This is a genomic window from Aerococcus sp. UMB7834 (assembly GCF_030215145.1).
Lineage (GTDB): Bacteria > Bacillota > Bacilli > Lactobacillales > Aerococcaceae > Aerococcus.
This window is the reverse complement of record NZ_JASOLI010000001.1, coordinates 1-57,671: the sequence shown is the minus strand read 5'-3', so window position 1 is coordinate 57,671 and position 57,671 is coordinate 1. Positions and strand designations below refer to the sequence as shown.

Sequence of the window (57,671 nt, the reverse complement as noted above, 5' to 3'; positions counted from 1 at the left end):
GACGCCTAATTAGCCTATGATAAAAGTCGTTAAACCCTGGACTACGAGAAGAAATGCTGGCGGATTGCTCTTAGACAATCGTCTAGCCATTTTGGAAGTGGATGCCAGGGTTGACTTTTGGATTAGCTTTTGCATATTAACGATTTATGAGGTGGCGGGGCCTTCACCTTGCCCCTTTACTGATTGAAGAAGAGGAGGGGACTTTTATGGAAGCCAGTTTGCCAGCTTTGATTAAGTATCTCCAGGCCGAACGTCCGGATTTTGACTTGGACCCTGCTTTACCAAGTTTTGACCAATACCGTAGCCTAGTCAATACCCGGCCAGCACAACCCATCAGCTCAGACTACCTGGAGGCGGAAGGCCAGGTGCTCGATGTCATTAACCAGGCCAAGCCGCATTATGACTGGACGGACATGGCTGAGACTTGGGGGCCCTTAGCTCTCTGGCAAGGGGATATTTGCCAGTTAGCAGTGGATGGGATTGTCAATGCCGCCAATTCTCAACTCTTGGGTTGCTTCATTCCTGGTCATGCCTGCATCGATAATGTCATCCATAGCTATGCTGGGACTGCCTTGCGTTTAGAATGCCAAGACCTGATGGCTAAACAGGGGCGCTTGGAAGCTGCCGGCAAGGCCAAGCTAACGTCCGCCCACCACTTACCCAGTCGCTACATAATCCATACGGTAGGCCCTGTGATCCAAGATGGTCGAGTGACGCCTATCCGCCGTCAGCTCCTGGCCAAGTGCTACCGGTCTTGCTTAGAAGTCGCTGAGCGGGAAGGACTAGACTGTATCGCCTTCCCTTGCATTGCCACGGGGCAGTTTGCCTTTCCAAGCGAAGAAGCTGCCCAGATTGCCATTCATACGGTGACCGCTTACCTAGATGAGCACCCATCTCGACTCAAGGTCATCTTCAATGTTTTTAGCGATGAGGCTGCCCAGATTTACCGTCAACTATTAGGGGAGGAAAACGATGAATAAAATTTGGAAAGCGCTCCAGGGCGCAGAAGAAAAGTCCGAATCAGAATTACTGGCTGAGCTCTTTAAGGAAGCCGAGGCTCTGGTGATTGGAATTGGAGCAGGGATGTCAGCTGCGGATGGTTTTACCTATGTGGGCCCTCGTTTTAAGGAGAATTTTCCTGACTTTATCGCTAAATATGGACTTTTTGACATGCTCCAAGCTTTTTTAAATGATTTTGAGTCCTTAGAAGAGTACTGGGCCTTCCAGAGCCGCTTTGTTAAACTTAACGGCTTAGACCAAGAAGCTGGGGCTTCCTATCTCAAATTAAAAGATCTCCTAGCAGATAAAAACTACCACATCATTACCTCCAATGCGGATAATGCCTTTGAAGCAGCGGGCTTTGACCTGGACAAGGTTTTCTACTACCAGGGCAAGTACGTCCTCTTCCAATGTTCCAAGCAGTGCCAGGATGTGACCTACCGCGATGATGATATGATCCGCGAGATGGTTGACCGTCAAGAAGATATGAAGGTGCCTAGCGAACTGATTCCTTACTGCCCAAATTGTGGGGCACCCCTGGAAATTAACAAGCGTGACACAGTCCGAGGCATGGTCGAGGACGCCCATTGGCATGAACAAGAAGCGGCTTATACGGACTTCTTAGCTGCCAATGAAGGGAAAAAGGTGCTTTACTTGGAGATTGGTATCGGCCATACCACTCCCGAATTGATTCGCGAACCCTTCCAAGAAGAAACCCTGGATAATCCACAAGCCCTCTATGTGATGATGAACCAGAAACCCTATCATATTCCGTCCGAACTGGCTGACCAGAGCCTGCGTTTGAGTGATGACTTAGCCCAAACTTTCGCCAATATGTAAGAAGAAGGGAAAAGGTATTGTATCAATCACTTTTATCGTATAAAATAAGAATGATTACGATTTGAGGAGGCGGTGCTATGGAAAAATCTGAATTAAGTCCTGAAGTGAAACAGCAGGTGACCAAGTTTTTTAAGGTGATTGGGGACCAAACACGCTTCTCCATCCTTTACCTACTTAAGGGACGAGAATTGAACGTGACGGAAATTGCGCAAGCGCTCGATATGGAGCAATCAGCCATTTCCCACCAACTACAGGTCCTCAGAGAAAGCAAGCTGTTAAAATCCAGACGTGACAAGCGGTCAGTTTATTACAGCCAGGCCGACGACCACGTTTATGAAATCATCAGTCAGGCCATTGAACATATGTGTGAAGAATAAAGGATAAGGGGCAAGAGATACAAGATCTGTGTTTTTTCTTTTGGCCCTTATTTTTATTTTGGGGCTGATTCCCCATGTCATACTATATCTTGTGTGAGAATTAAATTAGAATTCAAGATATGGAGTTGATTAACTTGAATTCCAAAGAGCTCCTGACGTATGATAGGACTATTGAAAAAGGAGGGATTTGATGTTAATCGTCTACATGTCTCTGGTAGGCAATACCCGCCGCTTTGTTGAAAAGCTCGGCTTGCCTTCGCTAGAAATCACAGACCACAATGCTTTTACCACGGTGGACCAACCCTATCTTATGATTGTTCCCACTTACGAAATCGAAGTGACTGATATCATGAATGATTTCATTGAAACAGGGGACAACCTGTCCTATTGCCAGGGCGTCATTGGAGGAGGTAATCTGAATTTTAATGACCTCTTCTGCTTCACCGCAAAAGATCTGGCTATGGACTATGACCTGCCCCTCTTACACACCTTTGAATTTATGGGCAATTCCCACGATGTAGAAAAAGTAAAGGAGTTGGCGAAAGAAATTGAAGAATCCACAAGTATCCAACGAACCAAATGAAATTACCTACTATAAGTTAAACAACGAATTAAATATCCCAATCGATAACAAGATCCCGCTCGAAAAAGATAAAGAAGCTGTCCGGGCTTTTTTCTTGGAGCATGTCAACCCTAATACGGTTTTCTTCTATACCTTCGAAGAGAAGATCCGCTACCTGATTGACCATGACTATCTGGATGAAAGTTTCATCAACAAGTATGACCGGAACTTTATCTACCAACTGATGCAGGACGCCTATGACCGTAAGTTCCGCTTCCGATCCTTCATGGGGGCCTATAAGTTCTATACCCAGTATGCCATGAAGACCGATGATGGCGAACGCTATTTGGAACGCTATGAGGACCGGGTCGTTTATAATGCCCTCTACCTAGCCAACGGGGATGAAGACCTGGCTCGTAAGCTCTGTGATGAGATCCTCTCCCAGCGCTTCCAGCCTGCAACCCCAACCTTCCTCAATGCCGGACGTAAGCGCCGGGGGGAGATGGTCTCTTGTTTCCTGATCCAACTAACCGATGACATGAATTCGATCGGCCGGGGCATCAATTCCGCCTTGCAACTCTCCAAGCGCGGGGGTGGGGTAGGAATCAACCTCAGCAACCTCCGTGAAGAAGGGGCTCCCATCAAGAAGATTGAAAATGCGGCTTCAGGGGTCGTTCCCGTTATGAAATTATTCGAAGACTGCTTCAGTTATGCTAACCAATTAGGGCAAAGAAACGGAGCCGGGGTGGTTTACCTGAATGTCTTCCATCCTGATATTGTCCGCTTCCTCTCCACCAAGAAGGAGAATGCGGATGAAAAAATTCGGGTGAAGACCTTATCCCTAGGCATTACGGTTCCAGACAAATTCTATGAACTCGTAGCAGCTGATGATGACATGTACCTCTTCAGTCCCTACGATGTGGAACGGATTTATGGCAAGCCTTTCTCCTATGTCAATATTACAGAGGAGTATGACCAACTTGTTCACCATCCAGAGGTCCGCAAGTATCGGATCCGGGCTCGGGAATTAGAGAATGAAATTTCCAAACTCCAACAAGAATCTGGCTACCCTTATATTGTTAATATCGATACGGCCAATGAAGCCAACCCTATCGATGGAACGATTGTGATGTCCAACCTATGCTCAGAAATTTTACAGATCCAAGAACCTTCGAAGATTAATGATGAGCAGCTCTATGACCACTTAGGCACCGATATTTCCTGTAACTTAGGATCAACCAATATGGTGAACATGGTCGAGTCGGATGACTTTGCTCGATCTGTAGAAACAGCTGTTCGAGGGCTGACCTTTGTGACCGACAGCACCGATATTGAGGCCGTCCCATCCATCCAAAACGGCAACCAGATGTACCACACCATTGGTCTAGGGGCTATGGGGCTCCATACCCTCTTTGCCATCAACCACATTTATTACGGGTCAGATGAATCGCTCGAATTAACGGAGGCTTATTTCTACGCCCTCAACTACTGGTCCCTCAAAGCCAGCCATAAGATTGCAGCTGAGCGTGGCCAACGCTTCGCCAACTTCGAAAACTCCACTTATGCGGATGGGTCTTATTTCGAGCCATATATCGAAGAAGACTTCCATTATGAATCCGATAAAGTGGCTCAAATCATGGCTAAGGTACCGCTACCAAGCAAGGAAGACTGGCAAGCCTTGCGCGATGACGTGATGCGAGATGGTCTCTACCACGCTTATCGTCTAGCTGTTGCGCCAACAGGTTCCATTTCCTATGTCAATGAAACCAGCGCTAGCTTGCAGCCGATTATCCGTCTAATTGAAGAGCGGCAAGAAAAGAAGACTGGGAAGACCTATTACCCAGCCCCCCAGCTCTCCAATGACAATATCCAATACTATGAGTCCGCCTATGACCTGGATATGCGGAAGGTGATCGACGTTTATGCTGCCGCCCAAGAGCATGTGGACCAAGGTATGTCCATGACCCTCTTCATGCGCTCAGACATTCCTTCCGGCCTCTATCCTTGGAAAGATCCGAACGACCACAAGCTGACCACGCGGGACTTAAATATCTTGCGCAATTATGCTTGGAATCAGGGTATCAAGTCCATCTACTATATCCGAACCTTTACCGACGATGGCGATGAAATCGGCAGCAATTACTGTGAATCCTGCTCTATTTAAGAACAGTTAAGGAGGTCAAAATGGGACAAATTGATAACAATCTCTATATAAATTCAAAAGATAATTGGCAACAAAACTTGTGGGATGGGACGGACCAAGCTGACCCGGACCTGGGTAAATACTACAAGGCCATTAACTGGGACAGCATTGAAGACATGGTCGACAAGCTGACCTGGGAGAAGCTTACGGAACAATTCTGGCTGGACACCCGGATCCCCGTCTCCAACGACCTGGATGACTGGCGTCGGCTGTCTGCTGCTGAGCAAGATGTGGTCGACAAGGTCTTCGGGGGCTTAACCCTCCTGGATACCCTCCAATCAGAAGAGGGCGCCTTAGTCCTCTTACCAGACGCTCGGACCCAGCAAGAGCGTGCCGTCTTCTCAAATATCCACTTCATGGAGTCTGTTCACGCTAAGTCTTATTCCACGATCTTTATCACGCTTAATACCACGTCTGAAATCGATAAGATTTTTGACTGGACCAATGAGAATGAACTGATCCAATATAAGGCAAAAAAGATCAACCAAGTTTACCGGACAGGGACGGGCCTACAGAAGAAGGCAGCCAGCGTCTTACTGGAATCCTTCCTCTTCTATTCCGGTTTCTATGCGCCCCTCTGGTACTTAGGCAACAGCAAACTGCCTAATGTGGCGGAAATTATCAAGCTGATCTTGCGTGATGAGTCCGTCCACGGCACCTATATTGGCTACAAGTTCCAATTAGGCTATAATGAACTGTCCGAAGAAGAACAAGAAGAGTTGAAGAATTGGACCTTCGAGCTCCTCTACGACCTATATGAAAACGAAATGAAGTATACCTCAGCCGTCTATGACCAAATTGGTTGGACAGAGGATGTTAATATTTTCGTCCGCTACAATGCTAATAAGGCCCTGCAGAACCTAGGCTTTGACCCGCTCTTCCCAGATACAGCGGAAGACGTCAACCCGATCGTCATGAATGGGATTTCAACAGGAACGTCTAATCATGACTTCTTCTCCCAAGTCGGCAACGGCTACCTATTAGGTGAAGTCCAAGCCATGGAAGACGAAGACTACTCCAAGTGGTCCACCTCTGCCCGCCGCGAACAACGTATGGCCTATCGGAAGGCGAAGAAAGCTGCCCGCAAAAAGGCCCAAGAGGAAGGCAAATAATTGACACTTTAAGAGATCGTGGTTAAGATCAAACCGCGGTCTCTTTTGTTTAAAAAAGGGTGTGAGCAGTTGCGTCCAGACTTGAATGACTGGAGCCCAAACGGAAAAGAGCGGCTTTAGCCGATCGTTCCGATTGGGTGAAGTCACTTCAAGTCTGCAACTGCGAACCCGACTAAAAAGGGTGAGGGAGGATGCAGGAGAAAGGGAAGTATTAAAGGCTAATCATGCCTGGACTTTTATAAAATTTTTCCTTCCTAGTCCCGAACTTATGATAAACTATAAGGATGTAAGTAACTTTAAAGGAGTCGATGAAATAGATGAAAGATTTCAAGGCCTTAAATTGGTATAAAACTTATGGGGCGAAACCCCTGTTAACAGATGTCTCCTTCCTTATTCGGGGTGGGGACCATGTGGGCTTGATTGGAACCAACGGCTCAGGAAAAAGTACTTTAATGCGTATTTTAGCAGGCGTGGACAGCCTGGACAGCGGGGAAATGGAACACCCCAAAGATTTCAAAGTCACCATGGTTAGCCAAGAGGAAGATTTTGATGAAGACCTCACGATCTTCGAAGCCGTCTATGATTCAGAGAGCCACTTGGTCCAAATTGTCGCCCGTTACCAGGAAGCGGCCCATCGTCTCGCGCAGTCGCCCCAGGATAAAGACTTCCAAGCTGCCTTTAGCCAGGCGGAAGAGGCTATGAATGCGGAAGATGGCTGGCAATTAGATACCACCATCCATACCGTCCTCAATCAGTTAGGTTTTACGGATAGCTCCCTAACCATCCGTCAGCTGAGCGGGGGACAGCGTAAGCGGATTGGTCTAGCCAAGGCCTTGATTGAAGAACCGGACCTCCTCCTTCTCGATGAACCGACCAACCACCTGGACTTTGAGATGGTTGCCTGGTTGGAGAAGTATTTAGCTAATTATAAGGGGTCGGTCCTCTTGATTACCCACGACCGTTACTTCCTGGACCGGGTAGTGGGGCGTATTTTTGCCTTGGACCATGGGAACTTGCGCGAATACGAAGGCAATTATCAGGCTTACCTGGAGAAGAAGGCCATCGAGGACGAGCAAGAACGTGAGACGGCCCGCAAACAAAAGCAACTCTATAAGAAGGAGTTAGCCTGGATGCGGACAGGTGCCAAGGCTCGAACGACTAAGCAACAGGCTCGGATTAACCGCTTTGAGGACTTGGAAGGCCAAGTGAAAGGCCAACGGGGGCCTGACCAGAAGCTCAGCTTCGACTTTGACCAAGAACGCTTGGGTAAGAAGGTCATCGAATGCCAGGATTTAACAGTTGGTTATGAGCCAGATGCTCCCCTGGTCAAAAACTTAGAGCTCCTAGTCCAGAACCGGGACCGAATCGGTATTATAGGGGAGAACGGGGCAGGAAAGACCAGTCTGATGAACACCATCGCTGGCCTCTTGCCTCCTTTGTTCGGCCAGGTTGTGATTGGAGAGACGGTAAAAATCGGCTACTTCCAACAAGTACCTGTCGATTTGCCCGAAGACAAGCGGGTCATTTCTTATATCCAAGAAGAGGCGGAAGACTATGTTTACCGGGATGGGAAGACCCTCAGTGCCTCCCAAATGCTCGAAACCTTCCTCTTTGACCGGTCCATGCATGGGGTGAAGATTTCATCCCTGTCAGGGGGCGAGAAGAAGCGGCTTTATCTCTTGCGTATCCTCATGGCCCGGCCCAATGTCTTATTCTTAGACGAGCCGACCAATGACCTGGATATCCAGACCCTGACGATTCTGGAAGATTATTTAGAAGATTTTCCAGGCGCAGTTCTTACTGTCAGCCACGACCGTTACTTCCTCGACAAGGTAGTCGACAAACTCTTGGCCATCGATGATAATCATGAGGCGGACATCTTCTTCGGTTCCTATAGCGACTATCAAGAAGAGCTTAAGGCAGCGGACAAGGCCAAGACGGAAGCCCAGACCAAAAAAACACCCAAGGAGCCAGCAGAAGCTCAAAAACAAAAGGAGCCAGGCCACAAAAACCGGATGACCTACCAAGAGAAAAAGGATTGGGAACAGATCGAAACGGTGATTAGTCAACTAGAAGACAAACTCCAAAGCATTGATGAAGAGATGTTGGCCAATGGAGCAGACTATGGGAAATTAGCCGACTTACAAAAAGAAAAAGAGACCACCGAAGCTGAACTTTTAGACCAAATGACGTATTGGGATTATCTCAGTGAAAAAACTTATTAGGGAGTGACACAATGGCCAAACAATATTTAGATTTATTGCAACATATTTTAGATAAGGGGAGCTTTAAGGATGACCGAACAGGGGTAGGGACCCTGTCGACTTTCGGCTACCAGATGCGCTTTGACTTAAATGAGGGCTTTCCACTTCTGACAACCAAAAAAGTTGCTTTTGGTTTAATTAAGAGCGAACTCCTCTGGTTTTTAAGAGGGGATACCAATATCCGCTTCTTACTCGAGCATAATAACCATATCTGGGACGAGTGGGCCTTTAAGAATTGGGTGGAAAGCGAGGCCTACCAAGGACCGGATATGACTGATTTTGGTCTGCGAGCTGAAAGCGATCCAGACTTCGCGGCAGTTTATAAAGAAGAAATGGCTAAGTTCCGCCAGCTCATGCTTGAAGACGATGATTTTGCGGCTCAATATGGCAACCTCGGTGCGGTATACGGTAAACAGTGGCGCCACTGGGAGACCCGGGATGGCGGGGAAATCGACCAAATCGCCATCCTCCTCGACCAATTGCGACATACGCCAGATTCAAGGCGGATGATCCTCAGCGCTTGGAATCCTGAAGATGTGCCAGACATGGCCCTGCCTCCCTGCCATACTCTGAGCCAGTTCTATGTCCAAGATGGGAAATTGAGCTGCCAGCTCTACCAGCGGAGTGCCGATGTCTTCCTGGGTGTTCCTTTTAATATCGCCTCTTATGCTTTATTGACCCATCTTTTAGCCCGGGAGGTGGGACTCGGTGTGGGGGATTTCGTCCATAGTTTTGGTGATGTGCATATCTACAAGAACCACTTAGACCAAGTCAAGGAACAGTTGTCGCGCGAGCCCCGTCCCTTGCCCGAACTTGTCATTGAAGGAGAAGCCCCGATGGATGAGCTTGCGACTGAAGATATCTGCGTCCAGGGCTACGACCCTTACCCTGCTATCAAGGCCCCTGTTGCTGTTTAATGTCATGCTTTAACGTTGAAGGAGAGATAAGATGTTAATTGCCGTTTGGGCCCAGGCCCGCAATGGTGTCATCGGTAAAGATCAGAAGATGCCCTGGCACCTGCCCAATGATTTTCAATTCTTTCGTTCCCAAACCATGTACCATAAAATTGTTCTCGGCCGAAAAACATTTAAGGGCATGGGCTCTAAGCCTCTGCCTGATCGACAGACCTATATCCTGACTCGTTCAGAATCGATAGCAATCAATGGCGATAGCGCCTCTGTTGATCTCATCCATGCTATCGATCCAATTCTAGAACTCGCCAAGAAGGAAGATGTCTATATTATCGGCGGTAAGCAGATTTACCAAAGCTTCTGGCCTTATTTAGATGAATTACGGGTAACTTATATCGACCATGCCGTGGCAGGGGATACGGTCATGGATCCCGACCTCAGTGATTTCTACAGCTATGCGGAAATCAAGGGCGCAGTTGATGATAAGAATCCTTACCCGCATCGTTTTATTTTTTACCGACGGGAGGTTAAGTGATGACAAGACAAAGCAATGGCTGGCGCCGGGCCTTCTTTATTCTCCTCGGCTTAGTCCTGGCTCTGGTACTTGGCGTCATCCTTGTCCTCTCTAGTATCCGGCCCTCTTATGAACCGGTTGACCAGGGAGAGCTAGCCCAAACGGAAGAGACCATCCAAGCTGAAACCCAGCTCACTAGGGAGAGCTTCAACGTTCTCATGCAGGCCCTCCTAGCTGGCGACCAGGTGCCTTACCGCCTCCACTTGGACGATCAGGTCCATTTATTAGGCCAATTTGAGGTCTTAGGACAAGAGCTGTCTTATGAGATTCGTGCCCAGGCAGAAGCCCAGGATGACGGGAATATTGGTCTTGCTATCGAGGCGATTGAAGTAGAAGGATTGGACTTGCCCGTTGGAACTAGTCTAGCGCTCTTTAGCCGGCTCATTCCCGACCATGTGCCACTCAGTGTGGATAGGGACCAGGAGCGTCTAATTGTCCGCCTCGACCAAGTTTCAGCAAAAGGACAAGTCGCTATCGCAGCGCAAGCGATTGACCTGCCTAATAATCAGATCAAACTTGCCTTTTCTCTGCCTTTGCCTTATGCTGTAGAACAAATAGAAGCTTACCGACAAGGCCAGTAGAGGAGGTAGAAGATGTCACTTTCATTTTACCGCTATGTGGAACGATTTAGAGGGCGGGGCAGTCTAGAGAGCGACCAGAAGGAAGCTTTTGCTGACCTAGTTTATCGCGACCTGGACTTTCCCCGCGACAGTAAGGAATTCGATGAAATCAGCCGTTATATTGAAGGCCATAGTGACTATGCCGATTACATTTCATGTTTTGATGACTTATGGCAGGCCTATGACTATGAACAAGGTTAGAAAGTAGGCTCACATGCAGGAAGATAAATACACGCAAACAAGTGACCAAGCTAAAGCAAGCCCTAAAAATACAGGCAAGCTGGGCAAAAAAAGAGTCGGCCAGGGCGTTCTCTGCCTGTCAGTTGGACTGGTCTTGGGTATCCTAGGAACCAATACCTATACCACAGGCCGTTTACCCTGGGAGCTGCTATCTTCAGACCGGGCCCTATCGGCTGCGGACCTGCGCAAGCTCCAGTATGGCTACCAAATCTTGAACGACCAATATATTGGAGAAGTTAAGAAGGGGGAAGCCGTGAATAGCGCTATGGCGGGAATGGCAGATAGTGTAGGTGATCCCTATACCGCTTATTTGACCGGTGCTGCTTCAGAGAGTTTGGATGAAACCATCAAGGGTAGTTTTGAAGGGATTGGCGCCCAAGTCACCACCGAGAATGGCTGGCTTACGATTATCAGCCCCATCAAGGATTCACCCGCTGAAAAAGCTGGCTTACAGGCTAATGATATCATCCTCGAAGTCGATGGCAAGTCAACCAAGGGCTTGTCTACTGAGGAAGCGGTTAAGTTGATCCGTGGCGAGAAGGGGACAGAGGTCGAGCTGAAGATTAAGCGGGGGGACCAAGAGCAGACGGTCAAGGTGAAGCGGGATGAAATCCCTATCGAAACCGTCCATGCCCGTCTTATGGACCAAGCACCTGACGTCGGCCATATCCAAATCTCCGAATTCTCAGAAACGACCTACGACGAACTTGTTCAAAGCCTCAAGGACCTGCAAAAGCAGGGCGCTAAAAAATTCGTCTTAGATGTGCGGGGTAATCCTGGTGGCCTCCTGCCTTCTGTTTTGAAGGTTGCCAATATCTTCCTCGAAGATGGGCAGACCATTTTGAGGGTAGAAGACAACCAGGGGGAAGAGCAAGTCTACCAGGCCAATAGCCAAGACTTGGGCGACTTTAAGATCCAAGCTCCTCTCATTGTCTTAATCGACGAAGGCTCGGCCAGTGCGAGTGAAATCCTAGCCGGCGCCCTCCAACAGAGCGGTCAAGTGCCGGTCGTGGGCCAGAATTCTTATGGTAAGGGCTCCGTGCAGACTGTCTTCCCCCTTGATAAGAATGGGAAGATGAAGGTCACTGTAGCGAAATGGCTGACCCCTGACGGCACTTGGATCAATGAGAAGGGCATCCAGCCAGATATTGAGCAAAGCCTGCCAGACTATGCTAAACTGACCCTAATTGATACGAGCCAGCACTACAAGGCGGGCCAGCAATCTGAGGCCGTCCTCAATATTCAAAAGATCCTCCATAGCTTGGGTTATCTCAGCGAAGACCAGGTAAGCAGCCGTTACGACCAAGACACCGTTGAAGCGGTTCAAACCGTCCAGGAAGAAACCGGCTTGAAGGCCACAGGGGAAGTGGACGGAGAAACCGCCCTGCGTTTAACCCAAAAGATGCAAGAGAAGATTAAAGCCAATGATAGCCAGTTGGATAAGGCCATTGACGTCTTGGCGCAAGCTTAGAAAGAAGGCAAATTGATGAAACGATTTTTTAATGAAGTAATTTCTTTTATCCTCCCAATTCTCATTGCGGTTGTCCTAGTTTTAGGGGTGCAAAAATACATTGCCTTCCCGATTAATATTTCGGGTGACTCCATGGCGCCTACCCTCCACAATGGGGATATGGCCATCGCCTATCGCTTGGCTGAACCAGATCGAGGGGATATTGTCGTCTTCCCGGGCCCCGATGCCCCAAATGAAAAATACATCAAACGGGTGATTGGTAAGGCTGGCGATACGATTAAATACAAGGACAACCAACTCTATGTGAATGGAGAGCCCGTCGCTGAGGAATATCTGGAACCCTTAAAAGCCGCTAATCCCGGCCAGCTGGTGACCCAGAACTTCACCCTCGAAGAATTGACCAATGAAAAAACGGTACCTGAAGGAGAATTCTTTGTCCTCGGTGACAACCGTCCCGTTTCAAAGGACAGCCGCTATTTTGGCTTCGTCCACAGCGACCAAGTCGAAGGGACCACCAACTTTAGATTCTGGCCCCTATCTGACTTTGGCAAGATTCAAGAATAAATTTTAAGGAGGCAGCCTGCCTCCCTTTTTAATGACAAGCTATAAAGGAGTGAAAGAAGATGGCAACAATTCAATGGTATCCTGGACATATGGCCAAAGCCAAGAAAGAGGTTCAAAACCACCTGAGCCAAGTCGATTATGTGATCGAACTCAGGGATGCCCGGGTGCCCGAAAGCAGTAAGAACCCGATGATCGATCAGATTATCCAAGACAAGCCCCGGATCATTGTCCTTAACAAAGCAGACCTAGCCGATAAAGAAGAAACCCAGGCTTGGCTAGACCTGCTCAACCAAGAAGATGGCAGCCAGGCTTGCGCCTTAAACAGTAAAAACCCCAAGGAAATGAAACGCTTTAAGAAAAAGCTCTACGACTGGACAGCTCCAGTGCGGGACAAGTGGCAGGCCAAGGGAGTCAAACACCAAGCGGTCCGCCTCATGATTGTGGGGATCCCCAATGTAGGTAAGTCCACCTTTATCAACCAGTTTACCCAAAAGAAAAAGGCTCAAGTCGGGAATAAACCCGGTGTTACCAAGGGCCAACAATGGATTCGAATTGATAAGGATTTTGAACTTTTAGATACGCCGGGTATCCTCTGGCCTAAGTTTGAAGATCCAGAAGTAGGGACGCGTCTGGCCCTCTGTACAGCGATTAAGCAGACTCATTACTACAACGATGACATCGCCCTCTATGCTTTAGCCTTCCTTATGGACTATTATCCCGGTGTCATCGAGGCCAAGTATCCCATTGCAGCCGACCAGGTCCACCCTCCTTATCCGGAACTCCTCATGACCCTAACGGAAAAGATGGGCTTCTTAGATGATTATGACCGAGCCTCAGAAAAAATCATCAAGGATTTCCAAGATGGAGCCATTAGCCGGCTGACCTTGGACCGAGTGGCGGACTATCAAATGGCTCAGGAGGCAGCTGATAATGACTAAGCGCGAGAGCATCCAAGCTATTAAGGACCGACTCCAAGCCAAGGGAGCGAACCTGAGGCCGGAAGATCTGGCTCCCTATAGCCAAGACGAGCGCAAGGGGGTCCAGCAGGTCCTCAAGACTTACCAGCGCCGCATCGACCGGGCCCAAGAAGAAGGAGCAGCGATCCAAGAGTTGAGAGCCTATGAAGACCAGCTGAGGGCCCAGGGCTATGCCTATATTGCTGGCGTTGACGAAGTGGGGCGGGGGCCCCTGGCTGGGCCAGTTGTCACTTGCGCAGTCATTTTGCCCCCAGATATGCCAGCTGTTTACTTCAATGATTCCAAGCAGCTCTCCCATAAGAAGCGCCAGGCCTTGGTTGCTGATATCGATAAGTATGCCCTGGCCTGCGAGATTGCCTTCAGTCCCGCTGATCGTATTGACCACATTAATATCCTCCAGGCGACTAAGGAAGCGATGGCGGCTTCTGTTAACCAGCTCCAACCCCAGGCTTCCTACGTCCTAGTTGATGCGGTAACTATACCGGGAATCAGCCAGCCCCAAGAGGCGATTATCAAAGGCGATGCGCGAATTTATTCCATTGCTGCGGCTTCGATCTATGCCAAGGAGTACCGGGACCGTCTCATGGCAGACTATGCCGATCTTTATCCTGAATATGGTTTCGACCAACATGCAGGCTACGGGACTAAGATCCACTTAGAGGCCCTAGCCAAGTACGGCCCTTGTCCCATCCACCGCAAAAGCTTTGCACCGGTTAAAGATTTTATTTAATGAATAAATCACTTGATGAACTGGGCTCTCTTTCGTTTATATATGAATGAAGGAGTTGATAAGATGTTTAACAAGCTAAGCCGCCGCCAGCAAGTGATTTACCTGACTGAATCGGGCCTCATTCCCTATAGCGAGCGCCTGCGGTTATTACAGGATCCTGACCGAGAAAGAGTGAAGATCCCAGCCAAACACTATGACAGATGGCAAGACTTTACCGCCCACTACCCACCGGCCTATTTCCAAGACCTCTACCAAAAAGAGGGAGTCGTGCCCCTTGTCCTAGGAGACGCTGCCTATCCTGAGGGACTTGTAGAAACCCATAAACCAGCCCTTGTCCTCTTCTGCCAGGGAGACCTTACTTTATTAAAACGCCTAGCCCTAGCGGTAGTTGGTAGCCGTAAAATGACGGCTTATGGCCAAGAAGCACTAGAAAGTCTCCTACCAGAAGTCGCTAAGAAATTAGTCATTGTCAGCGGATTGGCAAATGGAATTGATTGCGTATCTCATCAGATAGCTATGGAAGAGCAAGGGAAAACCATTGCGGTTATCGGGACTGGCTTGGGTCAAGTTTATCCAGACAACCATGCCAAGCTGCAGAGCCAAATTGCACGCGACCACTTGCTGGTTTCGGCCCTGCCTTACCATGCGGGGGCCAAGCGCTGGCACTTTCCTTACCGCAATGAAATTATCGCGGGACTTTCTGCCGCCTGCCTAGTAGTCGAAGCGGGGCATAAGAGTGGATCTTTGATTACAGCGAATTATGCCTTGCAGGCTAACCGAGATGTCTTTGCCGTACCTGGTCCCATCAACCAGCCGCTCTCTCGGGGGACCAATGAATTGATCCAGGCAGGGGCTAAGCTGATTTTGACCAGTCAAGATATCCTGGAAGAGTATAGCCATCTTTTTTGAATCATTTCTACTATAATAAGGGACAATTTAAGCAATTTTTTTCTCTTGCCATCATTTTATATTTGACAAAGAATCTTGAATGGCATAATATGAGAATCAATTTGACAGCTTATCCGACACTTCAGCCTTTTCCAGCATCTTCTTATTATCCTGTCGGGTAAATTCGAAAGGAGTTATTCTTTTGGCTTATAAGTACCTTGTCATTGTGGAATCACCGACTAAGGCGAAAACCATTGAAAAATATTTAGGCAGAAATTACAAAGTGGTCGCAAGTAAGGGCCACTTGCGGGACCTTCCTAAGAGTAAGATGGGGATCGATATCGAAAATGAGTATGATCCTTACTATATTACCATTCGGGGCAAGGGCCCCATTATTAAAGAATTGAAGAAATACGCGAAAAAAGCAGAAAAAATTTATCTGGCTTCCGACCCGGACCGGGAAGGGGAGGCTATTGCCTGGCACCTGGCCTATATTCTAGGCCTAGACCCTAAGGATAAAATCCGGGTGACCTATAATGAAATTACCAAGGAAGCCGTCAAGGAGGCCTTCAAGCACGCCCGGCCGATCGACAATGACCTGGTAGATGCCCAACAGGCGCGCCGGATCCTCGACCGCTTGGTGGGCTATAGCCTGTCACCGATTCTCTGGTCCAAAGTCAAAAAAGGACTGTCTGCTGGACGGGTTCAATCGGTCGCTTTACACTTAATCATTGAACGTGAAAAGGAAATTCGCAATTTCAAACCAGAAGAATACTGGTCTATTGACGGGGAATTTAAGAAGGGCCGAGAAAAGTTTAAAGCCAATGCTTCTAAATTCAAAGGCAAAAAGCTTGATCTAAAGAACAAGCAAGATGTTGACCAGTTGATGGCCCACATCACATCAGATGAATTCACCATTGCCAACCTGACCAAGAAGGAACGGCAAAGAAAGCCACAAAAACCTTTCACCACGTCTTCGCTCCAACAAGAAGCTTCTAAGCGGCTTAAATTCCGGACCCGGAAGACCATGATGATCGCCCAACAATTATATGAAGGGATTAATATTGGCAAGGGAAGCGTCGGTCTGATTACCTACATGCGTACCGACTCTACCCGGGTCGCTGATGTCGCCAAAGAAGGGGCCAGTGACTTTATCACTAACACTTACGGTAAGGAATACCTGGGTAAGCAAGGGCAAAACAAGGCCAAAAACAGCAATGCCCAAGACGCCCACGAAGCCATTCGTCCTTCAGCTCCCGACCGGACCCCTCAGTCCATCGAATCTTACCTGACCAAGGACCAGTACAAGCTCTACAGCCTTATCTGGTGCCGGTTTATGGCCAGTCAAATGGCGCCTGCTATCTATGACACAGTAGGCTGCGACATTGTCCAAGGAGAAGTTTCTTTCCGGGCAACAGGTTCACAAATCAAATTTGAAGGTTATCAAAAAGTCTACGCTGAGAAAAAGGAAAAGGATAATCCGCTCCCTGACTTAGCTAATGGGGATACTGTAAAGAGTGTCAGCTTAGATCCTAAGCAACACTTTACCCAGCCACCAGCCCGCTATACGGAAGCTAGCCTCATCCAAACTTTGGAAGAAAACGGCGTCGGGCGGCCATCGACCTATTCACCAACTATTGAAACCCTGATCAAACGCTACTATGTTAAGATCGAAGCCCGGCGCTTTGAGCCGACCGAGCTCGGTGAAATCGTCAACCAACTTGTTGCCACTTATTTCCCAGACATTGTTGACGTGAACTTCACGGCCAGCCTAGAAAATGAGCTGGATAAGATTGAAGAGGGCAAGGAAGAGTGGGTGGAAGTCATCGACCGCTTCTACCAACCCTTCGCCAAGGACTTGGAAAACGCTGAGGAAAAAATTGAAAAAATTGTCATCAAAGATGAGCCCGCTGGTTTCGACTGCGAAAAATGTGGTCATCCCATGGTGATTAAATTGGGACGCTATGGCAAATTCTACGCTTGCTCTAACTTCCCTGACTGTCGGAATACTAAGGCAATTGTCAAGGAAATTGGTGTTGACTGTCCTAAGTGCCAAGAAGGCCAAGTTATTGAGCGGAAATCGAAAAAGAACCGTATTTTCTACGGCTGTAGCCGCTATCCTGACTGCGACTTTGCTTCTTGGGACAAGCCCATTGGTCGACAGTGTCCAGTTTGCCAAAACTACCTCGTTGAAAAGAAAAAGCGGGGGAGTAAACAAGTCAAATGTAGCCAATGCGACTACCAAGAAAGCGAGCAAAAAGGGGATAATTAGAATTTCTCCCCAGTTTCTAGTTCTGCCTCTTAATCACTTTTTTGCTATAGCAAAATAAATTAAAAACTATTTATTCGAAGAGATAAAATCAATTTCCGACTTTGGATGATTTTATCTCTTTGTTTGTGTTATAATATTTAGGTAAAAGAGGGTGAGTGCCATCGAGTTGACAGCAAAAGGAAAAGCCTTCCTAAACTATCTTAAAAATGAAAGACACTATAGTGAAGAGACGCTCCTAGCCTACCAGCATGACCTTGAGGAATTTGCGGACTTTCTATCGGAAGCAAATGTAAACGATTTAAAAGATTTGACTTATCAAGATATCCGCCGCTATTTATTCCAATTACAAAAAAAGAACCTGGCCAAGTCATCGCTTGCCAGACGTTTGAGTAGTTTAAGGTCTGCTTTTACCTTCTTCCAAGAATCCGGTTGGGTCGATAACAATCCTTTTCAATATGTTCATTCGCCCAAGCAAGGCATGCACCTGCCGGACTTTTTTTATGAGGAGGAGCTGCTCGCTCTATTCGAAGCCGTCCAAGGTCCTGAAGCACTCCAGCAGAGGGACCGAGCTCTTCTCGAATTTCTTTATGCAACAGGCGCCCGGGTTAGTGAATGCACGGAACTTAGCTTAGACCAAGTTGACTTGGACGCCATGGTCGTGCTCCTCCACGGTAAGGGGGGCAAGGACCGCTATGTGCCGTTCGGTGGGCCTTGTAAGGAGGCTTTACAGACCTATCTAGTTGAGGGACGCCAAGAGCTCCTAGCTAAGTCTGGCGAAGACCACCAGCTCGTTTTTGTTAACTACAAGGGACAGGGGCTCAGCCGTGAGGGGATTGCCTACATTCTCAAGCAGATTGTCAAACGGAGTGCCTCCCAGCTGGCCATCCACCCGCACAAACTCCGCCACTCCTTTGCCACCCATTTATTGAACCATGGAGCAGATATTCGGACTGTCCAGGAGCTACTGGGCCACTCCAGCCTCTCCACTACCCAAATCTACACCCATCTTTCTAAGGAAAGCCTACGTCAGAATTATATGACTTTTCACCCGCGGGCCCAGCGCCAAGGGTACAATTCAAACCGATCATCTCAGGAGGATTAAGATTATGGAAATTCAGGAAGTATTAGATAAAATTCGCCAAGTTAAACGTGTCGTTCAAACCGAAGATATTATTTCAGAAGACAAGGGCAGCGATTTTCCTTTCCAGCGTTTAGTTGAAGAAATCTCTGAAATTCTCGCAGTCAATGCCTACCTATTAAATTACGAAGGCCAGCTGCTCGGTTATTTGTCTATCTTTGATGACATTAACAGTGCCCGGACCCATCAAATGATGGAAGAGAAGCAATTAGACCCCAATTACATGAAGCGGGTCCAAGAACTTACCGTTACCCTGACCAATATCCCCGTTGAAGATGAACGTACTATTTTTGCCAATGAATATGCGGCCAATTTTCCTAATGGTAAGACGACGATTATTCCGATTATCGGCCATGGGCGGGGATTGGGCTATCTGATCCTAGCACGTAAAAAACATGCCTTTGATGCCGGTGATATGATCCTAGGAGAATATGTTGCGACGATCCTGGCTATTGAAATTGAAAACCTCCTTCACCAGCAAGAAGACCGCCAACAAAAGAACCGACTGATGGCCAAAAAGGCAGTGGCTTCCTTGAGCTTCTCCGAATTGGCTGCTATGCGGACAATCTTAAAGGATAAAACCGAGCCTAGCTTCCGCTTCACTGCCTCACGTTTAGCGGAAAAAGAGGGTCTGACCCGGTCCATCATTGTTAACGGCATCCGCAAGATGGAATCCGCCAATATCCTCTCCTCCCAGTCACTTGGCACTAAGGGCACCTTTATCGACCTCTACACCGAAGAGAACCTCCATCTGATCCAGGAAACCTTAGACCAAGAAGAGCGCTAAGCAAGACGATACGATAAAGAAAAAAAGGAGCCGGAAAAACTCCAGTTCCTCTTATATAAAGCTAGCTCTACCAGCTAGTTCACGACCGATGGGAGATCCTTAATAGATCATCCATCGGTCGCTTAAATTTTAGGGCTTCTCATTTTAAGTTTTAATATTTCAAGTACTATTTTTAATATCAGCTATTTTTGAGCAAGAGTGGAGCTTGAAAGTGATCGTTAGCTATGAACAAGCAAGCTTCAGGGTGTGAAGGCTAGCGGGAGAAATAGACCTCTGGAGCAAAGGGACAGAGAAGACTGAAAGTCTTCGACGGCTCTTTAATGATCACTTTCAATGCGGAAGGAATGCTCATCTATACAATTTAGAAAAATATTCTTATTTTTTGGCTCGAAAACCAAAAGGAACTTTGGATTCGCTACCATTTAAGATGCGTTCAATATTGGTCCGGTGCCTGAGGATAACGATCAAGCATACAATGACTAAGATCAGTTGGAGGAAATGATCGCTAGTAAAGAGAAGCGACAAGACCAAAGCCGTCAACACACCACTGATTGAAGCTAAGCTCACCATGCGCGAGAAGTAGAGGACTAAGAAGAAGGCGCCAATTCCCAAAAGGGAAATCAGGGGCGCGTAGAAGAGTCCCATGCCGAAGCTAGAAGCCACGGCCTTACCTCCCTTGAACTTGAGAAAGATCGAGAAGCTATGGCCCAAAATAACCGCAATGCCATAAACCAGGGGATGCCAAGTAAAGGCAGTAAAGCTCTGGGCAATGAGGACAATGAGCCCTGCTTTGAGCATATCGCAGACGAAAACGAATAAGCCACCGGTCCTTCCGAGAGCACGAAAGGCATTGGTGGTCCCGATATTGCCTGAGCCGTAGTCACGGAGGTCAGTCTGATAGAAGACCCGACCGATCAGTAGGCCGAAAGGAACTGAGCCAAGAAGATAAGCAACAATTAGAAGTAATAAATTTAATAACATATATTCACCTGCTTTTTTGACATGTCTATATTATAGCATTATTCCGACCGCCCTTGATTAAAAAATTCAAAAGGGGTAAAGAACTAGGCAAAGGAAACAGGCATTGTGAATTCAGCAAAAATCGAGTAAGATGGTAAAAGATGTCTTTTTGAGACGCGATGAAATGAATGATAATAATTGGATTAAAGGGGACATGCTTAAGATGACCAAAAAGCAAGCACAATATGATGAAAGTTCAATCCAAGTCCTAGAAGGCCTGGAAGCCGTCAGAAAACGGCCGGGGATGTATGTGGGATCAACAGATAGCCGGGGCCTCCACCACTTGGTCTATGAAATTGTAGATAATTCTGTCGATGAGGCCTTAGCTGGCTATTGCGATGAAATTGACGTCTGCATCCACCCAGACAATTCTGTAACTGTCCAAGATAATGGCCGAGGCATGCCCATCGGCCAACATGCGACAGGCCGGCCCACGGTAGAAGTTATTTTAACCGTCCTCCATGCCGGAGGTAAGTTCGGAGGGGGCGGCTATTCGACTTCGGGGGGCTTGCATGGGGTTGGCTCTTCTGTCGTGAACGCACTTTCTTCATCACTAGAAGTTACCGTCCATCGTGACCAAAAAGAGTATAAGCAAGCTTTCAAGGACGGCGGTAAGCCAGGTAAAGCCCACTTGAAGTCCATTAAATCCAAGGCCACAGGAACCAAGATTCATTTCAAACCAGATGAAAAAATCTTTGGCCAGGCTCAATTCGACCGCAAGACCTTACAAGAACACTTGCGCGAATCAGCCTTCTTAATGAAGAACTTAAAAATTAATTTTAAAGATGAAAGAGAAGACTTCGAAGAAAGCTACCACTATGAAGAGGGGATTGTCGCCTTCGTCAAATATCTTAATGAAGACAAGGACGCCATCCACCAAGCTGTTTATTTCGAAGACAAGGCAGCCGAGAGCGGAATCGAGATGGAACTCGCCTTCCAATACAACGATGGCTATTCCGAAACCATCCTATCCTTTGTCAACAATGTACGGACTTCGGACGGGGGGACCCATGTTTCAGGGCTCAAGACCGGACTTACCAAGGCCTTCAATGAATATGCGCGGAAAACCAACCTGCTCAAACCCAAGGAAAAGAACCTGGAAGGGACTGATGTGCGCGAAGGTTTCACGGCTGTCCTATCCATCCATGTGCCGGAAGAATACCTGCAATTTGAAGGGCAGACCAAGAGTAAGCTAGGAACACCCCAGGCCCGGTCAAGTGTGGAAGCGATGGTCAATGAGAAGTTGGGCATCTACCTTCTAGAGAACGGAGAATCGGCCCAGCACCTGGTCCGCAAGGCCTTGAAGGCTCGGGAGGCCCGGGATGCTGCTCGCAAGGCCCGGGAAGAGAGCCGCAAGGGTAAGAAGAGCCGCAAACGAGAAACCCTCCTATCCGGCAAGCTGACCCCTGCCCAAGGTAAAAATGCCAAACGTAATGAACTCTTCTTAGTCGAAGGGGATTCAGCGGGAGGTTCAGCCAAGCAGGGGCGGGACCGGAAGTTCCAAGCCATCCTACCGCTCCGGGGCAAGGTCTTAAATACGGAAAAGGCTAGCATGCAGGATATCTTAAAGAATGAAGAATTGAATACTATTATCTATACCATTGGTGCCGGCGTCGGGGTAGAATTTGAACTTGCTGATGCTAACTATGATAAGGTCATCATCATGACCGATGCGGATACCGATGGGGCCCACATCCAAGTCCTCCTCTTGACCTTCTTCTACCGCTACATGCGGCCCTTGGTCGAAGCCGGCAAGGTTTATTTGGCTATGCCTCCTCTTTATAAAGTATCTAAAGGCAAGGGGAAGAAGGCAAAAATCCGCTATGCTTGGACCGATGAGGAGCTCGCCCAAGTGACAAAGGAAGTTGGTAAGGGCTATACCCTCCAACGCTACAAGGGGCTGGGGGAAATGAATGCTGACCAATTATGGGAAACGACGATGAATCCTGACTCCCGCACCTTGATCCGGGTGACCTTGGATGACCAATCGCTAGCTGAGAAGCGGGTTTCCGTCCTGATGGGGAACAAGGTAGCCCCTAGACGGGAATGGATTGAAGAAAATGTTGCCTTTACTATGGATGAAGAGGACAAGCTCTTAGAGGCTGCTAGCCAAGAGAGCGATCCAGAAATGGAAGAAGAATTGGCCAGTAAACTGGCTGACCAGTCTGCTGGTCTAGAAGCTGACCAAACGAGTCTATTTGATGATGAGGAGTTTTAGTGCATGACAGTTGATATTCAAGAATTATCTCTAGAAGATGTAATGGGGGACCGTTTTGGCCGCTATTCCAAGTACATTATCCAAGACCGGGCCTTACCGGATATTCGCGATGGGCTCAAGCCTGTCCAACGCCGGATTCTTTATGCCATGTTTGTGGATGGCAATACCTCCAGTCATAATTTCCGTAAATCTGCTAAAACAGTCGGGAATGTCATCGGGAATTATCACCCCCACGGCGATACCTCGGTTTATGATGCCATGGTGCGGATGAGCCAAGACTGGAAGAACCGGGAAGTCTTAATCGAGATGCATGGTAATAACGGCTCGATGGACGGCGACCCAGCAGCTGCTATGCGTTACACCGAGGCCCGTTTATCTAAGATTGCCGATGAACTCTTGGCCGACTTGGACAAACAGACGGTTGAAACTATGCTCAACTTTGACGACACGGAAGAAGAGCCTACCGTATTACCTGCCGGCTTTCCTAATTTATTGGTCAATGGAGCAGCGGGAATTTCTGCTGGTTATGCGACGGAAATTCCCACCCACAATCTGGGAGAGGTAATTGACGCTACTAATTATTTTATCGACCATCCCAAGGCTAGCTTAGACAAGCTCATGGACTTTCTACCCGGTCCAGACTTTCCGACAGGTGGGATTATCCAAGGCAAGGATGAAATCCGCAAGGCCTATGAAACAGGTCGGGGCAAGGTAGTTGTCCGGTCTAAGCACCGCATGGAGACCCTGCGTTCGGGCCGCCAACAGATTGTCATCGATGAAATTCCCTTTGAAGTCAACAAATCGGACTTGGTCAAACGGATGGACGAACTCCGGCTCAATAAGAGCATTGAGGGCATTAGTGAGATCCGCGATGAAAGCGACCGCAATGGCCTCAGAATTGTTATCGAGTTGAAGAAGGATGCCAATGCCAATGCCATCCTCCAGTATTTCTATAAGAATACGAACTTGCAGATTAATTACAACTTCAATATGGTAGCCATTAACCAGCTCCGGCCCCAGCAAGTGGGCTTGAAGGATATCCTGTCAGCCTATGTCAGCCACCGTAAGGAAATAGTCACCCGGAGGACCCAATTTGATCTCGACAAGGCCTCCCAGCGCTTGCACATTGTCGATGGCTTAATCAAGGCCATCAGCATCCTCGATGAGCTGATCCAAACTATCCGGCAGAGTAAGGACAAGAAGGACGCCAAGCAAAATATTATGGAGCAGTTTGACTTTACTGACAAGCAAGCTGAAGCCATTGTCAACCTCCAACTTTACCGGCTAACCAATACCGATATCACTAGCCTCCAGGAAGAAAAACTCAGCTTAAATGAAGCCATTGCTTCTTACCAAACGATTTTGAGTCAGCCCAAGGTCTTACTCAAGGTCATCAAAAACGAGCTCAAGGCCATCAAAAAAGCCTATAGCAATTCCCGGCGTAGTGAGATCCAGGATGAGATCAGTGAAATTAAGATTAAAAAGGAACTCCTTATTCCTGAAGAGCAGGTCATGGTAGTCATCAGCAATTATGGTTATGTCAAGCAAACTAGTTTGCGCTCTTACCGGTCTTCTGAGCTAGAAGACCTGGGACTAAGAGAGGGCGACCATGTCCAGTACTTAGCTGAACATTCTACACTTGATCAATTGATCTTAATCACCAACAAAGGCAATTATATCTTCCAACCTGTCCATGAACTTCAAGAGCTCAAGTGGAAGGACCTAGGAGAGCACATATCGCAAAGAGTTAACTTTGCTAATGATGAAAAAATTATTAAAGTGCTCCCTTACAACAAAAATAGCAAAGATAATGTTTTGCTTATTACCCAGGCAGGCATGGTTAAGCAAAGTCCATTAGCTGATTTTAAAGAATTTAGAGGCTATAAGAAGCGCTCAGCCGTCGCTATGACCCTCTCCGACGACATGGACCAAGTCGTCAATGTCTATCAAATCTCTGCCCAGACAAAACAGAGTCAAGCTCAAATTATTATCTTTACAGAGTTCGGTTTCAGCCTACGCTACAGCATTGACGAAATCAACCAGGTTGGCCTCCGTGCCAAAGGGGTGAAGTCCATTAACCTCAAAGACAAAGACCAGGTTGTCAATGCTGTCTACCAGGCCCAAGTTGACGACCAAGCGCAAATTATCTTGTTCACCCAAAGAGGGCACGCCAAACGTTTGCGCTGGGAAGAGATTGCCAGTCTTGGCCGGGCCAAACGGGGACTCGTGGTTCTCAAGGAATTGAAGACCAAGCCTCACCGCTTGCTCGCTGCCTATCCGGTAGCGACCACCCAAGACCTCTTTGAACTCTACTGCGCCAATGGCCAGCTCAAACAAATCCGAGCCGTTGACGCACCGATTGCGGACCGCTATTCCAATGGCAAAGCCCTGGTCGATGAAGATAAAGAAGGGGAGCTTATGCGCGTGACCCCCCTCATCGATTTGGACTTGCTAGCGGCAGAAGACTAGAGCTTTCACTTTTCAAATCTTAAACAGACCTGTTATACTGGGGCTAAAGATTGATTACTGATGATTTCAAAGGAGGCATTGGATCCAAATGACTATTCCATACTATACTTTGCGTAACGGTGACCAAGTCCCCCAAGTCGGTTTAGGGACCTATAAGCTTAAAGGTCGGGCCGGTGTGGACAGCATCAAGGCTGCCTTAGACATTGGCTACCGCTACCTCGACACCGCTTATAATTATGAAAATGAGGGGACAGTTGGCCAGGCCATTCGCGAATCAGGCTTGGCTCGTGACCAGATCCAAGTCGCTAGCAAGTTACCAGGCCGCTACCACACTTATGATTTAGCCCTGACGGCCATTGAAGAATCCCTTTACCGGGCCCAGTTGGACTACTATGATTACTACTTAATCCACTGGCCTAATCCTAAGCAAGGACACTATGTCGAAGCTTGGCAGGCCCTGATTGAAGCTAAAAAACGCGGCTATGTCAAAGCGATTGGGGTCAGCAATTTCTTACCTGAACACATCGATCGCTTAATTGAAGAGACCCAGGAAGTACCGGTTATGAACCAGGTAGAGACCCATCCTTATTTCCAACAAGCTAAGCAGATTGCCTACGATAGAGGCCACGACATCCTGACCCAGGCTTGGAGCCCGCTCGGTCGGGGGAGTGAGAAAATGTCTGAATCTATCTTGGAACAAGATCCAATCAAAGAGATTGCTAAGAAGCACGACAAGACACCAGGTCAGGTCGTCCTCCGCTGGCATTTACAGATTGGCACCATGCCCATACCTAAGTCAAGCCATGCTGTCCGTTTAGAAGAGAACTTCAGGGTCTTTGACTTTGAACTTGACGATAGCGACATGGCCCAGATTGCTCGCTTGGACCATCCCAATGGTCGAACCGGGGCACAAAATCCAGCAGTTTATGAAGAATTCTAAGCCTAAAGCCGGCTTTTATGATAAAATAGAGGCAGAAGTTTTTTAGAAAAGAGGAGATTTTGTGAGTAAAATTCTTGTTTTTGGACACCAAAATCCAGACACAGATGCCATTACATCTGCTATCACTTACAGTCATTTATTAAATCAATTGGGGGAAGAGGCTGAAGCCATCGCTCTTGGCGACTTAAACCCAGAAACCCAGTTCGCTTTAGAGCATTTCTCTGTCCAAGCCCCACGTGTGGTTAAGAAAGTAGCTGCAGAAACAGATCGCGTGGCCTTAGTGGACCACAACGAATTCCAACAATCTGCTGAAGATATCCGTGAGGTTGAAATCCATTCTGTAGTGGACCACCACCGGATTGCTAATTTCGAGACGGCTTCACCTTTGGCCTATACCGCTCGTCCCGTAGGCTGTACCCAGACGGTCATTTATGGCCTCTACCAAGTCCACGGCGTTGAAGTGACTAAGGAAATCGCAGGCTTGATGCTTTCTGGTCTGATTTCTGATACCTTGCTCCTGAAATCACCAACTTGTACTGAAGAAGACCGTAAATTAGCCAGCAAGCTTGCAGAAATTGCTGGAATCAACCTTGAAGATTATGGTCTCGACATGTTGCGGGCAGGGGCCGACGTTTCTGAAAAATCTGCCTTGGAAATCGCTGATGGCGACGCCAAGTCCTTCGAATTAAACGGTCACTCTGTCCGCATCGGCCAAGTCAACGTGGTGGATGTCAATGACGTCCTCAAGCGTAAAGACGACATGCTCCAAGTTATGCAAAAAGAAACCGAAGAAAAAGGCTATGACGCCTTCTTCCTCGTGGTTACTAATATCTTGACCAATGATTCAGAAGGCTTGTTAGTTTCTAATGTCGATCTTGTCGAACACTTTGAAAAAGCCTTTACTGGTAAAATTGTTGACTCTCAAATCGCCTTACCAGGCTTAGTATCTCGGAAAAAACAAATTGTACCTCCTTTAACTGAAGCTTTCGAAGAAGCTTAGAGGAGCGTTTGCATGAATTAAAACGAGGCTGGGACAAAAGCTCCAGCCTCGTTTTAAATAGGGGTTGTGTAATGAAAAAAATGGAAATTGTGGTGGTTGGAGGAGGCGAACTCGGCCAAGAATTATGCTACCTTCTCAATAAGGAAGGGCACGAGATCACCTTAATCGACCAGTCCCAGCAAGTCATCGACAAGTTAATTGAAGTCCTAGATATACAAGGTATCTGCGGGACAGCAACCAACTTAGATACCTTGTTGGAAGCCAATGTGGACCGCTGTGACGTTTTTATCAGCGTCACAAACTTGGATGAAGTGAATATTATTTCAGCCATCTTAGCTGAAAAAATTGGCGCCCGCTACCGAATTGTCCGCTCGCGCTCGGGGGAATATACGGCCAATGAAGACTTCATCCGCGAGCATTTGGGGATTAACTATGTCATCAACCAGGACAAAGAAGCAGCTAAGGAAATTGTTACGGTCCTTGACTATCCAGCTGCTATTCACGTCGAAAAATTTTACCATGACCGGATCAAGCTCCTCCAGATTCGCCTGACTGCCTACAGTCCTATCCTCAACTGGAGTGTGGCCCAGGTCCGGCAAAAATTAAGTGATATTGTGATCTGTCTGGTCGAGAGAGGGGACCATGTCTTTATTCCGCACGGGGATGATTACCTGCGCCAGGATGACCAGATCCATATCATCGCAACCAATGAAGTTTTGAGCCAGTCTGCCTATATCGCAGGCCACAAGCAGCGGGCCAACTACCGGTCGGTAATGATTATAGGGGGAAGCCGGATCAACCGTTACCTAGTGCCCTTGCTGGACAAGCGCGGTATCCATGTCAAATTAATCGAAAAAGACCTCAAGCGAGCCGAACTCCTAGCGGATGAAATTGACCAGGCTGAGATTATTTTAGGCGACGGAACGGACCAGCGCTTCTTAAGGGAACACCGGATTGACCGCCATGATATTGTCATTTCCATGACCGATTCCGACGAAGAAAACTTAATGCTATCCCTTTTCGCCCATGAAGAAGGCGTTAAGAAAAACATTACCAAGGTTAACCGACCCAAGCTTGTCCGGCTGCTGAATGCAGAAAATCTGGATGTCATTGTCTCGCCCCGGATATCAGTCTCAGATGCCATTATCCGCCATGTACGGGCCATTCCAGAGAATAACAGTGCACTCTTAGGCTATGCCCGATTGGCAGTGGATAAGGAAATAGCGGAAGCTATGGAATTTCAAGTCAGCGCCCAGGACCGGGTGACCCAAGCGCCAATTAAAGATCTGGCCATCAAAAACCATGTGCTCTTAGGAATGATTGTGCGCCAGGACCGACTCCATATCCCATCCGGCGACGACCAGCTTCAAGCAGGGGATGATGTTTTGATTTTTACCTCCTGCCGGGATGTCTTTAGCCTGGATGATATCTTAGAGAGGAGGGAGCGAGCCTAGCCATGAATACGTCCTTTCTTCGTTTTATCATCGGTCGTTTGCTGATGATCCTAGGGCTCTTGATGATTCCATCCATCTTAGTAGGGCTCTATTACGGCAACCCTGCCCGGGTCATCTGGGCCTTTGTCATCACCATTGCTCTCTGTGAACTCCTTGGCTTGGCCTTGTCCTACCGCCAGCCCGATTCGGATATCTTCTACCAGCGCGAAGGCTTTGCGCTGGTTAGTATTATCTGGTTGCTCTATTCTTTTTTTGGAGCCTTGCCCTTTTACTTGAGCCAGTCAGTGGGGGACTTTATCGACGCCTTCTTTGAATCGGTCAGTGGCTTCACCACGACGGGAGCCTCTGTTCTCAGCTCCAGCCTCCATATTTTGCCTGAAGCCCTCATGTTCTGGCGGAGCTTTACGCTCTTAATTGGTGGGATGGGGATGTTGGTTTTTATCCTATACATTCTACCGAATTTCGGGGCCAGGGGGGTCTATGTCATGCGGGCCGAACTGCCTGGCCCGGTCTTTGGTAAGGTTGAGTCCCGGGTCTCCAGCTCCATCAATATTCTCTACAGTATTTATTTGGTCATGACTCTAGTCGTTATGGTTCTCCTGCGCTTGGGAAAGGTTCCCTGGTTTGAAGCGGCCCTCTTAGCCATGGGGGCCTCAGGGACAGGGGGCTTTAACATTTATAGCAATTCCATTGCCCACTACAATAGCGACTATGTGGACCTCGTTATGGCCATTGCCATGTTCATCTTCGGGATGAGCTTTAACTTCTTTTACTTGTTCTATATCGGCAAGTGGCGGCAGGTACTCCGCAGTGAAGAACTACGCTGGTATGTGGCTATCATTGCCTTGGCCAGCTTGATTATCTTCCTCAATATTAACGGCCTCTACCAGAGTCCCTTCCAAGCCTTGAAAGATGCCTTCTTCAATGTGGTATCAGTTAACTCGACCACCGCCTACACCAATGTTTCCATCGCTAATTGGCCGGTGACGACGGATATTGTCCTGCTCTTCCTCATGTTTACAGGAGCCATGTCCGGGTCGACCACTTCAGGATTGAAAATCGTCCGGATTGCGATCTTCTTCAAGTCCATCCGCCAAGAAATCCGGCGTGTCCTAGCACCTAGCCGGGTCCACCCCATCAAATTTGACGGAAAAAGGGTGAGCCATGATATCCAGCGGTCGATTGCTTTTTATCTGATGACTTACCTGGCTGTTTTCTGCCTGGTGCTCTTTATCCTGAGCCACTACACCCAGAGTTTCAGCGGAGCCTTCAATGCGGTCATCGCTACGCTGAATAATATTGGCTATGGCCTGGACCTTCTGGGGCCTAGTGAAGACTATGCCGAATTAGCCCCTTTCGCCAAGTTCATTATGTGCCTAACCATGCTGATGGGGCGCTTGGAAATCTATCCGATCCTCCTAAGCTTGACACCTCGGGTATGGAAGAAATACTAATACTAGACCAAAAGACAGCTCAAGGATTTAACTTGAGCTGTCTTTTTATTTTAACTAAATTAAATTATACTTCTTTATTCACCGAAGCATCATAGATCGTATCGATAGCTGTCTTGAGCTCGTTGTGGAAGTCTTCATCAGATTGGCTGGCCCGTAAAGCATTGGTTAGGGCACGGGAGAAGCTAGCAATCACACCTTCATTGCGGCGTAGCTTGTCATTGGCTTCATCGATCGAGTAACCGCCGGATAGGGCAACCACGCTCAGGACTTGTGGATGGTCGACTAATTCTTTGTAAGCGTTATCGACACTTGGTAGGGTTAATTTAAGCATTACCACTTGGTCGTCAGCTAATTGGTCAAGTTCCTTGAGAATTTCTTGTTTGAGGACTTCTTCAATCTCTGCCTTATCCTCAGCATGAATATTAACTTCCGGCTCAACAATAGGGACGAGGCCAGCAGCAATAACTTTTTTAGCCAAATCAAATTGTTGGCTGACTACTTTCTTAATTCCATCAGGGTTCAATTCTAAGATATTCGAACGTTCCTTGGTCCCAAAGATGCCACGTTCATTAGCACGGGTTAATAGGTCATCAAGATTTGGAATATCTTTCATGATTTGGACACCGTTTTCGATTTCTGCTAGTCCTTTGTCAATTTTTAGGAAGGGGACAATCCCTTTATCTGCCAGGTAAGTCGCGGTATATTTACCTTCAACTTGGCGATCCATAGTTTGCTCAAATAGGATAGCCCCGAGAATCTTGTCTGAATTAAAGGCGTCATCCGTCATAATCCGGGTCCGCATCTCATGGACGAGATCAAACATTTCTTCTTCGCTAGAGTATTGGTCCTCAGAAACACCATAAGCGGCTAAGGCCTTAGGAGTTGAACCACCGCTTTGGTCTAAAGCAGCGATAAAACCGTCTCCTGATTTTACACGGTCAAACTGTTCTTGGTTCATAATATTATAAGACTCCTTTACTTAAATTCTATTTGAGACAAAAATTAAATCCCAATCGTCTCGCACTTATTATAACAAAAATGAACTTAGCTTCAAAGGGAAGGCCTATTATTAATTCGCCTATTGCTTCTCATAATGTATATTATGTTAACTAGAATAGATAAAAAACTCACTGACAAGATCCACTGATTTCTTAGCTTATATATGAATATTTATTCATTATGTATAAATTTACTCCCATCTGTCTCACAATTTCCTTGGTTAACTACAAACTGACCCCGTCTTTAGCCTCTGAACTTCGTTTACTGCTCAAGTTAAGACACTAGCCAGGCACACTAAGTCCTAGTTGCTGACAATTTGATCAAAAAGCTCCAAAATGCATTTCACAAAGTCATTTCGAAATTAAATAAATATGCTTCAAATTTGAATTGTTTACTTCTTGTCACTGACTCTCCCTTAAATGTTAGGTCTTGCAAGCCCTTTCTAAAACATTTAGCCCATTTAGGCTAATAACATGCTCAGTCAATTTTTTTCATTGGCTGACTCCATTCACTCGAAGTTAACTTACTTGACCTCTTATAGGCCTTCTATGCTAAACTTAAGGCAATGAAATGAATAATAGATAGGAAGTGTTGGATAATGGATATTCAAGTGAGTGACGCAGCGGTAAAGTTCTTTAAAGATGAAGTGGCGCCAGGTCCCGGTCAAGGTATTCGCATTTATGGTAAAGTCTACGGCTCGACCAATGTGCACGATAATTATTCCGTGGGGATCTTAGTTGAAGCGCCTCAAAATGTCTTCGCTCAAGTAGAAAAAGACGGCTTGCTGATCTTTGCTGAGGACGAAGACCAGTGGTTCTTTGAAGATTATAATTTAGAAATTGATTACGATGCTGAAGAAGATGTGCCAACTTATTACTTTATCAGTTCTGATCCTGAAGAAGCTGCTAGACAGCGAGAAGTCGATGCCCAATCTGGTGCTTCCGCTCATTAAAGAAAGGTGTTAAGAATGACTAAAATGCATGTTCAAGCCCAGGTCCTTGAGAATTTACATTTAAAGCTGACAGTTGATGGCCACGACTATGAATTAGACCATGACCTGCCAGATTCATCCTACCAGCCCCAGGCTACAACGCCAGGCGGTGCCCTCTTGGTCGGCCTGGCTGGCTGTAAACTGATGGTGGCCCAGACTTACCTGCGCGGTCGAAAAATTGAAGGCGTTGATGTCTCCCTCGAACTTGAAGCTGATTTTGAGCGAGATGACCAAGGCCAGCGCAAACTCCAGGCAGATGTAAAACTGAACATTGAAGGTGACTTGACTGACAAGCAGCGAGAAAATCTCCAACGCTATGTTGAAAGCCAGTGTGCAGTGGAACAGATCCTCTTGAGCGACAGCAATCAAATTCAAACCCACTACAAGTTTAATTAGAATGATTATAATAGAAATAGGCCCAGAATCGTCTGAAAATGATTCTGGGCCTATTTTATAATTAGAAAAATTAAGTCTAAATATTGGCCAAGATACTTCCTATACCGTAAGCGGCTACTGCAGCCAAACCGCCAATGACCAACATCTCAAGCCCCGATTTGAAGCTATTTTCTTTGGTTACAGAGGCTTTGGCTACCCCTAAGATAAAAAGCATACTAAAGGTCATAAAGATTGAAAAAGGAAAAGTATAGGGTACGAGTTCCGGATTGAAATAAGCCAGAATAAAAATGATTAAGGGAAATAGCCCAAAGAAGGCAAAAGAGAAGAAAGTAATACAAGCATTGGTCAAAGGCTGAGAAGCCTCGTCTTCTCCGACAGAAAGAACTTTCATTTGGGTGTCGACATCGTGCTGGGATAGTTTTTCGGCAATAAATTGCGCTTGCTGACTGTCTAAGCCCTTACTTTCATAGGCTTCTTGGATGTGGTTTTGGTTAAATTGAGGGTTATCCTTGAGTGCTTTCGCCGTTTCAATACGTTCAAAATCATCATAGGCGCGCTCTGATTTACTGGACAGATAGTCACCAACAGCCATAGAAATACCATCGGCTAGGAGATTAGCGAAGCCTAAGATAATAATCACTTCCATCTTGAGCTCACCACCAATTGATCCAGCGACTACGGCAAAGGTCGTAATAATCCCATCCAAACCGCCATAAACCATGGACTTCAACCCCTCACCCCGGTTAAAGTTCTGTACTTCACTTGCCATATGAACCACTCCTTTTCTTATTCAATACATGCTTCCAAATCTATTAGAAAGTAGTCAATCGATGAAAAAAAGGCACACCGAAAGACAGTTGATACTGCCTCACAGTGTGCCTCATTAAGCGCTCTGCTGTCGGAAGTCTCACCTCCCGACCGGGTTTTGGATCTAAAGATCCGCCACTTGCTCTAAACGATTATTTAACTTTCTGTATTCATTATAAACAACAACATCCAATGTGTCAAGTCTAATTATAATAATTACAATGTAAATTTAAAGTAAAGAAAAGAAAAACCCCATAACGAGAATCGCTCACTTGGGGTCTTCCCTATTTAACTTTCGAAACTTAACCGCGCAAGCGCTGACGGACATCTATAATTAAATCCTCTAAGCTTTCAATCCCTAGTTCGTCCATCCTTTGCGGTAAGGCTTGGATGAGTTTTGGGCAGATATAAGGATCGGTAAAATTGGCAGTCCCGACAGCGACAGCGGAAGCGCCCGCCATAAACATTTCGAGCACATCATCAACTGTGAAGACACCACCCATGCCAATAATCGGCAGGTCTGAGTGACTAGCTACCTGGTGGATCAAACGAATAGCAACCGGCTTAATGGCTGGGCCTGATAAGCCACCAGTTTGGTTAGCTAGGATCGGACGCCGGGTCTTCAGATCAATCCGCATACCCAAGAGCGTATTGATCATAGTAAAACCATCCGCTCCTCCTGCCTCGATGGCCTCAGCAATTGGCAGGATATCTGTGACATTAGGCGATAATTTGGCATAGACAGGGACCTTAGCCACCTTCTTAACCGCCTGAATCAGGTCAAAGGCCACGTCAGGATCTGTCCCAAAAGTAATTCCGCCTTCTTTAACATTGGGGCAAGAAATATTTAATTCAATGGCTTTGACATTAGGGGCGTCACCGATGCGTTCACAAACGATCACATAGTCTTCCTGGGAAGAGCCGGCTACATTGGCGATAATGGGTAGGTCTTCATAGACTTCTAGGGCCGGCAGATAGTCCTTCATGACCACCTCTAGGCCTGGATTCTGTAGTCCAATCGCATTGAGCATGCCAGAGGGGGTTTCAGCCACCCGAGGCGTCGGATTGCCCAATTTTTCTAGAGGGCTAGTAGCCTTGACCATAATCGAGCCCAGTTGGTTGAGGTCATAGTACTTGGCGTATTCCTTTCCAAAACCAAAGCAACCTGAAGCAGGGATGATGGGGTTCTTTAAGTCGAGTCCTGGTAGCTTAACTGCTAAACGATTCGTCATTAGAGCACCACCTCCTTAGCTTGGAAGACAGGGCCATCTTCACAGACCTTCTTCGTCCGGATCTGGCCTTGGGGGCCATCCTCAGATGACCGGCAAACACAAGCTGCACAAGCCCCCATCCCACAGGCCATGCGTTCTTCAAGAGATAATTGGATATTCTTTACTCCCTGGCAGGCCTGGTAGACCGCCTTGAGCAGGCCATTGGGACCGCAGGAAAAAACAGCATCAGGTTCAATCCCTGCCTGGCGGACCATTTGGCAGACATTGCCATGGAAGCCATAGGATCCGTCATCCGTAGACACATGGGTGGAGCCTAATTGGCTAAAGGCCTCTTCATAGAAGACCGCGTCCTTGGTCGCATAGCCGAGGAAATGGTGGCAGTGGACCCCTTTTTGGCGGAGCTGGGCCGATAATTCATAGAGGGGAGGAATTCCTATTCCCCCACCAATAATGAAGGCCTGGTCGCCTGCTTGAAGCTGGGAGAGGTCAAAGCCCCTACCTAAAGGCCCCATGACATCGAGGACGTCGCCAGCTGTCATCTCAGAGAAGATCTGGGTCCCATCTCCTTCCACCCGGTAAATAATCCGGCAGGTCCCAAGCTCGCGGTGGATGCGGTTGAGACTGATGGGACGCCTGAGTAAGAGGTCCTGCCGGGGCACCCGGATATGGATAAACTGTCCGGATTCCCCCATTTCTTGGACAAGGTCCCCTTTCAAGGTCATTTCAAAGATTCTAGGTGCAATTTCTTCCTGCTTGATGATGGTCATCATCTCCTGGCGCATGTCCTCTCCCCTTTCTAGTATAAATTTAAATGGCTTGAATTGAGAATGCGCGTGCTTGCATGACACGAAGAATGGCGCGGGCTGTATCCAAGGAGGTGAAGAGTGGGACACCTTGTTCCACCGCTGCTTGGCGGATCGCAAAACTATAGTCCTGACTCTCATCTTCCTCTTGGGAGACCCGGTTAACGACCGCCTGGATAGAACCTGAATGGATAGCTTCTTGAACAGATGGGGCCTCTACATCTTCACTGTGGCCTTCAATGGTTTGAACCAAGAGCCCTTGTTCTTCAAAGTAAGCCGCTGTGTTCGTTGTGGCCACAATCCCATAACCCAGTTCCGCAAAAGCGTCGGCCAGGTCATGGGCTTCTTCCCTGTCTTCGTCAGCAATGGTAAAGAGAATATTGCCATGGTCTGGCATATGGAGCCCGGCTGCTTCGAAGGCCTTGTAGAGGGCCTTATTGCTATCGTGGTCACCCCCCATGACTTCCCCTGTTGACTTCATTTCAGGACTCAGGTAGGAGTCGACTTGGTTCAATTTAGTGAAGGAGAAGACCGGAGCCTTGACATAGACTTGGTCTGTTTCAGCTGCTAGGCCAGTTGGATAGCCAAGATCTGTGATTTTCTGGCCAAGAATAGCCTTGGTTGCCAGTTGGGCCATTGGAATATCGGTGACCTTACTTAAGAAAGGTACGGTCCGGCTAGCTCGTGGATTCACTTCAATCACATAGACTTTATTTTCATAAATAACGAATTGGATATTCATCATGCCAATACAGTTTAAGCCCAGGGCTAATTTTTCCGTATAGTCCAAGATAGTGGCCTTGACCTCTTCAGAGAAAGACTGGGGTGGATAAATTCCCATGGAGTCGCCTGAGTGGACGCCGGCATGTTCGATATGTTCCAAGATACCTGGCACAAGGACATTCTCCCCGTCACAGATGGCATCGACTTCGCATTCATAGCCAGGGAGGTAACGATCGATCAGAACCGGATGTTCGGGTGAAGCCTTCACCGCATTGGCCATATAGTTTTCAAGGTCGGATTGCTGGTCTACAATCTGCATGGCCCGGCCGCCTAGAACATAGGATGGCCGTACCAGAACTGGGTAGCCAATCTTGTCCGCAATTCGTACCGCTTCTTCTGGACTTCTAGCCGTGTCCCCAATCGGTTGGGGAATGTTTATCTGGCTCAGGGCCTGCTCGAATAAATCACGGTCTTCTGCCCGGTCCAAATCTTCCACTGTGGTTCCTAGGATCTTAACGCCAGCCTCGGCTAGTGGTGCAGCCAGGTTGATAGCGGTCTGACCTCCGAATTGGACGATAACGCCGAGGGGCTTTTCAACCGCAATGACTTCCATCACATCTTCAAAAGTTAAAGGCTCAAAGTAGAGCTTGTCAGAGATGGAGAAGTCTGTCGACACGGTTTCCGGGTTATTGTTCATAATAATGGCTTCATAGCCCGCATCTTGGATAGCCTTCACAGAATGGACAGTCGCATAGTCAAATTCGACCCCCTGGCCAATTCGGATAGGCCCTGAGCCTAGGACGAGGATAGAGTCTTTGTCCGTAGAAGGCTGGCTTTCACTGTAGCTTTCATAAGAGCTGTAGAAGTATGGAGTGGAAGCTTCGAATTCAGCGGCACAGGTATCTACCATCTTATAGACTGGATGGATGCCCGCTTCCAAGCGTTTCTCACGGAAGTCGGATTCGTCCATGTCCCATAACTGGGCCAGCTTATAGTCAGTAAAGCCATATGTTTTAGCCTGGCCAACCTTTTCCATGTCTCCTGGCTTTGCCTTGAGGTCGTCCTCAATTTCTACAATGTGTAAGAGTTTATCTAGGAAGAAGAGGTCGATCTTTGTCAACTGGGCAATATCTTCAATGCTGTAACCGCGGCGGATGGCTTCCATGATATAGAAGAGTCGGTCGTCTTGGGCTTTGATTAACTTTTCGCTGATGACATCGTCTGAGACATCTTCGAGTTCTTTCATTTCGGCGTGGTAGCAGCCGATCTCGAGTGAACGCACAGCTTTTAGAGTCGCTTCTTCGATGTTTCTTCCGATCGCCATGACTTCCCCAGTCGCCTTCATTTGTGTCCCTAAGCGGCGCTCCGCATCTTGGAACTTGTCAAAAGGCCAGCGCGGAATCTTGCAGACCACATAGTCTAAGGTGGGTTCGAATTCTGCATAGGTTGATTCCGTCACAGGGTTCATCATTTCATCCAGGGTCAGACCGAGGGCAATCTTGGCTGCTAGCTTAGCGATCGGATAACCCGTCGCCTTGGAAGCTAAAGCGGAAGACCGAGACACCCGAGGGTTCACTTCAATCACATAATACTTGAAACTCTTAGGGTCTAGGGCTAACTGCACATTACAGCCCCCTTCAATTTCAAGGGCACGGATAATAGATAAGGAAGCATCACGAAGCATCTGGTGTTCATCATCGGACAGGGTCTGGGTGGGTGCGTAGACAATGGAGTCGCCCGTGTGGATACCGACAGGGTCAAAGTTCTCCATATTACATACCACAATGGCATTATCAGCAGAGTCCCGCATCACTTCATATTCAATTTCCTTGTAACCCGCAATACTCTGCTCGATCAGGCACTGGGTCACGGGAGATAAGGACAGCCCATTTTCGGTGATTTCTCTAAGCTCCTCTTCGTTCTCGCACAGACCCCCACCCGTTCCGCCTAAGGTATAGGCTGGACGTACGATCAAGGGATAGCCGATCTTCGCTCCAAAAGCGACCGCTTCATCTACCGTGTGGACAATGGTTGATTCAGGGATAGGTTGCTGTAATTCTTCCATTAATCGCTTGAACTGGTCCCGGTCCTCGGCCTGTTCAATGGCTGAGAGCTTGGTGCCCAATAGTTCAATCCCCAATTCGTCTAAGATGCCGGCTTTAGATAATTCTAAGGCCATATTAAGGCCGGTTTGCCCGCCTAGAGTTGGGAGAATCGCATCGGGACGTTCTTTTCTCAGGATGCGGGAGACAAATTCATAGGTAATGGGTTCAATATAAACCTCATCCGCGATCTCCTTGTCGGTCATGATGGTCGCTGGATTGGAATTGACAAGGACGACTTCATAGCCTTCTTCTTTAAGAGCTAGGCAAGCCTGGGTCCCGGCATAGTCAAACTCAGCTGCTTGACCGATCACGATCGGACCTGAGCCAATGACCATAATTTTTTGGATATCTGTACGTTTAGGCATCTTAGTGCTCCTTTCTTGCATCAATCATTGCCATGAAGTCATCGAAGAGATGGAGGGCGTCGTGTGGCCCTGGGGCAGCGTCCGGATGGTATTGGACGGTGAAGGCTGGATAGTGGCGGTGCTTGAGACCTTCCACTGTCCCATCATTGATTTCTACATGGGTAATGATTAATTTTTCTGGATCGATGGAGTCTTTGGCTACCGCATAGCCATGGTTCTGGGAAGTGAAGTCAATCCGACCGGTCGCAATCTCGCGGACGGGATGGTTGACTCCGCGGTGGCCGAATTTCATCTTGTAAGTATCAGCTCCATTGGCGAGGGCAAATAATTGGTGGCCGAGGCAGATCCCGAAGATTGGGACCTGTTCTTGAATTTCACGGATCATGTCGAGGACAGCAGGCAGGTTTTTTGGATCTCCTGGTCCGTTTGAGAGCATGACGCCATCGGGTTTGAGGGCTAGGATCGTTTGAGCATCGGTATCGTAAGGGACAACGGTCACCGAACAATGGCGTTCAGAGAGCGCCCGCAGGATCGAATGTTTGAGCCCAAAGTCTACGACAACCACCCGGCGTCCGCTATTGGGATTCGGATAAGGCGTCTTAGTTGAGACACTCGCAACATGGTCCTTAACAGCTGGTTCGGCTTTGAGCTCAGCCAGGGCTTGGTCCCGGTCGGCATCAACCGCGATAATAGCTGCTTTCATGGCCCCCTGTTCACGAATTTTATGGGTCAGGGCCCGGGTATCAATCCCTGCTAAACCTGGAATCTCATATTGTTTCAAAAACTCATCCAAGTTCATCTGGCTCCGCCAATTGGAAGGACGGCGGGCCCATTCCTTAACAATGACCGCCTTACAAGAAGGAGCAACGGATTCATTATTATCTGCCGTGATCCCGTAATTGCCGATCATCGGATAAGTAAAAGTAATCAACTGGCCAAAATAAGACGGATCCGTGATGGTCTCTTGGTAGCCGGTCATGCCAGTGGTAAAGATAAGCTCACCGCTGACTTCTTTTAAGGCACCAAAAGCTTGCCCGCTAAAATAAGTGCCATCTTCAAGTAATAAAATTCTTTCCATCTTTAAGCCTCCTTTTGCCATACCAATTGCCCATCCACGAAAGTTGCTAGGGTCTCTCCCTTGATCTTCCAGCCTGCAAAAGGCGTATTCTTCCCTTTGGAGAGGAAGTCATCGGGATTAATCTCACTTTCCTGGTCGAGGGCAAAGATAGCCAGGTCAGCTGGGCTGCCAACTTTTAGCTGGCCTGCCTCTAAGTTAAAGATTTCTGCCGGTTTGCGGGCCATCCAATTGACCACCTGTTCGAGGGTAAAAATACCGCTTTCAACAAAATAGCTGTAGATCAATTGGAAGGCCGTCTCAATGCCGACAATTCCAAAGGCTGACTTAAGGAAGCCTTGATTCTTCTCTTCAAGAGCATGTGGGGCATGGTCAGTTGCAATACAGTCAATGGTGCCGTCCAAGAGCCCATCAATTAGGGCTTGACGATCAGCAGCTGAACGTAGCGGCGGATTCATCTTATACATAGCGTTATCGGCCGGAATATCTTCATCCGCTAACAGCAAGTGGTGGGGAGAGACTTCACAGGTCACATGGATCCCCGCTGCCTTCGCCTGGCGTACGGCCCGCACACTCTCCTTGGTTGAGACATGGCAGATATGGTAGTGGACGCCGGTCGCTTCCGCCAGGAGAAGGTCCCGGGCGATTTGTGAAGATTCTGAAATCGGTAGAATACCTGGTAGGCCTAGTTCCTCAGAACGGTCTCCCGCATTCATAACCCCCCTAAATAAGAGCGAATCATCTTCCACATGAGCCACCAAGGCTTTATCAACTTTGGCAGCCGCCTGCATGGCTTGGTACATAGTGCCTGCAGTCTGGACCCCTACCCCATCATTACTGAAGGCAAAGGCGCCCGCTTGGCTTAAAGCCTCATAATCCACCAATTCATCCGACCGGAGGCCCTTGGTAATCGTGGCGTATTGGTGGACCTTGATTTTGGCCTCTTTTTTGATCAGGTCATACATATGGTCCAAGCGTTCCTTAGAAGAAGGCACAGGGTCTACATTGGGCATGGCGCAGACTGTGGTAAAGCCACCCCGGGCAGCGGCTAAGCTTCCGGAAGCAATGGTTTCCTTATGTTCTTGACCAGGCTCCCGGAAGTGGACGTGAACATCCACTAGGCCGGGACTGATTAAGCCCCTTTGAGCGTCAAAAACTTGGTCAAAAGCTTCTTCCGCGAAGCCCTGGCCTAAAGCTTGGATACGTCCATCCTCTATAACAAGTTCAACCGGATCAAGCGCATTAGCCTGCCCATTCATTAAGCCATTCTTGATTAGTGTTTTCATGCTTAGCCTCCCTATTCTCTTTTTCTGCTTCTTTACCATTGATGACAGCTTCTAAGATAGCCATCCGCATAAAGACCCCGTTGGACATCTGTTGGACGATGCGGGATTGGTCACATTCCACCAGACTGTCGGCAATCTCCACATCCCGGTTAACCGGAGCTGGATGCATAATAATGGCATGATCTTGCAGTCTTTCAGCTCGTTTTAGAGTCAGACCGTAAGCTTGATGGTAGTCTTCCTTGCTGTAGGATTTCTTTCCGTGATGGCGTTCGTTTTGGACCCGGAGCATCATCATAACGTCCACCTTCTCAACAATCTGGTCGAGATCTTCATAGTGGCCATACTGGTCAAAACTTGTGTCATACCACTCAGGAGCTCCTGCAAAGTAGAGCTCCGCGCCTAGGCGATGGAGCATTTGCATGTTGGACTTAGCCACCCGGGAATGAACCAGGTCCCCGACAATCGCTACCTTCAAACCTTGGAAACGACCGAATTCTTCATAGATAGTCATGAGGTCGAGCAAACACTGGCTAGGGTGCTGGCCGCTACCGTCCCCACCATTAATAAGGACACAATGGATATGAGGGCTCTTAACCAAGTCATCATAGTAGTGGTCTTGCCCGTGCCGGATTACCGCAATATCTACCCCTAAGGCCGACATAGTCAAGACTGTGTCGTAGAGGGTTTCCCCTTTCTGTACGGAAGAAGTTGACGCTTCAAAGTCTAAACATTCCAAGCCCAGCTTGCGTTCAGCAATCTCAAAGCTGCGGTGGGTCCGCGTTGAGTTCTCAAAGAAGAGATTGCTAACGAAGTATTGCTTTTGAATCGGCCGGTGTCCGGGATGGTATTTGTAGACTTGAGCCATCTTAATAAGCCCGAGCACTTCTTCATCGCTTAAACTTTCCACACTCAGTAGGTTTTGGAGGCAGATCTTTTGCGTATTTAAAATCATGACAGTCCTTTCTAGCTCTTCCTGGAGCCTTCGATCAATGCTTTAATGACTTTGTTCGATATAGATACCGTCTTCCCCATCGACTTCTTCCATCTTCACAAGGACGCGCTCTTTGCGGGATGAAGGGAGGTTCTTGCCGACATAATCAGCATGGATAGGAAGCTCTCGGTGGCCCCGGTCAACCAGGACTGCTAAAGCAATCAATTCTGGACGTCCGAAGTCCATTACGGCATCTAAAGCTGCGCGGATGGTTCGTCCGGTATAGAGAACATCGTCTACAATGATTACCTCCTTGCCTTCTAGGCTGACTGGGATGTTGGAATCATTGACTTCTGCTTCTTGGACCTTGGTCTTTTGGTCATCGCGGTAGCGGGTAATGTCTAGCTCACCAACAGGTACTTCAATGCCTTCGAGTTGTTTGAGACGTTGGGCAATCCGTTGGGCTAGGTAAATGCCCCGTGTTTTAATCCCGACCAGGACAAGTTGGTCTAATTGGTGGTTGCGCTCAATAATTTCATAAGAAATCCGGGTAAGGGCCCGTTTAATGGTAACTGCATCGACAATTTCTTTCACTGACATCTGGATTTCCTCCTCCGTTTGGCTCATTAGATACAAAAAAACTCCTGCCCGCAGAGGACAGGAGTTGGTGGTTACTTAAAGAAACTCGCACAAAAAAGCAAGTCTTTTAGAGTTCAGGCTGAGGACGCACCCCACCCTGAGACATCTCGCTCCTTCTTAGCCTCACGGGACTAAATTTAAAGGAAAATATTTAATTCATTCACTGGACATTACTATACGCCAAGTCGACCTAAAAGGCAAGGGGAAAATGTCCTTATCTTCATTAGAATATGCTTAGAAAGCGTAAATGATGTGTTGGATCCCTGATAATAAGAAGTAGAAAGCAACCAAGAAGGTCAGGCTCACTAAGGCACTCAGGGGGTTAAAAATTAAGAAAACAGCCACAATCAGGGCAATAATATTTAGGATTAGGGTCAGCCAGAAGAGCGGCCTACTTACCTGCTTGATGGCTGATAGACTCATAAAGCCAAAGATTGCTGAGATAAAAATCCAAAAAGCAAAAATAAAAGGTAAGATGGACGCTGACAAGCCCGGCTTAAAGACTAAGTAGAGCCCCAGTAAGATATTAATAATCCCAAAGATTAAAAGATGGGTCGGTTTGATCCCAAAAGATTCCTTTAAGCGGTGGCGAACCATGAGCTGGTAGATCCCCCGAAAGAGAATCCCGATAGCAAAGACGAAAGCTAAGGTCATCAGACTAGCCAGAGGATCTCTAAAGGCGAACAAGGCCAAGATAATAAAGAGAATCCCTAAGATAAAGTGCCCCCAGCCAAATGATTGATCATTATTTTCTGACAAATGAAACATCCTTTCTTTATTGTGAAATAATTATAACATTAAGACATTCTCATTCTAACAGAAATAAGACAAAGCTACAGACTATATGCCTTGGGTCAATGGTTTCTTAAGGAAAAATAAAAAGTAAAAGAAAAAGAGACTGAAGGCGACTGCAGTCTCTTTTCAAATAATGTGTGAAGTGATGATAAGGCTTCAGCTTTAGCCGAATTTAGCAGCTGTTAACGCAAGGTCTTCCGTTCTTTTAATAGGACATTGAGAACCAGAGCTACGATGGTACCGGCCGAGATACCAGAAGAGAAGAGGCCAGCTAAGAAGCTGGGAAGGCCTTGAGTGATTTCTGGTCTAAAGGAGACGCCCAGACCGATGCCGATCGCTGAAGCAGTGATGATCAAGTTGCGAGTGTCGAAGCTGATCCGGCTGAGGGACTGGATACCGGAAGCAGCCACGGTCCCAAGCATAAGCACTCCTGCCCCACCTAGGACAGGGAGCGGCATGACCGAAATCACCGTCGCTAATTTAGGGCTCATGGAAAGAACAATCATAATAAGACCAGCGACAATAGCCACCTTCCGCGAGGCATTGCGGGTCAGTGGAATCAGCCCGGTATTTTGACTGAAGGTTGCAGCAGGTCCTGAACCGAAGAGTGGCGCAATAAAGGATCCGAAGCCATCCGCACGGACCCCAGCAGCGACCTGCTCATCGCTTAGCTCACGCTGGGTCACTTCCCCTAAAGTCTGCATCACGCCCACCGTTTCAATGACGGTGACCAAGTAACCAGAAAGAAATGGCAGGGCATAGCGCCAGTCAAAATCAATCCCAATTTGGTTGAAGGAAGGCATTCTAAACCAGGCCGCCGCAAGAATTTGGTCGGTATCCACCCGGCCCATAAAAAGGCAGAAGAGATAGCCAATCCCCATACCGATGAGAATGGCATAAGAAGACCAGTTCCCCCGACCGTAATGGTTAAAGAGAACGACAATTAAAAAGACAAGAACCGCAATGCCTAGGTTGGTCGGGTCCCCATAGTCAGGCGCTCCAGCACCCCCTGCTGCCCAATCCATAGCGGTGGACATCAGGGTCGCTCCCATGAGGGTAATGACAGAGCCCGTCACGACAGGTGGGAAGAAACGCATCAAGGGTTTAACAAAATAGGACATGACGATTTCGAGTAAGGCAGCAAGCATGGTGCCCCCAAAGTAAGCGGGCAGACCGCCCAGGGCAATCACACTCTGAGCCGGTCCAATAAAGGCAAAGTCTGTTCCCATAATGGTAGGCAAACCCACCCCTACCCGGAAAAATCTTGGGCCAAAGCCCCGAGACTGGATGATAGAAACCAGGCCCGATACAAATAAGGCAACACTGATGAGATAGGCCGTCTGTTCCACACTGGAAGAGGCCATTCCAGCGATAATCAAAGGGACCGCTACGAGGCCCCCAAAGGCCGTAATCACATTTTGAAAACCTAGGACCACAGATTCGATGAGTGCTGGCGAGTCTTCAACCTGGTAGCGCAATTTAATGGCATGTTCTTTTTCTTGCATAATTCCTCCTTGCCCACAGGGACATCATTCGTTTATCAAACATTTTAGTTATTACTTTAACACAATATTTAAGCTTTGTTAATAGAAAACGAACATTAAACATATTTTATTTAATTTAATTCGTTAAAACGATTGCATTTTGGAATAACAAAAAAGCTCCTATTAAGTTAGCATCTTAACAGGAGCCCCTTTCCTCTCAGGAGGACATCTATTATTAAGTTTTTAATCCGCAGTCCAAGCCCATTGGACCCGGTCATTGGTCTGGTTGATTTCTTCGACACGTTCTTTTAGCTGGTCGGATTGGTAAATCTTAACTAGATCCTTGACCCAGTCTGCCTCTTGGTCAGTTGAACGCACCACTGCTTGTAACTTCAGCTCAGGGCGCAAGTCCTCATTCAGCAAGGCTTGGTCAGCCGACATGCCGGAATCATAGAAGGTTGAGCCTGGGATGATGGCATAGGCCACATCCTTTAAGGCTTGGGGAAGAACAGGCGCTTGGACCAAGGAAAGCTCGATACCTGCCTTGTTCTCAATAATATCATCCTCCCCTACTTCGGACTTATCGGTCTCTGGGTCAAGGCGGATCCAACCCGCTTTCTCAAGTAAGAGCAAGGACCGGGTGACATCAACTGGGTCATCAGAAATCGCGACCTGGTCACCGGGAGCAACTGCATCCAAGCTCTTCTTTTGCCCAGCAAAGAGCGCCGTTGGTACGGTAGGAACTGGAGTCACCGCTACCAGGTCAGCCCCGGCCTCCCGGTTAAACTGTTCCATGTAGAGGGTGTGCTGGTCGACATTGAGGTCCATCGAGCCCTCTTGGATAGCGATATTGGCTCGCTGGAGGTCATCGAAGTCCCGGTTCTCCACCTGGTAACCTTCTTTTTCCAGGGCCGGTTTAACTTCTTCTAAGAAGAGTTCACTGTAAGGACCAGGTGATGTGGCCACACGAATAGTTGTTGTGGGCTCCACTTACCGGCTACAAGCCAAGAGTCCACTGACTAAGACTAAGCCGAGCGCTAAACCCAGCCATTTTTTTTACTTTCAACATTGATTGTCCTCCTTCTTATTTTACTTACTTATAGTAACCTATTTAGAGCCTATAAGCAAGCATTAAGCCTAGCTTAGATAGGAAATTTCAGCCTCTTGGGCTTCCATGCAAGCAATAATTTGAATGTATTGGCTAGCGAGTTCAAGCATCTGCCAGAAGAGCTGGGCCTGGCCAGCCAAGCCCTGGATATCCACCTCAATAAAGAAGCCATAGCTGAAGGGCTGGTCTTTGATAGGACGAGCATCCAAACCTTCCAAATTACAATTGAAGAGGTTAAAGATGGTCAACAATTGGTGGAGGGCTCCTGGCTTATGGGCCGTTTCGACATAGAGCATTAGGCGACTGGCCTGGGGGTGTTCCTCCAACAAGTGGCCGAGCAGCTGGTCCTTGTCCAAGGCCAAAAGCTCATCGCGGTAACGACGCATCATAAAGAAACGTGTCATGTTAGTGGATTCATTCTGAACCTGGCGGGCTAAGGCTTCTAAGTGGTAGATCTTCCCACAGCGCTCACTGGATAAGGCAGCTAGGCTAGGGTCTCCCTCTTGGGCAATGAACTGGGCGGCCTGGGCCGTATCTTTATAAGAAATTGGTTGGATCCAAGGATGGTCAGTAAAGAACTGGGTACACTGGGATAGGGCTTCAGGATGGGAATAGACTTGCTTGATTTGGCTTAGCTCAGCCCCCTTAATCCCCCACAAGACATGGCGGATGGGCTGGTAGTGCTCAGCTTCCGCGTAAACATGTTGGTAGCGAAAGAGGTCCAGGGTCCGTGTAATAAGCCCCGTGGTTGAATTCTCAATGGGCATCACAGCCCGGTCGATTTTTCCACTGAGAAGGTCATCCACCATCCGGCCAAAACCATCATAAGGAATCCCATCATATAAACCTTCATGCCCAGGAAACTTCTGCCAGTGGGCTAAAGCGGCCTCACTATAAGACCCGACGATACCCTGGTAAGCAACTTTCATCCCTCATCCCTCTTTCTCTCTTCTCTTATGACCGGGTGAGGATTAAGTCCATCAACCCGATCGCCGTCACGGCTTCAATCACAGGTAATACCCGAGGCACAATGCATGGATCGTGGCGGCCTGTGACTTCTAATTCAACATTTTCATGGCTTTCTATATTAATGGTGGCCTGGGCCTTGGCAATTGAAGCCGGTGCCTTGATGGCCGTGCGGAAGTTGATCGGCGTTCCTAAGCTGATTCCCCCGACAATTCCACCATTATTCAGGCTAGTGGTCTGAACCTGGCCCTCGTCATCATAGTAAAAATTATCATTGGCTTCAGAGGCTAGCATGGAGGCAATGTCAAAACCTGCCCCGAATTCAATCCCCTTGGTCGCTGGCACTGAGAAGATCAGCTGGGCCAAAGTTGATTCAATGGAGTCAAAGAAGGGATTGCCATAACCCGCTTCTAGGCCCAAAATAAAGGTCTCCACAATACCTCCCACGGCATCGTGCTGGCCCTTGGCTTGGCGGATACAGCGGGCCATTTCTTCATCTAGCCCAGCAGTCAAAACAGGCAGGGTCTCTTGGCGGAAGGCCAATAAGTCTTCCCGGCTGAGTTTTTGGAAGTCAACCTCTGCTTGGTCTTTGACCTCACCGATCGAACAAATCCTGGACCCAATGGTGACCCCATACTGGTCCAGCCATTGCTGGCAGACTGCTCCCGCAAAAACGAGAGGCGCTGTAATCCGTCCCGAGAAGTGCCCACTTCCCCTGTAGTCATTGTAGCCATCATAGCGCTTGAGTGCCGAATAGTCCGTCTGACCAGGCCGCATGAGCTTGCGCATCTGGCTATAGTCCTTGGACCGGGTATTGGTATTGTAGATGAGAGCCGTTAAGGGCGCCCCCGTTGTGTGGCCGTTAAAGTAGCCAGAGACAATATCCGGTAGGTCTTCCTCACGTCGGGGTGTGGTCAATTCATTTTGGCCAGGGCGGCGCCGGGCCATTTCGACTAGAATTTTATCTTCATCCAGGGCGAGGCCAGCTGGCAATCCAGAAATCGTGATGCCAATAGCTGGGCCATGCGATTCCCCAAAGATAGCTACTTGTAACTGTTTACCCCAAATTCCGCTCACTGTATTCGCCTCCTAAATGTGCAAAGTCTTCCCAGAAATAGGGATAAGATTTGCTGACGCTATCTGCATCTTCTATGATAATGGCTTCCTGGCAGACTGTTGACGCAATCGCTAGCATCATCGCAATCCGATGGTCCTTATGGCTGGATACCCGGCAAGCCCCTTGGAGCTGGTCAACACCTTGGATGACTAAACTATCACCAAGGACTTGAATATTCGCTCCAAGCTTGCTGAGTTCCTCTTGGGTTGCAGCTAGTCGATCAGATTCCTTAATCCGCAAGCGGGCCAAGTTCTTAATCTGTGTCTCACCCTTAGCCAGGCAAGCCGTCAACGCGAGGACCGGAATCACATCGGGACACTGGGACCCATCCAATTCACAATCCCCTTCCAGACCCTGGGCCAGGATTTGGATACCCCCATCTTGATTCTTAACCCTCGCCCCCAATTTTTTAAGGAAAGGAATAATTTCTTGGTCGCCTTGCTGGCTAGACTGGGCTAGCCCCTTGACCCAAACATCATTTCCTAAGGCTCCCGCACAGAGGAAGAAGGCCGCTTGGGAATAATCGCCCTCCACCTGGTAGTCAGCCGCTTGGTAGGCCTGGTTGCCTTTAATCTGGAAGCACTGGTCCTCTGCTTGATAATCAATCTCAATCCCATAGCGCTCGAGGATATCGAGAGTCAGGTGGATATAGCCCACCGACTCCAGCGGTCCCGTAATTTGCAGGGTGGAATCACCTTCTAAAAGTGGCAGGGTATAGAGCAGCCCCGTAATAAATTGCGAGCTGATATTGCCTGCTAATTGATAAACCCCTGCTTGCAGTTTTCCTTCAACTCTCAAGTCCAAAGCGCCATCCGACAAGTTCTCATAGAAGAGCCCTTGTTCGTTATAGATCTTTTCATAAGGATCCAATGGCCGGCTACCTAGCTTCCCCCGGCCAACAAAATGGGTCTGGCCTGGAAAAAGACTGGCAATAGGAATCATAAAGCGCAGGGTCGAGCCTGACTCATTGGCATCGATCAGCCGTGAAGCAGACTTGGATGGATTGCCACCACAGATGCTTAAGTCTACCCGCTGGTCTCCGGCTTCCGTCAGCTTGATTTCAGCCCCCAAACTTTGCATGGCTTCAATGGTTGCTTGAATATCATCGGATAGTTGGACATTTGTGACCTGGCTTTCCCCTTGGGCGAGGCCAGCCGCAATAATGGCGCGGTGGGCCAAGCTCTTGGAAGGTGGGATATAGACCGCACCCGCTAAAGGCTTGGCTTGAATTTGTAAATCAGTCATTAATGCTTTCCTCCTTCCAGCAAGGGATCAAAGAAATGATCAGGCACCTCGCGGATTTCAGCCTGGCCAATCCTTTTGAGGGTAATGATATGGAGCTGGCCATTTAAATTTTTCTTGTCATTTTTAATGAGGGGCAGGATACCGGTATAGTCTTCCGGCTGGTCGAGGACTGTTGGCAGGCCAAAGTTCTTCACCACTTGGTAAATTTCCTGGGTCGACCCTTGGGGACTGAGCCCCTGGTCTTCGGCTAATTGATTGATGGCCAGCATGCCGATCGCGACACCTTCCCCGTGGGTGTAGCGCTCATAGTGGTAGTAGGCTTCAGTGGCATGGCCGAGGGTATGGCCGTAGTTTAGAAGCATCCGACAGCCGGTATCTTTCTCATCGGCTTCGACGACTTCTTGCTTGATAGCACAGCAGCGCTCTAAGATACTTTCAATATCAGCCATGATACCTGCCCGATTGCCTGCTTGTTTGAGTTTGTCAAAGAAGGCCCGGTCACGGATGCAGCCGTACTTGATGACCTCTGCCATCCCGTCGCTAAAGGCCTTGTCAGACAGGGTCTCTAAAACATTGGGATCAATCAGGACCGAATGGGGGTGGTAGAAGGCCCCCACCAGGTTTTTTCCTTCTTTAAGGTCCACAGCGACCTTGCCGCCCACGCTGGAGTCCACTTGGGCAAGGAGCGTGGTCGGAACTTGGATCAAATGAATCCCGCGCAGGAAGCTAGCAGCAACAAAGCCTGCCAAGTCACCAATGACGCCACCCCCTAAGGCAATAATCAAATCGCTCCGGCTAATACCAAAGCGTACCAAGCGTCCGTAGAGACCAGGTAAGTTTTCAATCGATTTACTGGCTTCACCAGGGGTGAGAACAATCGTTTCAAAGTCAAAACCCGCAGCTTCTAAACTTGTTTCCACTTGCCTACCATAATAATGGGCCACATTTTCATCCGTTATGATGACAACTTTTTTGCCTTTATGGACAGCTTGGATTTCTTCGGCTAGCTGACCGAGCAAGCCCTTCTTAATCTTTAATGGATAGCTGACTGCTGGTCGATTCAGTTTAATTTCAAGCTCCGCCATTTCAACAGCTCCTCTCATTTGTGCTTCTAATTATTTAGTCTTGTCGCCCTCTGGTACCGTCCGGCCTTCAACTTCTGCAAGGACGCGGATCTGTTCCATCAAACGGTCGAATTGGTCTGGGGTCAAGCTCTGTTGGCCATCACTCCAGGCATTCTTAGGATCAGGGTGGATCTCCATAATCAAGCCGTCAGCGCCCGCTGCAATCCCAGCCTTAGCTCCAGCAGGTACCATGTAGGCTATCCCAGCCGCGTGTGAAGGGTCCACAATAATAGGCAGGTGGGTCTTATGTTTCATCAATGGCACGGCTTGGATATCTAAGCAGTTCCGGGTTTCGGTTTCGAAGGTCCGGATTCCGCGTTCGCAGAGAATAACATTCGGGTTACCTTCTGCCATAATATACTCAGCAGACATTAACCATTCTTGGTAGGTGGCGCTCAGGCCACGTTTTAAGAGGATAGGCTTGTCAATCTTACCCAATTCCTTCAAGAGTGAGAAGTTTTGCATGTTACGGGCTCCAATTTGGATAACATCCACATGTTCTACAAATTCATCCAATTGTTCAATGGCCATTAATTCGGTCACGATAGGTAGTCCGGTTTCACGACGGGCTAGGTCCAAGAGACGGATCCCTTCTGACTGTAAACCTTGGAAGCTGTAAGGTGAGGTTCTTGGCTTGTAAGCGCCCCCTCTGAGCATGTTTGCCCCAGCCGCTTTCACGCGCTTAGCTGTCCCGACAATTTGTTCTTCCCCTTCAACTGAGCATGGTCCCGCAATAATAGCTAATTCCTTGCCCCCGATAATTTGGTCGCGAACCTTGATCTGACTCGCTTGAGGGTGGAAGGCCTTATTGGCTAACTTATAGGGTTCAGACACTCGGATAACTTCTGCAATGGTGTCATTGGCCTGTAATTTCGATTGGTCAATGCGGGACGTATCGCCAACGATACCAATCACGTCAACTTCTTGGCCTTCAATAATAACAGCCTTGTTACCTGTATCTTCGATTTTATCAATTACATCTTTAACATCGCCAGCCGTCACATTAGATTTCATCACAATAATCATTTTGCATTCTCTCTTTTTTTCAATTCCCTACTATCATATCATTCAAAGCTTCCCAATGGTTATCGGAAACAAAAAAGCTGCATCCGTATGTAACCGAATGCAGCCTGACTAATCCTCTCGAGATATAAAGTCTTAGATAGTGTGTGCTCCATTCGATTTCTTACCATCAATGGAGCCCTATGCATCAAAGATTGCTTTAGCCTCCATTACCTTTAAAAAAGTAGAAGCTAAAGTAGAACCAGCTATTTGCTAAAAGTTGTTGTTGCATTAACATGTTTTTTCCTCCTCACTGGTTCTCTTTAATGCGTGCTTTAAATATAGCAAATCTAAGAGTAGCTGTCAACTATTGAATGATAAAGTTCTAATCTTATTTTTATTCTACTAATATATTAACTTCAGCTCTTAGCTAAAAATATTGATCTGACAGCTCTTTTCGCCATTTTATCAAGCAAGGCTTGCATTACAATAATGATAACTTTATCATTATTGTAGTAAAAATAAGCTAGAACGGAGTGATGAGATGGAATTTTATGGCTTATTTGGCTACCCCCTGGGCTATAGTCTATCCCCAGAGATCCACCAGATTATATATGAAGAAGCCCAGATTGAGGCGGCCTACAAACTCTTTGAAGTTCCCGAAGAAAGTCTCAGCCAAGCCTTGGAAGCGCTGAAGACTTTAGATATCCGTGGTGCCAATGTCACCATCCCCTATAAGCAGGCCCTCTTCCCCTATCTGGATGAGCTGTCTGAAACCGCGAAAAAATTGGACGCTGTCAATACCATCAAGCAAGTCGACGGTAAAGTCAAGGCCTACAATACAGATTACGATGGCATTCACTTATCTTTTGAGCGCCGCCATTGGCAGACTCAAGACAAAACCGCCTATATCCTTGGAACAGGAGGGGCTGCCCAGGCGATGGGACATTATCTAACCGACCACGGAGCCCAAGTCCACCTAGTATCCAGACATCCCGACCAGCACCAGGACAAGCCCTGGCCCTGCCTCTCCTATGCTGACCTTGAGGGCCTTAGAGGTGACTTCCTAATCAATTGTACACCTGTTGGTATGTATCCAAAGACCCAGGCCTCCCCGCTCAAAGCGCATGACCTCGACCGCTTTGACCATGTCTTCGATACTATCTACAACCCTTATGAAACCAAACTCTTAAGTGATGCCAAGGCAGCCGGCAAAGCCTACTGTAACGGCCTGGACATGTTAGTCGGCCAAGCCATCCGCTCCGTCGAAATCTGGGAAGACCAGCAATTCTCTGAGGACCAGGTGGAGCGGATCTTAGCCCGTGTAAAGAAAGGATTTAACCATGACCCAGCCTAATCTCATCCTCATCGGCATGCCCGGATCGGGTAAAACCAGCCTCGGTCAAGCCCTCGCCCAAAAGCTCTCCTTAGATTTCCTAGACATGGACCAGGAAATTGAAAGAGTCTCGGGCCGAAGCGTCTCTGAAATTTTTGAAGAAGGAGAAGCTGCCTTCCGTGTCCTCGAATCCCAACTTGCCTGCGAGCTTGGTCAAGCTAAGGGCCTCATTATTGCCACGGGTGGCGGGGTCGTCAAAGATCCTGATAACATTAAGGCCCTCAAAAAAGGAGGCAAGGTCTACTTTATCGACCGCCCCCTGGACCAGATTTATGCAGACATTAACAGCGACCAACGCCCCCTACTCAAGGGACGCCTGGACCAGCTCCAGGTCCTCTACCAAGAGCGCTACCCCCTCTACCAGGCAGCTGCTGATTTCCATATCCCCAACCAGGGCAGCCTGGACCAGTGCCTAAAAACCATTATAACGACCTATCGAAAGGACGGAAACCATGAAATTTTTAATTCTTAACGGCCCCAATCTCAATTTCTTAGGCATTCGGGAGCCAGATATCTATGGCCAAACAAGTTTGAAGCAAATTGAAACTGACTTAGACCAAAGCTTTGACCATGAACTCAGCTTCTTCCAAAGCAACCATGAAGGCGCCCTGATTGACCGCCTTCAAGAAGCCTATTACGAAAAGATTGACGGGATAATTTTCAATCCGGGTGCCTTCACCCACTATTCCTATGCCCTCCACGATGCGCTCACCAGTATCCAAATTCCTTGCGTGGAAGTCCACCTCTCAGCCATCCAACAGAGAGAGAGCTTCCGCCAGACCTCAGTCATTGCCCCTGCCTGCATCGGCCAGATTTCAGGCTTCGGTAAGGACAGTTACGCCCTGGGCCTAGAAGCCCTACTTAAACATTTGGAGGAATAAGTATGAAAATTGTCATTGTCGGCCTGGGAGCGATCGGATCTTCCTTTGCCCAAGCCTTGACCCAAGCGGGCTATCAAGAAATTCGCGGCATCGACCAGAATCCAGAGACCTGTCTCAAAGCTGAAGAATTGGGGATTGTAAAGACTGCCCAAACGGAGGATGACCAAGCCCTCAGCCAAGCCGACCTCATCTTTATCACCCTCCACCCCCAAGCGGTCGCCCCCTATGTGGAAAACAAGCAAGACCTCTTCAAGTCGACCTGCCTCTTAACGGACGTCACAGGCATTAAGCGAGACGTGATGTCCCAAGTTGAAGCCATCCTCCGCCCTGACTTAGACTTCATCTATGCCCATCCGATGCGCGGGAGTGAAAAGACAGGGATTGCCGGCCTCAATAGTGCCCAATTCCGGGGAGCCAACGCCCTGCTCGTCGTTAGCCAAAGAAACCAGGAGAGCCAGCTCGAATTGATCGAAGCCCTCTACCGGGCCATGGGCTTCCAGGAGGTCAGCCGGGTGGATGCCGAAAGCCACGACCGGGCCATAGCCTATGTGAGCCAGCTCATGCACGTCCTCGCCGTTGCTGCGGTAAATTCCGCCCCTAACTGTGAGGACACCATGCAGTTTGCGGGTAACAGCTTCCAAGAACTGACCCGGATTGCGGACGTCAATGCGCCCCTATGGACAGATCTCTTCCTTCACAACCGGGACTACTTACTGGAAAGCATCGAAGCTTTCGAAAAAGAACTGGTCCGCGTCAAAACAGCCCTAAAGAACAAAGACTATGACCAACTCCAAGACGCCTTCCAAGCATCCACCCAGCAAAGAAGAGAATGGTATGTGGACTAAGGTCTAAAATTTAAAACATCAAAAAAATTATCGATCTTCACTAATCTAGTGCAGGTCGATAATTTTTTTATGATCAATATTAAGCTTTTAAGAGCAAGTCGTCATCACGCAATTGGTTACCGACATTCTCCTTGAAGAGTTCCATCAAGTCTTCAACCGATAATTTTGCCTTGTCTTCCCCTTTGACATCGACAACGATGCGGCCATCGTGGAGCATGATCAGACGGTTGCCGTAAGCCAGGGCATCATTCATGTCATGGGTGATCATGAGAGAAGTTAAGTGGTTCTCCTCAATCAGACGCTGAGTCAAGTCCATCACCATCTCACTAGTCCGCGGGTCGAGGGCAGCCGTGTGCTCATCCAAGAGTAAGAGCTCGGGCGTTTCGAGAATGGCCATGATCAGGGTTAGGACTTGGCGCTGGCCCCCTGACAAGTTAGATGCAGCGGTGTTCAAACGGTCTTCAAGTCCCAAGTCGACCCGGCTGAGCTGGTTACGGAAGAGCCGGCGCATTTCTTCTGTCACAGACCGGCCGAAGCCCCGGCGCTTGCCCCGTTTGTATGCGATGGCAAGGTTCTCTTCAATGGTCAGGTTACGGGCAGTCCCCATTTGTGGATCTTGGAAGACCCGACTGATCCCAGCAGCCCGCTTGTAGGCAGGTCGGTCCGTAATATCCTCACCGCGCAGGCGAATCCGCCCAGAAGACACTGGAATCGTTCCTGCAATCAAGTTGAGTAAGGTTGACTTCCCTGCCCCATTGGAACCAATCACAGAGATAAAGTCATTGTCATGGATGGTGAGGGACAAATTTTTAGTCACATGGTTTTCATTAATACTTCCTGGATTGAAAACCTTATTAATCTGGTCAAGTTCTAGTAAGTTCGTCATAACACTACTCCTTTACTTAGCACTGGCTTGCCGGTTCTGGAAACTGGCCTTGGCATGGGGGGCATAGAGAATAATAGCGAGCGCGATGGATGAAAGCACCTTGATATCGCTGGGAAGAACAGGCAGGAATTGTTGCTGCATGATGAAGTCAATAATCAAGCGGTAGATCACTGCTCCAATCGCAATGGTGATTAAACGTTTGCCGAAAGTGAGGTTGCGGCGGAGCACTTCCCCAATAATAATAGCGGCTAAACCAATAACAATGGTCCCAGTCCCCATGGCAATGTCTGCATAGCCGTTATTCTGGCAGATAATCGCTCCCGATAAGGCAATCAAACCGTTGGAGAGCATCAAGCCCACTAACTTCATCTGGTCCGTTTTGACTCCATTGGCTTCTGCCATGAGCGGGTTATCCCCAGTCGCCCGGAGCGTCAAACCATACTCGGTATTCATAAAGACCACCAGGGCCATAATAACAACCGCTAGGAAAATTAAAGCAATGATTAAAGAAGCCAGGGTAGGATTCATCCCTGTCACTTGGAAGGACTCCATGATATTGGCCTCCCCTAGTAAGGGAATATTGGCCTGACCCATAATCCGTAAGTTGATGGAATAAAGACCTGTCATGGTTAGGATCCCAGAAAGCAGGGCTGGAATATGCATCTTATTAATCATAAAGCCATTGACTAAGCCCGCCACTAAGCCCGCTAAGAAAGCAGCCAAGCTAGCGACCAACGGATGGACTCCCGAAACAATTAACTTGGCACAGACCGCCGCACCCAAGGGGAAACTTCCCTCAGCTGACAAGTCGGCAATATCTAAAATGCGGAAGGTCAAATAGACCCCAATCGCTAGAATGGACCACATGAGCCCCTGTGAAATACTCGAAACAATTAAATCCATATCCTTTATTCTCCCTTCTTAATCTGCGCTGGGTCAATCCCCAGTTCTTTGGCCATGGCTTCATTCACTACTAATTCATAATCCTTAGCTTTTTCAACAGGAATTTGACTGACATCGGCGCCATCTTTAAGAATTTTAACCGCCATTTCAGCCGTCTGCCGGCCCAGATCCTTGTAGTTAACCCCGTAAGTCGCCAGGCAACCTTCTAAATGGGCACTCTCAGCTCCGATGGTTGGCACTTTGGCTTCCCTGACCACACTGCCAATTGTCGGAATCGTTTGGGCAATCGTGTTATCGGTCGGCAAACAGATGCCATCCACGCGTTTGGCCAAGGCCGTAATCGCCGACTGGACTTCATTGGTTGTCGTCACCGTTTGTGCTTCCACTTTCAAGCCCTTGCTTTCCGCATAGTCTTTGAAAGCCTTAAACTGGATTTCAGAATTCACCTCGCTGGAATTGTAAGGCATGCCCACCGTCTTAATCGAGGGATCGATGGTTAAAAGCAGATCCACCGCCTTCTCCACTGGGGCAATGTCGCTGGTTCCTGAAGCATTGGTTCCCGGTTGGTCCAAGGACTTCACAAGGTTAGCAGAGACCGCATCCGTTACCGCTGTAAATAAGATGGGCGTCTGCTTGTCCGCATTAAGTGCTGCTTGAGCTGCCGGCGTCGCAATCGCAAAGGTAAGATCTTTGCGCCCCTTCATATTCTGGGCAATCGAATTGAGGTTGGATTGGTCAGCTTGGGCATTTTGATAGTCAATATGGATGTTTTCCCCATCTTTTAATCCAGCTTCCGCCAGCCCTTCCACAAAACCTTCCCGGGCATTATTCAGAGCTTGGTGTTCACCGTACTGGATAATGCCTATTTCTTTTTGACCGGCCTGTCCCCCCTGGCTACACCCAGCAAGGGATAGACTAACTAAGCCCAATCCTAAGATAGTACGTAATGTTTTCTTCATGATTTCTCTCCATTTCTAGTGCTAAGGCACAGATCCGTTTAGCCTTCCTGGCAAACAAAAAAGGTTTAATTAGATATGATAAAAACTAATTAAACCTTAAGGCTATCTGATTTATAAGCTATGCCTTTAGCCATTAGAATTTATCATTCTGGATGGCTAAACACTTCAAAAGACTTCAGCCATCATAGATCCAAAACGCTGATGTTTGTACCTATGATGGATTCACAGCTACAAACACGATCTAAAATAGCTAAAGTAATACTTGCTCATTTTCTTAGCAGAACATGAAAAACTAACATGCTCTAAATTCAATTGTCTCATTCTTCATGCTCCTCCCTATCGTGATGACCTAATAATAAACCGACATTATAATAAAGTCAAGAGAATAATTAACAAAAACTAATCTTTCTTACAAAAATATCATAATTTAAGGGTGTAAGGGAGCGCCGGTCAGAAGTGGACCTCTGGAGTAAAAGACCGAAGAAGTATGAAAAGACTTCGCAGGGATTTTATGAAGAGGAGCC

At 47.9% G+C, this 57,671-nt stretch carries 52 protein-coding genes and 1 pseudogene (1 of these 53 running past the window's edge); 32 read left to right on the top strand and 21 right to left on the bottom strand.

Translation table 11 applies throughout. From position 1 onward, the window contains the following. The 20 genes from QP339_RS00265 to QP339_RS00170 all read left to right on the top strand — a co-directional run. Positions 1-9 carry the 3' end of a glycine cleavage system H family protein gene (locus QP339_RS00265; RefSeq protein ID WP_070619515.1) on the top strand. The gene continues 324 nt to the left of window position 1, outside the view, so the window shows 9 of its 333 coding nt (coding positions 325-333); its start codon lies off the left edge, out of view; its stop codon occupies positions 7-9. A gap of 197 nt (positions 10-206) precedes the next feature. Further along, complete coding sequence (locus QP339_RS00260) at positions 207-980, top strand: protein-ADP-ribose hydrolase (RefSeq protein ID WP_284909927.1); 774 nt, start codon at positions 207-209, stop codon at positions 978-980. Next, on the top strand, positions 973-1,839 hold the full coding sequence (locus tag QP339_RS00255; protein WP_284909926.1) for an SIR2 family NAD-dependent protein deacylase: 867 nt from the start codon (positions 973-975) through the stop codon (positions 1,837-1,839). The genes QP339_RS00260 and QP339_RS00255 overlap by 8 nt, the downstream gene beginning before the upstream one ends. Positions 1,840-1,916: 77 nt before the next feature. Beyond that, a complete protein-coding gene (locus QP339_RS00250; protein WP_067976255.1) occupies positions 1,917-2,216 on the top strand; it encodes an ArsR/SmtB family transcription factor in 300 nt (99 codons plus the stop codon). 190 nt (positions 2,217-2,406) lie between these two features. Next, on the top strand, positions 2,407-2,799 hold the full coding sequence (gene nrdI, locus QP339_RS00245) for a class Ib ribonucleoside-diphosphate reductase assembly flavoprotein NrdI (RefSeq protein WP_067976252.1): 393 nt from the start codon (positions 2,407-2,409) through the stop codon (positions 2,797-2,799). Continuing rightward, a complete protein-coding gene (nrdE, locus tag QP339_RS00240) occupies positions 2,765-4,942 on the top strand; it encodes a class 1b ribonucleoside-diphosphate reductase subunit alpha (RefSeq protein WP_284909925.1) in 2,178 nt (725 codons plus the stop codon). The genes nrdI and nrdE overlap by 35 nt, the downstream gene beginning before the upstream one ends. A gap of 110 nt (positions 4,943-5,052) precedes the next feature. Continuing rightward, positions 5,053-6,093: a class 1b ribonucleoside-diphosphate reductase subunit beta gene (nrdF, locus tag QP339_RS00235; RefSeq protein ID WP_284878747.1), complete on the top strand. Its 1,041-nt coding sequence runs from the start codon at positions 5,053-5,055 to the stop codon at positions 6,091-6,093. A gap of 317 nt (positions 6,094-6,410) precedes the next feature. Next, entirely contained in the window at positions 6,411-8,318 is a 1,908-nt protein-coding gene (locus QP339_RS00230) for an ABC-F family ATP-binding cassette domain-containing protein (protein WP_284909924.1), read from the top strand. A gap of 11 nt (positions 8,319-8,329) precedes the next feature. Next, positions 8,330-9,274, top strand: coding sequence for a thymidylate synthase (locus tag QP339_RS00225; RefSeq protein WP_284909923.1), 945 nt, complete (start codon positions 8,330-8,332; stop codon positions 9,272-9,274). Between the two features lie 31 nt (positions 9,275-9,305). Further along, positions 9,306-9,803 (top strand): dihydrofolate reductase, encoded by a 498-nt coding sequence (locus QP339_RS00220; protein ID WP_284909921.1) that lies wholly within the window; start codon positions 9,306-9,308, stop codon positions 9,801-9,803. Continuing rightward, positions 9,803-10,423 carry a DUF2140 family protein gene (locus QP339_RS00215; protein WP_284909920.1) on the top strand — a complete coding sequence of 207 codons (621 nt, stop codon included), beginning with the start codon at positions 9,803-9,805 and terminating at the stop codon, positions 10,421-10,423. Before QP339_RS00220 ends, QP339_RS00215 begins: the two co-directional genes overlap by 1 nt. A gap of 12 nt (positions 10,424-10,435) precedes the next feature. Then, a complete protein-coding gene (locus QP339_RS00210) occupies positions 10,436-10,663 on the top strand; it encodes a YozE family protein (protein WP_070619489.1) in 228 nt (75 codons plus the stop codon). 13 nt (positions 10,664-10,676) lie between these two features. After that, complete coding sequence (locus QP339_RS00205) at positions 10,677-12,173, top strand: S41 family peptidase (protein WP_284909918.1); 1,497 nt, start codon at positions 10,677-10,679, stop codon at positions 12,171-12,173. A 15-nt stretch (positions 12,174-12,188) separates the two neighbouring features. Beyond that, on the top strand, positions 12,189-12,737 hold the full coding sequence (gene lepB, locus QP339_RS00200; protein ID WP_284909917.1) for a signal peptidase I: 549 nt from the start codon (positions 12,189-12,191) through the stop codon (positions 12,735-12,737). A gap of 59 nt (positions 12,738-12,796) precedes the next feature. Next, positions 12,797-13,675: a ribosome biogenesis GTPase YlqF gene (gene ylqF, locus QP339_RS00195; protein ID WP_070619479.1), complete on the top strand. Its 879-nt coding sequence runs from the start codon at positions 12,797-12,799 to the stop codon at positions 13,673-13,675. After that, the gene (gene rnhB, locus QP339_RS00190; protein WP_284909916.1) at positions 13,668-14,444 is read left to right on the top strand and encodes a ribonuclease HII; all 777 of its coding nucleotides are present in this window, start codon (positions 13,668-13,670) and stop codon (positions 14,442-14,444) included. The genes ylqF and rnhB overlap by 8 nt, the downstream gene beginning before the upstream one ends. Before the next feature lie 63 nt (positions 14,445-14,507). Continuing rightward, positions 14,508-15,353: a DNA-processing protein DprA gene (gene dprA, locus QP339_RS00185; RefSeq protein WP_284909915.1), complete on the top strand. Its 846-nt coding sequence runs from the start codon at positions 14,508-14,510 to the stop codon at positions 15,351-15,353. 181 nt (positions 15,354-15,534) lie between these two features. Continuing rightward, positions 15,535-17,604 carry a type I DNA topoisomerase gene (gene topA / locus QP339_RS00180; protein ID WP_070619468.1) on the top strand — a complete coding sequence of 690 codons (2,070 nt, stop codon included), beginning with the start codon at positions 15,535-15,537 and terminating at the stop codon, positions 17,602-17,604. 160 nt (positions 17,605-17,764) lie between these two features. Beyond that, positions 17,765-18,706: a tyrosine recombinase XerC gene (xerC, locus tag QP339_RS00175; protein ID WP_502869640.1), complete on the top strand. Its 942-nt coding sequence runs from the start codon at positions 17,765-17,767 to the stop codon at positions 18,704-18,706. A 4-nt stretch (positions 18,707-18,710) separates the two neighbouring features. Further along, a complete protein-coding gene (locus QP339_RS00170) occupies positions 18,711-19,529 on the top strand; it encodes a hypothetical protein (RefSeq protein WP_070619466.1) in 819 nt (272 codons plus the stop codon). Positions 19,530-19,904: 375 nt separating this feature from the next. Here the strand turns inward: QP339_RS00170 and plsY are convergent, their stop codons facing one another. Next, complete coding sequence (gene plsY / locus QP339_RS00165; protein ID WP_284909913.1) at positions 19,905-20,510, bottom strand: glycerol-3-phosphate 1-O-acyltransferase PlsY; 606 nt, start codon at positions 20,508-20,510, stop codon at positions 19,905-19,907. A 202-nt stretch (positions 20,511-20,712) separates the two neighbouring features. Between plsY and parE the strand changes: the two genes are divergently transcribed. The 6 genes from parE to QP339_RS00135 all read left to right on the top strand — a co-directional run bounded on the left by parE (position 20,713) and on the right by QP339_RS00135 (position 30,084). Further along, a complete protein-coding gene (gene parE, locus QP339_RS00160) occupies positions 20,713-22,767 on the top strand; it encodes a DNA topoisomerase IV subunit B (protein ID WP_284909912.1) in 2,055 nt (684 codons plus the stop codon). A gap of 3 nt (positions 22,768-22,770) precedes the next feature. Further along, a complete protein-coding gene (parC, locus tag QP339_RS00155) occupies positions 22,771-25,236 on the top strand; it encodes a DNA topoisomerase IV subunit A (RefSeq protein WP_284909911.1) in 2,466 nt (821 codons plus the stop codon). An 88-nt stretch (positions 25,237-25,324) separates the two neighbouring features. After that, the gene (locus QP339_RS00150) at positions 25,325-26,176 is read left to right on the top strand and encodes an aldo/keto reductase (RefSeq protein ID WP_284909909.1); all 852 of its coding nucleotides are present in this window, start codon (positions 25,325-25,327) and stop codon (positions 26,174-26,176) included. Positions 26,177-26,237: 61 nt separating this feature from the next. Further along, positions 26,238-27,176 (top strand): manganese-dependent inorganic pyrophosphatase, encoded by a 939-nt coding sequence (locus QP339_RS00145; protein WP_284909908.1) that lies wholly within the window; start codon positions 26,238-26,240, stop codon positions 27,174-27,176. 71 nt (positions 27,177-27,247) lie between these two features. Then, positions 27,248-28,630, top strand: coding sequence for a Trk system potassium transporter TrkA (trkA, locus tag QP339_RS00140; RefSeq protein WP_284909907.1), 1,383 nt, complete (start codon positions 27,248-27,250; stop codon positions 28,628-28,630). Between the two features lie 2 nt (positions 28,631-28,632). After that, complete coding sequence (locus QP339_RS00135; RefSeq protein ID WP_284909906.1) at positions 28,633-30,084, top strand: TrkH family potassium uptake protein; 1,452 nt, start codon at positions 28,633-28,635, stop codon at positions 30,082-30,084. A 64-nt stretch (positions 30,085-30,148) separates the two neighbouring features. On the opposite strand, the gene QP339_RS00130 is transcribed toward QP339_RS00135, so the two are convergent. Then, a complete protein-coding gene (locus QP339_RS00130; RefSeq protein ID WP_070617096.1) occupies positions 30,149-31,042 on the bottom strand; it encodes a fructose bisphosphate aldolase in 894 nt (297 codons plus the stop codon). 639 nt (positions 31,043-31,681) lie between these two features. On the opposite strand from QP339_RS00130, the gene QP339_RS00125 reads away from it, so the two are divergent. Beyond that, on the top strand, positions 31,682-32,035 hold the full coding sequence (locus tag QP339_RS00125) for a HesB/YadR/YfhF family protein (RefSeq protein ID WP_141744568.1): 354 nt from the start codon (positions 31,682-31,684) through the stop codon (positions 32,033-32,035). Between the two features lie 15 nt (positions 32,036-32,050). Further along, positions 32,051-32,470: an OsmC family protein gene (locus QP339_RS00120; RefSeq protein ID WP_284909905.1), complete on the top strand. Its 420-nt coding sequence runs from the start codon at positions 32,051-32,053 to the stop codon at positions 32,468-32,470. A gap of 76 nt (positions 32,471-32,546) precedes the next feature. Here the strand turns inward: QP339_RS00120 and QP339_RS00115 are convergent, their stop codons facing one another. The 16 genes and pseudogenes from QP339_RS00115 to aroF form a co-directional block, all read right to left on the bottom strand. Then, positions 32,547-33,239, bottom strand: coding sequence for a VIT1/CCC1 transporter family protein (locus QP339_RS00115; protein WP_070617090.1), 693 nt, complete (start codon positions 33,237-33,239; stop codon positions 32,547-32,549). Positions 33,240-33,579: 340 nt separating this feature from the next. Further along, positions 33,580-34,509: a dihydroorotate dehydrogenase gene (locus QP339_RS00110; protein WP_284909904.1), complete on the bottom strand. Its 930-nt coding sequence runs from the start codon at positions 34,507-34,509 to the stop codon at positions 33,580-33,582. Then, on the bottom strand, positions 34,509-35,291 hold the full coding sequence (locus QP339_RS00105; RefSeq protein ID WP_284909903.1) for a dihydroorotate dehydrogenase electron transfer subunit: 783 nt from the start codon (positions 35,289-35,291) through the stop codon (positions 34,509-34,511). Before QP339_RS00105 ends, QP339_RS00110 begins: the two co-directional genes overlap by 1 nt. Before the next feature lie 25 nt (positions 35,292-35,316). After that, entirely contained in the window at positions 35,317-38,505 is a 3,189-nt protein-coding gene (gene carB, locus QP339_RS00100) for a carbamoyl-phosphate synthase large subunit (protein WP_284909902.1), read from the bottom strand. A gap of 1 nt (position 38,506) precedes the next feature. Then, a complete protein-coding gene (locus QP339_RS00095; RefSeq protein WP_284909901.1) occupies positions 38,507-39,583 on the bottom strand; it encodes a carbamoyl phosphate synthase small subunit in 1,077 nt (358 codons plus the stop codon). 2 nt (positions 39,584-39,585) lie between these two features. Then, entirely contained in the window at positions 39,586-40,866 is a 1,281-nt protein-coding gene (pyrC, locus tag QP339_RS00090; RefSeq protein ID WP_284909899.1) for a dihydroorotase, read from the bottom strand. A gap of 31 nt (positions 40,867-40,897) precedes the next feature. Then, positions 40,898-41,818: pseudogene (locus QP339_RS00085) on the bottom strand (aspartate carbamoyltransferase catalytic subunit); the annotation flags it as partial. Between the two features lie 42 nt (positions 41,819-41,860). Next, positions 41,861-42,397: a bifunctional pyr operon transcriptional regulator/uracil phosphoribosyltransferase PyrR gene (gene pyrR / locus QP339_RS00080; RefSeq protein WP_070617138.1), complete on the bottom strand. Its 537-nt coding sequence runs from the start codon at positions 42,395-42,397 to the stop codon at positions 41,861-41,863. 273 nt (positions 42,398-42,670) lie between these two features. Next, positions 42,671-43,195, bottom strand: coding sequence for an HdeD family acid-resistance protein (locus tag QP339_RS00075; RefSeq protein ID WP_168162694.1), 525 nt, complete (start codon positions 43,193-43,195; stop codon positions 42,671-42,673). A 218-nt stretch (positions 43,196-43,413) separates the two neighbouring features. Then, positions 43,414-44,736, bottom strand: a complete 1,323-nt coding sequence (locus QP339_RS00070; RefSeq protein WP_284909898.1) for a uracil-xanthine permease family protein — start codon at positions 44,734-44,736, stop codon at positions 43,414-43,416. Between the two features lie 222 nt (positions 44,737-44,958). Beyond that, on the bottom strand, positions 44,959-45,681 hold the full coding sequence (locus tag QP339_RS00065; protein WP_284909897.1) for a MetQ/NlpA family ABC transporter substrate-binding protein: 723 nt from the start codon (positions 45,679-45,681) through the stop codon (positions 44,959-44,961). 171 nt (positions 45,682-45,852) lie between these two features. Beyond that, entirely contained in the window at positions 45,853-46,752 is a 900-nt protein-coding gene (locus tag QP339_RS00060; RefSeq protein WP_284909896.1) for a prephenate dehydratase, read from the bottom strand. Between the two features lie 25 nt (positions 46,753-46,777). Further along, positions 46,778-47,866 (bottom strand): chorismate synthase, encoded by a 1,089-nt coding sequence (gene aroC, locus QP339_RS00055; RefSeq protein WP_284909895.1) that lies wholly within the window; start codon positions 47,864-47,866, stop codon positions 46,778-46,780. Then, positions 47,847-49,151 (bottom strand): 3-phosphoshikimate 1-carboxyvinyltransferase, encoded by a 1,305-nt coding sequence (gene aroA / locus QP339_RS00050; RefSeq protein WP_284909893.1) that lies wholly within the window; start codon positions 49,149-49,151, stop codon positions 47,847-47,849. Before aroA ends, aroC begins: the two co-directional genes overlap by 20 nt. Beyond that, positions 49,151-50,236 (bottom strand): 3-dehydroquinate synthase, encoded by a 1,086-nt coding sequence (aroB, locus tag QP339_RS00045; protein WP_284909891.1) that lies wholly within the window; start codon positions 50,234-50,236, stop codon positions 49,151-49,153. Before aroB ends, aroA begins: the two co-directional genes overlap by 1 nt. A 30-nt stretch (positions 50,237-50,266) precedes the next feature. Beyond that, positions 50,267-51,301, bottom strand: coding sequence for a 3-deoxy-7-phosphoheptulonate synthase (gene aroF / locus QP339_RS00040; RefSeq protein ID WP_284909890.1), 1,035 nt, complete (start codon positions 51,299-51,301; stop codon positions 50,267-50,269). A gap of 520 nt (positions 51,302-51,821) precedes the next feature. Between aroF and aroE the strand changes: the two genes are divergently transcribed. The 4 genes from aroE to QP339_RS00020 are packed head-to-tail and all read left to right on the top strand — an operon-like array spanning position 51,822 to position 54,399. Continuing rightward, complete coding sequence (aroE, locus tag QP339_RS00035; RefSeq protein WP_284909889.1) at positions 51,822-52,634, top strand: shikimate dehydrogenase; 813 nt, start codon at positions 51,822-51,824, stop codon at positions 52,632-52,634. Then, complete coding sequence (locus tag QP339_RS00030) at positions 52,621-53,145, top strand: shikimate kinase (RefSeq protein WP_284909888.1); 525 nt, start codon at positions 52,621-52,623, stop codon at positions 53,143-53,145. The genes aroE and QP339_RS00030 overlap by 14 nt, the downstream gene beginning before the upstream one ends. Beyond that, positions 53,126-53,554 (top strand): type II 3-dehydroquinate dehydratase, encoded by a 429-nt coding sequence (gene aroQ, locus QP339_RS00025; protein ID WP_284909887.1) that lies wholly within the window; start codon positions 53,126-53,128, stop codon positions 53,552-53,554. The genes QP339_RS00030 and aroQ overlap by 20 nt, the downstream gene beginning before the upstream one ends. Before the next feature lie 2 nt (positions 53,555-53,556). Then, positions 53,557-54,399: a prephenate dehydrogenase gene (locus tag QP339_RS00020; RefSeq protein ID WP_284909886.1), complete on the top strand. Its 843-nt coding sequence runs from the start codon at positions 53,557-53,559 to the stop codon at positions 54,397-54,399. Between the two features lie 79 nt (positions 54,400-54,478). Here the strand turns inward: QP339_RS00020 and QP339_RS00015 are convergent, their stop codons facing one another. Genes QP339_RS00015 through QP339_RS00005 form a run of 3 tightly spaced genes read right to left on the bottom strand, consistent with a single transcriptional unit; the run spans position 54,479 to position 57,147 of the window. Then, complete coding sequence (locus tag QP339_RS00015; protein ID WP_284909885.1) at positions 54,479-55,285, bottom strand: ABC transporter ATP-binding protein; 807 nt, start codon at positions 55,283-55,285, stop codon at positions 54,479-54,481. 12 nt (positions 55,286-55,297) lie between these two features. Continuing rightward, positions 55,298-56,188, bottom strand: a complete 891-nt coding sequence (locus QP339_RS00010) for an ABC transporter permease (protein WP_284909884.1) — start codon at positions 56,186-56,188, stop codon at positions 55,298-55,300. Positions 56,189-56,193: 5 nt separating this feature from the next. Continuing rightward, positions 56,194-57,147, bottom strand: coding sequence for an ABC transporter substrate-binding protein (locus QP339_RS00005; protein ID WP_284909883.1), 954 nt, complete (start codon positions 57,145-57,147; stop codon positions 56,194-56,196). Between the last annotated feature and the right edge of the window lie 524 nt (positions 57,148-57,671).

Coding starts and splice junctions, on each gene's coding strand:
- aroQ (WP_284909887.1), top strand. CDS start 53,126: ATGAAATTTTTAATTCTTAACGGCCCCAATCTCAATTTCTTAGGCATT.
- aroB (WP_284909891.1), bottom strand. CDS start 50,236: ATGGCGGAGCTTGAAATTAAACTGAATCGACCAGCAGTCAGCTATCCA.
- QP339_RS00210 (WP_070619489.1), top strand. CDS start 10,436: ATGTCACTTTCATTTTACCGCTATGTGGAACGATTTAGAGGGCGGGGC.
- aroA (WP_284909893.1), bottom strand. CDS start 49,151: ATGACTGATTTACAAATTCAAGCCAAGCCTTTAGCGGGTGCGGTCTAT.
- QP339_RS00170 (WP_070619466.1), top strand. CDS start 18,711: ATGGAAATTCAGGAAGTATTAGATAAAATTCGCCAAGTTAAACGTGTC.
- QP339_RS00015 (WP_284909885.1), bottom strand. CDS start 55,285: ATGACGAACTTACTAGAACTTGACCAGATTAATAAGGTTTTCAATCCA.
- QP339_RS00130 (WP_070617096.1), bottom strand. CDS start 31,042: ATGAACCAAGAACAGTTTGACCGTGTAAAATCAGGAGACGGTTTTATC.
- parE (WP_284909912.1), top strand. CDS start 20,713: ATGACCAAAAAGCAAGCACAATATGATGAAAGTTCAATCCAAGTCCTA.
- QP339_RS00205 (WP_284909918.1), top strand. CDS start 10,677: ATGCAGGAAGATAAATACACGCAAACAAGTGACCAAGCTAAAGCAAGC.
- QP339_RS00030 (WP_284909888.1), top strand. CDS start 52,621: ATGACCCAGCCTAATCTCATCCTCATCGGCATGCCCGGATCGGGTAAA.
- trkA (WP_284909907.1), top strand. CDS start 27,248: ATGAAAAAAATGGAAATTGTGGTGGTTGGAGGAGGCGAACTCGGCCAA.
- nrdI (WP_067976252.1), top strand. CDS start 2,407: ATGTTAATCGTCTACATGTCTCTGGTAGGCAATACCCGCCGCTTTGTT.
- aroF (WP_284909890.1), bottom strand. CDS start 51,301: ATGATTATTGTGATGAAATCTAATGTGACGGCTGGCGATGTTAAAGAT.
- QP339_RS00225 (WP_284909923.1), top strand. CDS start 8,330: ATGGCCAAACAATATTTAGATTTATTGCAACATATTTTAGATAAGGGG.
- QP339_RS00110 (WP_284909904.1), bottom strand. CDS start 34,509: ATGACGAATCGTTTAGCAGTTAAGCTACCAGGACTCGACTTAAAGAAC.
- QP339_RS00010 (WP_284909884.1), bottom strand. CDS start 56,188: ATGGATTTAATTGTTTCGAGTATTTCACAGGGGCTCATGTGGTCCATT.
- QP339_RS00250 (WP_067976255.1), top strand. CDS start 1,917: ATGGAAAAATCTGAATTAAGTCCTGAAGTGAAACAGCAGGTGACCAAG.
- parC (WP_284909911.1), top strand. CDS start 22,771: ATGACAGTTGATATTCAAGAATTATCTCTAGAAGATGTAATGGGGGAC.
- pyrR (WP_070617138.1), bottom strand. CDS start 42,397: ATGTCAGTGAAAGAAATTGTCGATGCAGTTACCATTAAACGGGCCCTT.
- QP339_RS00105 (WP_284909903.1), bottom strand. CDS start 35,291: ATGCGCCAGGAGATGATGACCATCATCAAGCAGGAAGAAATTGCACCT.
- QP339_RS00150 (WP_284909909.1), top strand. CDS start 25,325: ATGACTATTCCATACTATACTTTGCGTAACGGTGACCAAGTCCCCCAA.
- QP339_RS00070 (WP_284909898.1), bottom strand. CDS start 44,736: ATGCAAGAAAAAGAACATGCCATTAAATTGCGCTACCAGGTTGAAGAC.
- QP339_RS00060 (WP_284909896.1), bottom strand. CDS start 46,752: ATGAAAGTTGCTTACCAGGGTATCGTCGGGTCTTATAGTGAGGCCGCT.
- QP339_RS00215 (WP_284909920.1), top strand. CDS start 9,803: ATGACAAGACAAAGCAATGGCTGGCGCCGGGCCTTCTTTATTCTCCTC.
- pyrC (WP_284909899.1), bottom strand. CDS start 40,866: ATGAAAACACTAATCAAGAATGGCTTAATGAATGGGCAGGCTAATGCG.
- QP339_RS00230 (WP_284909924.1), top strand. CDS start 6,411: ATGAAAGATTTCAAGGCCTTAAATTGGTATAAAACTTATGGGGCGAAA.
- dprA (WP_284909915.1), top strand. CDS start 14,508: ATGTTTAACAAGCTAAGCCGCCGCCAGCAAGTGATTTACCTGACTGAA.
- plsY (WP_284909913.1), bottom strand. CDS start 20,510: ATGTTATTAAATTTATTACTTCTAATTGTTGCTTATCTTCTTGGCTCA.
- lepB (WP_284909917.1), top strand. CDS start 12,189: ATGAAACGATTTTTTAATGAAGTAATTTCTTTTATCCTCCCAATTCTC.
- QP339_RS00005 (WP_284909883.1), bottom strand. CDS start 57,147: ATGAAGAAAACATTACGTACTATCTTAGGATTGGGCTTAGTTAGTCTA.
- QP339_RS00115 (WP_070617090.1), bottom strand. CDS start 33,239: ATGGCAAGTGAAGTACAGAACTTTAACCGGGGTGAGGGGTTGAAGTCC.
- QP339_RS00255 (WP_284909926.1), top strand. CDS start 973: ATGAATAAAATTTGGAAAGCGCTCCAGGGCGCAGAAGAAAAGTCCGAA.
- QP339_RS00095 (WP_284909901.1), bottom strand. CDS start 39,583: ATGGAAAGAATTTTATTACTTGAAGATGGCACTTATTTTAGCGGGCAA.
- ylqF (WP_070619479.1), top strand. CDS start 12,797: ATGGCAACAATTCAATGGTATCCTGGACATATGGCCAAAGCCAAGAAA.
- carB (WP_284909902.1), bottom strand. CDS start 38,505: ATGCCTAAACGTACAGATATCCAAAAAATTATGGTCATTGGCTCAGGT.
- QP339_RS00120 (WP_284909905.1), top strand. CDS start 32,051: ATGACTAAAATGCATGTTCAAGCCCAGGTCCTTGAGAATTTACATTTA.
- QP339_RS00135 (WP_284909906.1), top strand. CDS start 28,633: ATGAATACGTCCTTTCTTCGTTTTATCATCGGTCGTTTGCTGATGATC.
- QP339_RS00220 (WP_284909921.1), top strand. CDS start 9,306: ATGTTAATTGCCGTTTGGGCCCAGGCCCGCAATGGTGTCATCGGTAAA.
- aroE (WP_284909889.1), top strand. CDS start 51,822: ATGGAATTTTATGGCTTATTTGGCTACCCCCTGGGCTATAGTCTATCC.
- rnhB (WP_284909916.1), top strand. CDS start 13,668: ATGACTAAGCGCGAGAGCATCCAAGCTATTAAGGACCGACTCCAAGCC.
- QP339_RS00125 (WP_141744568.1), top strand. CDS start 31,682: ATGGATATTCAAGTGAGTGACGCAGCGGTAAAGTTCTTTAAAGATGAA.
- QP339_RS00020 (WP_284909886.1), top strand. CDS start 53,557: ATGAAAATTGTCATTGTCGGCCTGGGAGCGATCGGATCTTCCTTTGCC.
- QP339_RS00260 (WP_284909927.1), top strand. CDS start 207: ATGGAAGCCAGTTTGCCAGCTTTGATTAAGTATCTCCAGGCCGAACGT.